Below are 40,738 nucleotides of genomic sequence, written 5' to 3'. Positions count from 1 at the left end.
GCTTGCAATCAGTCTGAAAATCAGGTTATTTGTACTTTGTCTACATACTGAGACTACCTAAGTAGTCTCTCATTGTTCAACTATTACGATAAAGTTCGGACTAGCACTGAAAAATACGTTGTAAAGTTACTATTTTTAATCTACTTTTTCTACCAATGATTGATAAATTTCCTTCAGTGACCACACTTTCCCTTTTTCATCTTTATAAACAACATGTTCACTTTGAAAATGGGCAGGGGAATCCAAACCTGCAGCAGCAGCTAACCGAAATAAACCTTCACGCATTGAAATTAGATAATTCGCCGTTCGATATTTTTTTTCATCAATGACAAGGGCTTTTTGTAAATCAGGATCTGTTGTGGCCACACCGACTGGACATGCATTGGAGTGGCATTTTAAAGCTTGAATACAACCAATCGTAATCATAAATCCTCTTGCGATATTAACAAGGTCAGCCCCCATTGCTAGTGCAATCGCTACTCGATCTGGCGAGAATAATTTTCCTGATGCTATTATTTTAACTTGGTCACGTACGCCATATTTTCTTAAAGCATGATCCATTAAAGGTAATGCAGATTTAATTGGCAATCCTACACTATCCGCCAGTTCCTGGTATGTGGCACCTGTTCCCCCTTCACCACCGTCTACAGTAATAAAGTCAGGGCCCTTCCCAGTACTTTTTATATATTTTGCTAATTCATCAGCTTCATGACCACTTCCAATAACCACTTTCATTCCTACTGGTTTTCCAGTTTGTTCCCGAATTTGTTCCATAAAGTCAAACAAAGAAGGAAAGTCATGAAACTCTCTAAAACGATTAGGACTATCTATCGATTTAAACGGTTCTACCATTCTTATTCTTGCGATTTCCTCTGTTACCTTTTCCCCATCAATATGCCCACCGCGTGTTTTGGCACCTTGAGCTAATTTAAGTTCAAAAGCTTTTATTTCAGGAATTTTACTTTTTTCTTTCAAGGCATCCCAATTAAAATTCCCCTCTTTATCTCTAACCCCGAATAAACCTGGGCCAATTTGCATGATAATATCAACGCCACCCTTTAGATGGTATTCAGACAATCCACCCTCACCTGTATTCATCCATGTCCCCTTCGCAATTGCTAATCCCTCTGATAGTGCAGTAATAGCTTTTTCACCTAGGGATCCATAGCTCATAGCAGACATACCAATCTGACCTTTTACAATAAAAGGATACTTCGTGTTTTTACCGATCACAATTGCATCACTATCATCCAATAAAAATGCAAGTGAATCATTTTTCTCTAATCTTTCTTCCTTCTGTGTAAATAAAGGCTCTTTAATCAATAAATATCGGTTTGTTGTTACGTTTATTTGCTGGTCCATTTTTAATTCTTCTGACAGTTTTGGAAACATCGAATTTCTAATATAATATCCTTTTTCTTCAAAGTCTCTTTTAGACCCAAACCCAAGGACATCTCGTTTATATTTTGCTTTTTTAACAATATGCTCATATTCTTCTCTAGAAAAAGGTTTGCCTTCTAGGTCGCTGTTAAATAAATACTGACGTAACTCAGGTCCAATCGTTTCTAAGAAGTACCTAACTCGTCCTATTACTGGATAATTACGAAGTATTGGATGCTGCTTCTGTTTACGATCTATAAAAAACAAATATAGTGTACCTATTAATAAAACTAAAAGTATTAAGGCAAAAAAAATGAATCCAAGGATAATTAAAACATTTGTTATATTCAATTATAATTCCCCCTTGAAAAAGTTCCGTAACATTGCTATCAAATTTATTTTAAATTAAAATACTTCATTCTTACTCTCCTTAATCGAGTTTACATTTTATTCTTTACATATTTCCTTCCAATTTATACAATGCTTGCATCATCGAATATGCTTAATCAGCTATAAAACCTTAGCTACTCATTTGAATATTCTTCAAGAGAGGTTTGAATTTCTTTTCTCTTCCAAATAAGAGGTCTCCCTTTTTTATATTGAACCCATTTAATATTTTCATTTATAACTATTCAAAAAAACATAAAATAGTCCTCTCATAATTGAACTTTAAGGCCTCGACTCCATTGGAATTCGGAAGGATCTTAGGTCTCGCTCCATAGAAAATGAGTGGAAACCTAAGTCTTTTTTCATTAATACTAATCAGAAAATAGTCCCGAAAATTAAAATCTAATTAACTTTTTATCTCCAAAATAATAAGTTAGTAAATTTTCTAGCACGAGTTAATATTCTTCTTGTTAAATAGTGGAATAATATGGAATACTAAAGCTAATAACTATTATTTTAATTGTTGAATAATAACTTCAGGAGTGTCTTATGAATAAGATTCGGATTAGTAAAGTAGGTTTATTTAAACTATTTTTCATTTCAATATTACTAGTTACATTTATATTCGTTGGAAAAAACGTACTTTTAAACTTCGACTTTAAAATGTTCTTTAACTATATGGAGTCTCTTACATTAATACAGTACTTTTTGATTTTTGCATTAGGTATTTTAGCTGTATCTCCAATGTTTTTATATGACTTCGTACTTGTAAGACTATTAAAATTAGATTTTAGTTTTCGAAAAATATTAATGGTAGCTTGGCTTGCGAATACTTCCTCAAACCTAATTGGACTTGGTGGGGTTGCAGGTACCACCATTCGGACTCTATTTTATCGAAAAGATCGCACCGGACCCGAAATTGTTAAAGCAGTGAGTAGTGTAACGATATTCTTACTTTCTGGATTATCGATATTGAGCTTAGTTTTATTTACAGGAATATTTGATTTATCATTTTTAAATGAATATAAGTATCTATATATCGCTATTATCATTGCAATTTGTTATTTCCCGGTAATGTTTTTAGTCGTTTATTTAAAACGTAATTTTTTCTCGGAGAATTTTTCGGCAAAATATATGCTTTCATTGGTTGTCATTTCTTTAAGTGAATGGTCTTTTATTTTATTATTTATTTACTTCATTTGTTTATTTTTACATATCGACATTTCAATCATTGAGGTTTTACCTGTTTTTTTAGTAGCATCTGTTGCAGCACTTTTAAGTATGATTCCAGGCGGTCTTGGGTCTTTTGATTTTATTTTCCTACTAGGTTTTACATACTTTGGAATCGATAAGGAAACGACACTTCTTGTTTTATTGATTTATCGTTTCAGTTATTTCTTTTTCCCGTTTGCTTGCGGTATTATTTTAGCTCTTAAATTATTATGGAATAAAATAAATCAATCATTTAATAATATTCCAAATCAAATTTCAACTTATATGGGGCATAAACTTTTAACGATTTTAGTATTTTTATCTGGCGTTATCCTATTAGTTTCTGCTGCTGTACCAAGCATGCTTTTAAGAATTAGTCTTTTAAATTTAATTTTACCTTCGACAATTATTAATATTTCACATTTAATTTCGGTCACAGCAGGCTTTACATTGTTAGGACTCTCTCGTGGAATTGATTATAAAGATAAAAGAGCATGGTATATTACACTTTTCATGCTGATTGTTGGGGCAGTTACAACGTATTCAAAAGGATTAGATTATGAAGAAGCACTTTTCGTATTAGCAGTTGCTTTTATATTATTTATTTCAAAGAAACAATTTTATAGAGAAAGCTTCGTTTTAACCTGGGGTAAGCTTATTGTTGATAATTTTATTTTATTTTTCTTTTTGGGTAGTTATTTACTTATTGCTTATATCAATCTACCTCAAACAAATGTCAAAATACCTGCTAAATATTTACCTTATATACTTGTTAATTCGAGAGATATCGTGATTAGTGCAGTTCTTGGTTTTGCAGCTGCTTTACTATTTTTTTATATCGCATTTTTCAAAGTTAAAAGAAAACAATTTGAATTTATAAATACGAAAGCTGAAGAAGAAAAAATAAAAGAACATTTTAATAAGTATGGTGGTACAGAACTTTCACATTTGGTTTTTTTACATGATAAATTTTTATTCTGGGCTCAGGATGAGACAGTATTATTTATTTTTCAGCCATATGCAGACAAATTAGTTATTTTAGGTGACCCGGTTGGTGAAAAATCTCATTTATATCCTGCTATTGAGGAATTATTAAACTATGCTGATCAATTTGGATATACTCTTGTCTTCTACCAAGTAAACTCAAATTCACTATCCTATTTACATGAAAATGGATTTGATTTCTTTAAACTTGGTGAAGAAGGATTTACTGATATTTCATCATTCACTTTATCTGGAAAACGTAATAAAGGAATTCGTGCACTTTACAATAAATTTGAACGCGAAGAATATAGTTTTGAAATTATTGAGCCCCCTTATTCTAATGAATTCTTTACGGAATTAAAGGAATTATCACAAGAGTGGTTGAAAGGGCGAAAAGAAAAAGGGTTTTCACTTGGCTATTTTGATGAGGATTACATCAAACTTGCGCCAGTAGCTATTATTAAAAACAATGAAAATAAAATGATTGCATTTGCATCCATTATGCCAAACTATAATGATCATACGATTTCAATTGATTTAATGCGTCATAGAGTTGACGCTCCAAAAGGAATTATGGACTTTATGTTTGTTAACTTAATTGAGTGGTTTAGGTCTAGAAATTTTCATTATTTTAATGTCGGTATGACACCTTTAGCAAACGTGGGTCTATCTAAGTATTCTTTTACAAGTGAAAAAGTTGCAGCGCAAATTTATCAATATGGACAATTTTTATATCACTTTCAAGGTTTAAGAAGCTTCAAAGAGAAATATGTTAATTCTTGGACACCTAAGTTTTTGGCGTATCATAAAAAAACATCCTTACCAATCACAATGCTACAAATAACTTCATTAATTTCTAGGTCTAGAAAAAATTAAATTTACAGCCAGTTAATGTATTGAACATTGACTGGCTTTTTTATTGTGAAAAAGCTATTTTCCACTTCAAAACCTCCTCAATTTATAATCAAAATAAATAAATTGGTAAAAAATAATAGTTAATATCACTTGCAAAATTATTTCTCATCAATTATGATTGTGTCATATTAAATTGTGCACAACTAATATAAAAGGATGTTGACGAATGAATAAAGAAAATCAGCTTTTGCTTGAAAATCAATTATGCTTTTCAATTTATGCTTGTTCTCGAGAAATTACTAAATTATATCGACCAATCTTAGATGAGATTGGCATAACGTATCCGCAATATCTTGCATTGCTTTCACTTTGGGAAAAAGACCAACAAACTGTTAAAGAACTTGGGGAGACTCTTTTTTTAGACTCAGGAACACTTACACCAATGCTAAAACGGATGGAATCTGCGGGACTAATTTTCCGAAAACGTGATTCAAGTGATGAGAGAAAAGTATTTATTACATTAGCTGAAGAAGGTATTAAATTAAAAGAAAAAGCTTTCTGTATACCTGAGAAGTTTTTCAAGGAAAGTAATACTACTCAAGAGGAATTTTTAACAATATTAAACCAAACAAAAGCATTATTAAAGAAAGTTCAATCTGCAAACGAAAATAAAAAATAGATAATAAATATTAAGGAGAGATTGTAATGGAAAAATTATATACTGCTACAGCAACTGCAACAGGTGGACGTGACGGAAGAGTTATTTCATCAGATGATTTTATTAATTTATCACTTAAACCACCAGTAGAATTAGGCGGTCCTGGTGGAGCAACAAATCCTGAACAACTATTTGCGGCTGGCTATTCAGCTTGTTTTGACAGTGCATTAAATTTAGTAGCTCGCCAACAAAAAATTAAATTAGAATCTACATCAGTTACTGCAAACATAACAATTGGTAAAGACCCTGCTGACGGAGGATTCAAATTAGCTGCTCAACTTGATGTAAAAGTACAAGGTGTTCCAACAGAAGTAGCTGTAGAACTAGTAAAAGCAGCCCATGGTGTTTGCCCATATTCAAAAGCAACTAGAGGAAACATGGATGTACAATTAAGAGTAATCGGATAATATTTAGATCTAATGGGAGAAGGAAAAGTTTTTGCTTACACCTTCTCCCTCTATCCTTATCCTTGTTCCATTATCGTTTCATATTTCAATGAATCGTCTTTTGTGAAGAACTTTCTATAGGAAAGAAGTGTTGAGGAGAATACACTAATTGCGATTGCGCCAATTAAAATACATTCGATTAACAATTGATATTTAATCGCATATAAAGGACTTATGCCAGCAAAGATCATTCCCGTCATCGAGCCTGGTAAAGTAACAATTCCTACAGTTTTAGCTCGATCAATTGATGGAATTAAGGCAGCTCTAATTGAATTTTTTATGACATTATTTGAAGCTTGTTTAGTTGTTGCCCCTAAGCATAATGCAGCTTCAATTTGATTTTTACTTGCTTGAATTTCAGCCCTAAGTCTCGTTAATGCTAAACTATTCGCGTTCATAGATGTACTAATAATCATACTTGAAATTGGAATAACATATTGAGCCTTCAACGCAATTTTATTTGCTACCAATACGACTCCTAAAGAAATCATGACACCTAGCAATATACTAATAAATGAAATAAAAAATGCTCCTTCAATTTGTTGTGACCTTTTACTCGAAGTATAAGCACCGAATAAAATCATACAAAATAAAATAATGATGATAATTAAAAGGTGCTCAATTTGCAGTATATATTCAAGTACATACCCCATGATCATTAATTGAATGACGGTTCTTACTGAAGAAACGCCAATGTCTTTTTCAACACCAAGTTTCTGATAATAGGATAATGCGATAGCTATAATAATTAATAAAAATGTCAGAGATACTCCTGTAATATGCAAATTACCGTCCATCATTTCACCTCTTTTAAGCAATTGTAGAAAGAAAATTCTTCCCTAATTCTGTGCTGGGATTATTAAAAAATTCATTAACTGGACTGACTTCTACTAATTTACCATCAATCAGTAGCCCTACTCGATCAGCTATTTGTTGAACTAAATCCATATTGTGCGTAACAAGAATAATCGTTAAATTTTCTTCTCTTTTTAAAGTTACTAGAAGCTCCTGAATATGTAGAGTCGATTGTGGATCTAATGCTGAAGTAATTTCATCACATAATAAAATGCTTGGTTTCATGGCAATTGCTCTAGCGATTGATACTCTTTGCTGTTGTCCAATCGAGAGGGTTGAAGCATTCCGATCAAGTAATTTCGTCTCTAATCCTACTTTTTCTAATAAAGATTTCGCTACTGTTTTGGAATCAGTCTTATCATAGCTACCGTTTAATTTGACTCCAAACAAAATATTATCCTCAACGGTCCCTTCAAATAATGAAGGAGTTTGTAGGATCATTACTGCACTTTTTCTTAAACTTTGAGGTATCATTTTATATATTGATTGTCCATTTAAATGAATTTCACCTTTACTAATTGACTGTAATCGATTTAATGTCCGAAGCAATGTCGTTTTCCCTGCCCCTGAAGTTCCAATTAAACAAAAAATTTCACCCTTATTCGTTTGAAAATTAATGTTTTTAAGGATTGAACTACCAAGAATATCTACACTTATACTGTTAATTGATAACGTCATTCTTTCTCACCTCTTTCTAAATGAAAGGTGCCCTATACAAGGACACCTTTTAAAATTGATTAAATTATTTTTCTTCCTCGGCCATGAGGTATGCAAAGTGGCGTTCCGAATAATGGATCCTTCACAATATCGCAGTTCATACAGAAAACGTCACAGATTAAGCTCTGATTAATGATGTTTTCTGGGTCTCCTTCTGCGTAAACTTCACCATTTGAAATCGCAACAACGTTGTGTGCATAACGACATGCTAGGTTTATATCATGTAGTACCATAACAATTGTACGCTGCTCTTTTTCATTTAATTCGTAAAGTAGGTCTAAAATCTCGATTTGATGTGTTAAATCCAAATATGTTGTTGGTTCATCTAATAAAATTGTATCTGTGTCCTGAGCCAATGTCATCGCAATCCAAGCACGTTGACGTTGTCCACCAGATAAAGAATCGACTAATTGATCCTTTAATTCATACATATTTGTCATTTTCAAAGCATGATTTACTTTTTCTTCATCTTCTTTTGACCATTGTTTTAACCAAGTTTGATATGGATATCTTCCTTGTTTTACTAATTGAAAAACTGTTAAACCTTCTGGTGCAACAGGACTTTGAGGCAGGATTGAAAGATTACGTGCAATTTCCTTTGTAGGTCGCTTACTAATTTCTTTTCCATCAAGTAAGATGGTTCCACTTTTTGGTTGAAGTAATCTTGCAAGTGAACGAAGTAATGTTGATTTTCCGCACCCATTAGCTCCAATTAAAACTGTGATTTTTCCTTTTGGGACTTGAAAATTTAATTCGTTTATAATTGTACGGTCATCATACGATAACGTTAATTTTTCTGTTTCGATTGCACTCGTTGACATCTTATCACCTTTTTCCAGTCTTAAATAATAAATAGATAAAATATGGTGCACCAATTACAGCAGTAAAAACACCAGCAGGTATTTGAATTGGACTAAACACCGTTCTTCCAATTGTATCAGCTACTAATACCATGATGGCACCGATGATTCCAGATAAGGGAATCAATGCACCATAAGAAGCACCAACTATTTTCCGAGCAATATGCGGTGCAATTAGTCCAACAAATGCGATTGCTCCCGCAAATGCAACTGCACCAGCTACTAATGCTGTACTTATAAATAACAAGATTAGTCGATTTTTTTCTACTTGAACTCCTAAGCTTGTTGAAACTTCATCTCCAAGTTGCTGCGTATTAATATGTCTTATAAACGATAATGCTAACACGATAAAAACTAGCGTCCAGACTGTAATGATTTTAACTTGTTCCCAGTTCGCTCCATAGACGCTCCCGGTTAACCACATATTCGCTTCGGTTGCTCTAAAAATAGGTCCAATAATCATAAAAAATGAAGTTGTGCTTTGAGCTAATGCCGAAAATCCTACCCCTACTAAAACTAATCTTAAAGGTCTTAATTCCCCATCCTTATAAGCAAAAGCATAGACAAATACTAAACTGATGATGGCACCGATAAATGCCGCTAATGGTAACCATTTTATACTTACTGTTAATTGATTCGTCCGATTATCACTAAAAATAGCTAAAAATAATACAACGGCAGCACCTGCTCCACCTGTTATTCCAAGAATATCTGGTGATGCTAGTGGGTTTCTAACTAAGCCTTGAAGAATTGCTCCAGCGATCGCTAAAGAAATTCCAGCAAAAATGGCAATGATGATTCGTGGCATTCGAAATGCTTGAATAAATAATTCATCTATTTTTTCACCTTCACCAAAAATAACAGATAATACTTTTGGAATCGAGATGTAACGGTCACCTAGCGTTAAACTCACTATAAATGAACTGATCAGTAAAAGAAGAGCAATTATTAAAACGGAAAATGATCGCTTATTAAATAGTAGTGAAAAGTACTTGTTTCTTAATTTGATCATGTTCATTTTACTGTACCGCCTTTTCTTGCTAAGTAAATAAAAAATGGTGCACCAATAACTGCGGTCATAATACCAACTGGCGTTTCTTCTGGCATTAAAATGTAACGAGATCCTACATCAGCTAAAAGAAGTAGTATTGCTCCGAAAATACCACAAAACGGAATCATCCAACGATAATCATTTTTAACGAACATTCTAACTATTTGAGGGACAATTATACCGACTAATCCTATTGGTCCTGCTATACTTACAGCACCACCGGCTAGAATGATGACTAATACAACTAATGTCGTTTTTAATAAAGCTGTATTTTGACCTAAAGCTCTAGATACATCTTCGCCTAACATGAATGTATTAATCTTTCCACCAAGTGCAAGTGAGACCACCCAAGCTATTACGATATATGGTAGTACCATATGTAAAGAATCAAGTGAACGCCCTTGAACTGAACCAGCTAACCAAAATAGCACTTGCTCTAATGCCACTTCGTTAGTTACTAGTAAGCCTTGGGTTATTGAGCTAAACATAGCTGCAATTGAAACACCAGCTAAAGTAATTTTTAATGGTGTCGCTCCGTCTTTCCCTATTGAACTTAAACCAAATACAAATACAGCTGATAATGTAGCTCCTATAAATGAAAGCCATATAGTCGCATTAGGTGATTGTAAATGAAAAAAAGTGATACTAAGTACAATTAACATCGAGGCACCAGCGTTAATTCCTAGAACGCTTGGTGATGCTAGAGGATTTTTAGTTAAAACTTGCATAAATAAACCAGCGATTGCTAAACTTGCTCCTACTATTGAAGCAATGATCGCTCTTGGAACTCGAACATTTTGAATAATTAACTGTTCATTAGACCCATCAAATTGTGTAAATGAATGAATTAAGCTTGTAAAACTAGTATCCGTATATCCTAGTAAAATACTAGAAAAAAAACAAATTACTAATAATAAAAAACAAGCTACTAATACAATAACTCTTGAACTTGGATGAATAAGCATTTTATATCTCCTACTATTCTATTCTCTTTTATTAGTCTAAATGATATGAATTATCAAGTCAATGAGAATGATTTTCATTTTCTTATTGACTTCTAATCAAATCTTAATCTATAATACTATTTGTCGAGATAAATGATAATCATTATCAACTAAAAAGGGAGACCATTCTATGAAAAAACTAAAATTTTCTTCACTAATTGCTTTATTCATTGCAGCAATTATGGTATTAGGTGCTTGTGGCACAAAAAAATCAGACGAAGCTTCTGGTAAAGAAAGTAAAAAAGCAAATACAATTACAATTGAGCATGCAATGGGTACGACAAAAGTTCCTGTTAATCCAAAAAGAGTTGTTATATTAACAAACGAAGGAACTGAAGCTTTATTAGCATTAGGTGTGAAACCAGTTGGTGCTGTTAAATCATGGACAGGAAACCCTTGGTATGATCATATTTCTAAAGATATGGATGGCGTAGAAGTTGTAGGTGTGGAAAGTGAAGTTAACCTTGAGAAAATCGCTAGTTTAAAACCAGATTTAATCATCGGTAATAAAATGCGTCAAGAAAAAGTGTATGAGCAATTAAGTGCAATTGCACCAACAGTTTTCGCTGAAACATTACGTGGAGATTGGCAAGAGAATTTCAAATTTTATGCAAAAGTTTTAAACAAAGAAGAACAAGGTAATAAAGTATTAGCTGATTACACAAAACGTGTTGATAATCTAAAAGCTGAATTAGGCGATAAAGTAAATCAAAAAATTTCAATGGTCCGTTTCATGGGTGCTGATGTACGAATCTATCACCAAGATACATTCTCTGGTGTAATTCTTAAACAATTAGGATTCCAACGTCCAGAGGAACAAAATGCTCCTGATTTTGCTGAAAGAGGCGTGACAAAAGAACGTATTCCAGCGATGGATGGAGATTACATATTCTACTTTACATTTGATGACGGTAAAGAGTCTGGATCTAAGCTTGAAAAAGAATTTACAGAAGATCCTTTATTCAAAAAGTTAAATGCTTCTAAAAATGGACATGTCATTAAAGTAAATGATGTTACATGGAATACTGCAGGTGGAATCAAGGCTGCTTACTTAATGTTAGATGATATTGAAAAGACTTTTACTAAATAATAGAATTTAAAAAGGTTTACCTTTATTGTCAGATCAAATGACAATTTAGGTAAACTTTTTTTGTTAAAGTCAGTATTTAGCTAATTTCCATACCTGCTATACTTGCTTATCCCGCTTTCCCTGCATCTTCAGCATTTCCTGCAATTAGCGTAAGCATCATATGCTCCTGGTCCCAATATTCATTGTTAAATTTTAAACTATTAGGTGTATTAGCAAATGTTTTGAATCCTAGTTTTTCATACAGTTTTTTTGCTGTTTCATTACCTTCTACGATATTTAATGTAAGTTGTTCAAGTCCAAAGCTTTTTGCTAAGTGGATCGCTTCTTCAATTAAAAGATAGCCTGCCCCCATTTTTCGAGCGCTAGGAGAAACATAGACAGACTCAATTTTTCCTTTATGCTCTGCTTTAACTTTTTCAAATGTTTTTAAAGTTGCTACTCCAATTAATTGACCTTTGTCAGTAAATGCACCGATCGTATAGTTTTTATCTTGATCCAATATTTCTGCTTTGTATTCAATAGGGTCATCTTGATCAAGTATTTCATCCATAGTTGTAATAAAAACTTCAGGATTCTCTTTTAAACCTTCTAAACGAATATTAAGATAGATTTCAGCATCTTCTTTAGTTAATAAACGTATTTTCATACCTATCCCTCCGTAGTTCTTGCAAAGTATATTTTATATAACAAATGGAAGGTTTTCAACGCTTTCAAAAGCTAGACTCTAGTAAACTCACATTGTCATAAATTTGTAAAAAACATAAAAAAACGCTTGTATACCAAGCGTTTAGATGATTCTCTTTTCATGATTTTTCTCAATTCTTGTTACAGAAATGTTAGGTTTGTCATAGTCATTAAGTAAACTTTACTAAATCAAATAATCTAGTTTTTTATCAAATATACTCTTTCTGGCCTACCAATCGTTCCATACGCTAAATCCGCTAATACTTTTCCTTCAGATACTAGATATTCTAAATATCTCCGGGCAGTAGTACGACTAACGCCAATTTCCAGTCCTATATTCTCAGCAGTCATACCGTTATGAACTTCATTTATCACAAATAACACCTTATCTAAAGTAAGCTTATCAATACCTTTAGGGTATATACTTTGCTCTTCAATCATCGAATTATTTTTTCCGATTAAACCATCTATTTCTTCCTGAGTTAGATAAGCACTTTTGGATTGTAGGCTTTGTACTTTATTTGAATGATTTACATAACGAATTAGAGACTTTTTAAAACGATCAAAAATGACTGGCTTAATAATAAAATCAAATACACCATAATGTAAGGCCTTATTAACTGAATCGATTTCTTTGGAAGCTGTAATCATAATAACATCTGCCAAAATTGAATTTTTCTTCATCCATTGTAAAAAATCTAAACCATTCATATCCGGAAAATAAACATCTAATAATACTAGCTGCGGCTTTAGAATCTCAATTAAATCAACAGCATCTTGATAATTTGTCGCAATACCAATTACACTAAACCCTTCTATTCTTTCAATAAATCGCTGATGAATTTCTGCAATTCTACTATCATCTTCAACTATTAACACTTCTATTAAATTCTTTTTCATCGTATCTGTTACTCTCCTTTTGGCGTTTCGGAATGGCAACAATAAATGTAGTTCCCCCATGTTCGTTTGAATGAAAAGTAATTTGTCCGTTTAATTTATGGAGCAATCTCTGGACTAGGTGAAGTCCGATCCCTGAGTTTTTAGATTGCTCCTTAGTAGAAATACCATATTCAAAAATCTCATCGATTAATTCCTCAGGGATACCATTTGCATTATCCTCAATTTCAATCACTAAATCCTTACCTAAATCAGTAAGAAATAGTGAAACAAGCTTTTCTGATTTATTTGTTTCTAATACTGCATCGAATGCGTTATTTAATAGATTTCCGATTATTGTTATTAAGTCTTCCCTATTTATTTCTTTTGGGACATCTGCAAAACTACTATTATAATCAATGTTAAAGTCTACTTTTAACTCATTAGCTAAACTTATTTTTCCTAAAAGAAGTCCTGCAACAACTGGGTCTGAAATTTCTTCCATAATAAAATGGATAATATTTTGAGTAATATTTGATTCCTTTGAAATTAATTCAATCGCTTCTTGATAGGATTCAAGCTGTATTAAACCTAAGATGGTATGCAACTTATTTGAATATTCATGTGCCTGAGCTCTCAGGCCTTCTGAATATGCTTTTATTTGCGATAGTTCATTTAGCAATTTATTCAATTCGGATTTTTCCCTAAAGGTTGTTACTGCTCCAACAATTTTAGAATTCACTCCAACAATCGGTATACAATTAATAATCATTACTTTTTCATTTATTAAAAACTCTAAATCATAAATTGGCTGACCTGTTTCAACTACTTTCTTCAGATGCGAATTATGCAATACGTCTTCTATTTTTAATCCTCTAAGCTTTAAATTATTTGGAATAGAAAGTACTTTATGAGCATTTTCATTAACTACCGTTATTTCTCCGTATTCATCAATCGCAATAATCCCTTCATGAATCGATTCCAAAATTGCGTGTTTTTCTTTGTACATCCTTCCAATTTCTTTCGGCTCCAATCCGAAGATCGATTTTTTTATATTAAATGAAATTAAAAATGCTACTCCTATTCCAAGAAGTAAGATGACAATACTATTTTTTATTAGTTTTTTACTAAACGCTTGTGCCTCATGGTCGATATCTTTTATTAAGTAGCCTACAGAAACAACTCCAATTACGCTTCCATTATCATCAAAAATAGGAGTTTTTCCTCTTAAAGAAGGACCGAGTGTACCAGTCGATTCCGATACGATTTCTTGTCCCTTAAATACTTTATCATTATCTCCTCCAACCATTTTCTTCCCAATTAGGAATCGGTTTGGATGTGAATAACGTACTTCATTTTTATTCCCAACAACGATAAATTCCGCTCCAACTTTCTTTCGGATTTGTTCAACGATCGGCTGAATGATCCCAGATGGATTTTCACTTAAAAATGCTTCACGAACTTCTGGCATATTTGCCACTGTTTGAGAAATAGCTAAAGCCTTTAATCCCTTTTCATGTTTAAGGTTTTTTAGAAACATTTCTTGAGATACTATTTCAAAAACACTACTAATAACTAAAATGAGAACAGAAATAAAGATGATTAACTTATAATGTAAACGCATAAAATTTCTCCTTATATTTTTATAATAATCAAAAAACTCCTTTTGTTAAAGGAGTTTTGATAGAAATTTAAGCTTCTACATTAATAACTACTTCTTTACCCTTCAACAATAATAATTGGAATAAGGATCCAAAGTACTCCAATTATTAAAAATACTAATGAAATAGGATGAGTAAAGAAAATACTATAATCACCATTTGATACCGTTAAAGCTCTTCTTAAATTATTCTCAATCATTGGTCCTAAAACGATACCTAATACTAGTGGTGCGATTGGAAAATCATTTTTAGAAAGGAAATATCCAAAAATACCACATGCTATTAATAGAAGTAAATCATTTACAGATACTTGTACGGCATAAACACCAAATATTGAAATGGCTACAATTAGTGGTAACAAGTATTTCTTTGGCGTTTGAATAATCTTTGCAAATATTTTTACTAAAGGCATGTTTAAGATAATCAGCATTACGTTACCAATAAACATACTAGCAATTAACCCCCATGCAACATCAGGATGTTCATCGAAAAGAAGTGGTCCCGGTTGTATGTTATACATCATTAAAGCACCCATTAGGATTGCAGTTGTTCCTGAACTTGGAATCCCTAAAGTTAATAAAGGAATCATTGCTCCCCCAGATGCGGCATTGTTTGCTGACTCAGGAGATGCAACTCCAGCAATTGTACCAGTTCCAAACTTTTCTGGCGTTTTACTAACTTTCTTTTCTAAAATATAAGCGAAAAATGAAGCTAAAATAGCACCCGCTCCCGGTAATAAACCGACGAAAAATCCTAAAACAGAGCCCCTAGCAATCGGTGCTACACTTTCTTTTAATTCTTCTTTAGATGGTAATAAATTATTAATCTTTGCCATCTCACCATCTTCAACTTCATTTTCAATAATTGTTTTAAATACTTCACCTAGCGCAAATAATCCTACCGCTACTGTTAAAAATTCTAACCCTTGATATAGCCATGGAATGTCATATGTAAAACGAGAAACGCCTGATACGGAATCAATTCCAATTGTAGCTAGTAGTAATCCGAAGATCGTCATAATTAATGCTTTTGTTACTGACTTTCCTGCTAGTCCACTTACTGCACATAAACCAAGAAGCATTAATGAAAAATATTCAGCTGGACCGAACTTAATTGCTAATGCCGATAATGGTTTTGCTAATACGATCAGTGCAATAAGAGTAAAAATCCCTGCTACAAATGAACCAATTGCGGCAATTGACAAAGCACTTCCAGCTCTACCTTTTTTAGCCATTTGATAGCCATCTAAAGTCGTCACTACCGATGAAGATTCACCTGGAGTGTTTAATAAAATTGATGTAGTAGAACCACCATACATAGCACCATAATATACACCAGCTAATAATATAATTGCACTGCCCGCTGCTTGCTCAGGTCCTAAAAAACCAGTTACAGAAGCAGTAACAGGTATTAATAAAGCGACCCCACTCATTGGCCCAATACCAGGTAATACCCCTACTGCTGTACCAATTAATACTCCGGCAAACGCAAACAATAAGTTGTACCATGTAAATGCAGTTTCAAATCCCTGCATTAAATATTGAAAAGTACTCAAGTTAATAACTCTCCCTTCTATTTTCTAAAACCAAATTGACCAAACTGGTAAAGTTCCTTTTAAAACATCGACGAAAATAAAATAAATAATGAGTGAATAACCTAAAGAAATCGAAAGTGATTTTAACCAGTTTCCACGCTCCATTGTTTGAATTGCTACAATTAAGAATAAAAACGAACTAATAATAAAACCGATTTTCTCAAGTAAAAGTGCATAAAGAATTGCTGAAGCTAGGATGATAAAAAATTGCTTATAATTATATTGAACTACTTCCTTCTCTTTTCCCTTATAAGAAAATGTTTCGTAAAATAACCTACAACTTAATAAGGAAAGCGCACAGCCAAGTATAAATGGAAAAACGTTCGGACCAACTACACTTCCATAAGCAGTGGCTGCTATACTCCGACTTTCTAAAATAAAAGTAATACCTGTAATAAGAAAAATGATTGCTGCTAATCGATCAAATTTTTTATTCATATATCTCACCTCTTTATGTTCAGTAATGGAAAAGAAGGAGTGTAATCCCCCTTCTTTATTTCAATTATTTATTCATTCCTAATGCTTTTAATAAATCTTGAACTTGTGTTTCTTGTTCTGATAAAAACGAATTAAATTCTTTACCATCTTTATATTCCTGCTGCCAGCCTTGCTTTTCTACTTCTTCTTTCCATTCTTTTGTTTCAACTAATTTTGAAATTGTTTTTTCCCAATATGAGTATGCATCCTTAGACATTTTCTCTGGTCCAAAAACCCCACGCCAAATGATAAACTCAGCATCAATGCCTTGTTCTTTAGCTGTTGGAAACTCAGACAATACATCTCCTTGTAAACGTTCAGGTGAAGTTACTGCCAAAACTTTAACTTTACCTGATTTAACAAACTCAAGCGTACTAGAAACATCGGTCGAAATGACATCCGCATTATTACCTAATAATGCAGTTATTGCTTCAGAACCACCATCATAGGAAACATACTTAATTTTCGTAGGATCAATTCCGTATTTATAAGCTGGTAAAATTCCGATTAAATGATCCATTGACCCTGGAGCAGATCCCCCAGCTAAAGTAATACTCTTCGGATTCTTTTTAATATCATCTAAAAGTGATTTTAAATCTTTATACTTAGAATCAGCCTTTACAACGATTGCACCATAATCCTTTGTTAGCTGTGCTAAAGGTGTACTATTTTTATAGCCATAAGGACTATTTCCCTCTTTTTTCAAGTTGTTAATAATAATAGGTGGTGAGTTTACGAATAATTTTTCATTATTGGCTTTATCTTGTGTAGCATACTCAGCCATGAAGACCGTACCGCCACCGCCTGGCTTATTTTCTACCGTCATAGGTTCTTTAACAAGTTTTGTTTCACTTAAAACTTTAGTGAACGATCTAGCTGTTAAATCCCATCCGCCACCTGCTCCAGATGGTGCTACAACCGAAATTGCCTTATTAGGATAAGATGAGTTATTGCTTCCTGTTGTTACACTACTACTTTTACATGCTGCAAGACTTACAGCGATTAAAGAAGTCATTACAAACAAACTAGTCTTTTTAAATTTCACCTATAGTTCCTCCCTTTTTTGGAAACGCTTTCTAATACAAGTATTATAGTTTAATAATTCTGAAAAAAGTTTTTATGAACGTTAAATACGTAAAGTCCATTAAAACCATTTTGTTCATAAAAACCACGATAAAGAAAACCCGCTGATTGGCGTGCCTTTAGGTGAAAACAGAGGCGTAGTTGCACTTATACTTAGTTCCTATAATTTGCAACTTCTTACTCATAACGGGTTCATGAGGAACTTGATACGCTGAATTTTGAAAATAACTTCCTCATAACAGGTTCATGAGGAACTAGATACGCTGGAACTCTAAAATACCTTACTCATAACAGGTTCATGAGTATCTAAAAAAGCAAGAAGACAAAAAGATCATACTCATAACAAGCGATAGTGGAAATTAACCAAGACACTAATTGACAAACTCATTTTTAAGGCAGTCTAAAAACAAAAAAGAATACAAGTCTGATATAATATCAGACTCGTATTCTTTTTCTTACTTATTTATGAATCCAAACAGCACCAGCTGAATTATCTTTTGCTTCTCCAATTACTTGGAATTTTAATCCGTAGTTAGGTACTTTTCTTCCTGCATCAGGAATTAAAGTATTTTGGTAACTATGTGAATCATCGAATTCCGTTACACCAGGTAGTCCATCATAATCAAAGATCCCACGAGATGGTGAATTAAAGTAGAATTCAGGTGACTTGTCGTAACTGAAAGCAGCGTCAGCTACTTGGTAACGTGTACTTTGTGATACAGATGGTTTACCATTTAATGTACCAACGATCGCTTCTGGATGAGCATCAACAACACCTAAGAAACCTTCACCAGGGTGAACACCTGTCCAGTTATCAGTGTAGCTATCATCTCCATACCAAACTACTAAACCAGTATTATACTTAACTCCACGAGCATATTCTAATGCTTTATCAGAGCCAGCATAGTTTCTCCACTCTAAGTAGTAGAAGTGATCTTTAAAATCAGTACCATTTGAAACAGTTGCTTTGTCTAAAGTAAATGCTGGAGTTCCTTCAGCACCATCAGTAAATTTAACTGCACCGTCAACAGTTAATTTTGCTTCGTCGAAAGCAAATCCTTCAGGAGCTAGTCCACCATCAGTTACGTATTCAAATTGAACTTTTACGTTTTTTCCATTGAATGCAGATAAGTCATAAACTTTATCTACCCAAATTCCTTTAGATGTTTCACGTCCACCTGCAGTATTTTCATCACCAATCGTATCAATTGTTGCAAGTTTAGTACCTGCTGCATCTAAAACATTTACATATACATAATCATAATCAGTTTCAACTTCATAGTTTGCTTTTACAGCGAAGCTTGCATTTGTAGCTGTTGTTAAATTAAATACTGGTGAAGTCATTTTAGTGTGAATGTCGTCGCCTTTTGTACTATAGTAGTATTTTGCGCCAAATTGAGGTTGGATTTTACTTTTTACTTCTTTTTTAGGTAAGTTAACTTTTACGATCGCTGGATTGTTTGATTTCGTAACACTTTGATCGATAATAGCAGCAATACCTTTTTCATCAATATCCTTATAGTCTACTTCTGTCATATTAGCCCAGTTTCCACCATAAGTTTTTTGGAAGTACTCCTTGTTTTGTGGTGAGAAACTTGTAGGTGTTGTACCAGCGATTGCACCGTTCCAACTACCACCACTCATGATTGACCAAGAAGCAACTGGTTCACCATTTCCAGTGTACCCGGTATCGTACTCATCTGGTAATCCTAAATCATGACCGAATTCGTGAGCGAATACACCAACTGCTCCATCTTCTGGCTCAATTGTGTAATCATATGCAGCCATCAATCCGTTCCAATTTGTAGATTTTGATTTTGTTCCTGAGAAAGTAGTTACTCCATTTAAAGTCCAACGATGTGACCAGATCGCTTTATCTCCTAATTTACCGCCACCAGCTTCTTGACCAGTTCCAGCATGAAGAACCATTAAGTGATCGACTAATCCATCAGGCTCATTAATATTGCCATCACCATCAAGGTCATAAATATCTAAATCATCAAAATCAGCTAAATTAATACCTGAATTGATTGCAGCTCGTAGTGATTCCTTAACAAGATCACGTGGACCTTTTGGTGCAAGATTATCATGTCCACCAGATGGGCTGTCATCACCATATTCAGCTGCATTCCCAGAAACTGTTAACCAGTCTGTTACTGTACCTTTTACAGTATAACTTCCACCAGATTGTTCTTCATAAAATTGTTTAAACGTTTTTATTTTAGAACCATCGTTTAAAGTAAACTCTTTATCACCAAAAAGCATATCTTGGTAATGTTTTTTGCTGAAATCGTCAGTGTACATGTACCCTTCTTGTTTATCAATATTGTTATGTTTGAAATCAGCAAATTCAGTTAAAATGACTAACACTTTATCTTCACGTACTCCGCCGTTATAGCCAGCTTGTTTTGCAGAATCAACTTTTACTACACCAGTTGGTTTGCCTTTTTTATAGTTCTCATGACCTTTATTTAATTGTGATAAAAGTTGAGCTTTACGTTTTTCTAATGTTTCTCTTTGTTTATCAGCAATTTTTGAATCTGATTGTGCATTAACTTTCTCTTTATATGCACCTTGTTTTTCTTTTATGTATGCTTGTACTTTTTCTTTAGCTACTTCAGCGCTATCTGATTCTTTGATCACGCCTCTGTCTCTTAAAGCTTTTTCTAATCTTTCTTCATCCACTACGTTTAAATCTAAATAAGGACTTTCTACTAATTGCTTGCTTTCACTTTCAGTAGGAATTGCTGCTTTTGAAGTAACTCCAGTTGAAAAAATGGACATACTTAATGCTGTAGCAAGTGAGACACTCGATAATACCTTCCAGTAAGATGGTCTTGCCATATTTCTACACCCCTTTTCAGAATCTTCTAACAATAAGTAAATAGTACAAGCTTGAAGGGGATTGTACAATGAGTAATTATGAATAATTTCTAATAATTCAATTAATATATTTAATCTAATTTTAATAGGTTTTTAATAATATGAATAGGTAAATATTCCTATTAGCATGACAAGAAAATACATTTTCTCTTTTTATCAAACAATTTTCGAGGAGTTTTTTATGAATTCGACAATAAAACAAGATTTCTTTTTAAAACCATCTATACAAGTAGCAAAGGAGCTATTAGGCAAAATACTAGTTCATAATACTGATGAAATGGAACTTTCCGGAATAATAGTAGAGACCGAAGCATATATGGGACCAGAGGATCGCGCTGCACATAGTTTTCAAAACCGACGGACGAAACGAACGGAAATCATGTTTCATGAGGCAGGTTACATTTATACTTATCAAATGCATACTCATACTTTAATTAATATAGTCTGTGAAGAAATCGGCAAACCACAAGCAGTATTAATTAGAGCACTAGAACCTGTGGACGGGATTGAAAAAATGATCGAATTTCGAAAAAATCAACCCATTTCTAATTTAACGAATGGACCAGGTAAGCTTACAAAAGCATTGAATATTACGATGGAATCTTATGGAAAACCGATTTGGCTCCCTCCCGTTTACATCAAAGAAGGAATTAAACCAGAACATATTAGTAGTGGACCTAGAATCGGTATTGAAAATACCGGTGAAGCGAGGGACTATCCATGGAGATTTTGGATTACGGAAAATAAATTTGTTTCAAGATAATAAAAAATACCCAGGCTGTTGACGAATTCTCGCTTTCAAACAGTCTGGGTCTTCTTAATTTCGGAACCTATTTTTAAATATCATTCATCAGATGAAGAAACTGCATTTTTTATTTGCTCTTCCAATTCCAAACGATATTCTAAAACTTGGTACTTATTCCAATTTAATCTATTCGCCATATAACGAATCACTTCGTCTTTATACTTATTAACTAGATCAATTTGAAAATATAAAAATCCAGTTCTCCTTATAAAAAAGTCGACTGGCTTTACAACCATTTCATTTTGAATTCCATATTCTAGTTGTAAAAATAATGATAGTGGAAAATTAGAATCATTTTTCAATTCACTAAATGATATATTCATTAAATGTTCGATATTCGATCCATATATTTTACTTAATCTTTTATATTCCGATTCACTTAATCCAATTGCTATACCAGCAGATGAAAATCGTTTTTTAAAATAATTAAAACCTTTTGAGCCCCCAACATCGCCACCGGATATTGGTAAAGTTTTAGTCTGACATACTTTAAATCTATTTTCATTATCTTTTGAAATAAGGTCTACAATTGTCTCCGCCATTTTCCGATAGCCTGTTAACTTTCCCCCAGCAATAGAAATTAAACCAGAAGATGATTCCCAAATCTCATCCTTTCTTGAGATTTCAGAAGGATCCTTACCTTCTTCAAAAATTAAAGGACGAATGCCAGCCCAACTTGATTCAACGTCAGTATCTTCCAGCTTTATTGTTGGAAACATATACTGAACACAATTTAATATATATTCCCGATCTTCATTACTTACTTTTGGATTAGAGGTATCTAGATTAAAAAATGTATCTGTTGTACCAACATAAGTCTTTCCATCTCTTGGAATTGCAAAGACCATCCGACCGTCCACCGTATCAAAATAGACAGACTGATTTAAAGGAAATTTCTTATGATCAATTACTAAATGAACCCCTTTTGTTAGTCTAAGATTTTTATCACTTTCTAATCGATCCATTCCCCTCAGCTGGTCAACCCATGGTCCGGTTGCGTTAACAATCCTCTTTGCCCGAATTGTAAAAGGTACTTTCGTTATCAAATCAATTGCTTTGACTCCTACTATTCTATTATTTTCATAGATGAAATCAGTCACTTCTACATAATTGATTGCATGTGCTCCGTGTTCAACTGCTTTTTTTATAACTTCGATTGTAAGGCGAGCATCATCGGTTCGATATTCAACGTAATATCCCCCAGCTTTAAGCCCCTCCCTTTTAACTAATGGCTCCTTTTCTATCGTTTCTTTTCGATTTAACATTTTCTTTCGCTCATCTTTTTTTACACCAGCTAAGTAGTCATATAATCTAAGGCCAATAGAAGTAGTAAACTTACCAAAAGTTCCACCCTTATATATGGGAAGTAGCATCCTTTCAGGTGTAGTCACATGTGGACCATTTTCGTAAACAATTGCACGTTCTTTACCAACTTCAGCTACCATTTTAAATTCATACTGTTTTAAATATCGTAAACCACCATGAACTAGCTTAGTAGAACGACTAGATGTACCCGATGCAAAATCCTGCATCTCAACTAGGGCCGTACTCATCCCTCTAGTAGTTGCATCAAGTGCAATACCACATCCTGTTATTCCACCACCAATTACTAATAAATCGAACTCTTTTTCAGCTAATGTTTTCTTAATCCTTTTCCTATTTAAACTTGAAAATTGTTCTTCCATTGTAAAACCTCACTTCAACAAATTTTCTAGTTGTCTTAAAAAGCGACACAAAAAGAAATCAATCTAAAATGAAAAAGGACCGCTACAATTACATCTGCATGTAGAAAGGTCCTAGAGTTTCGAATTAAAAAATATTTGTAAAATCAAGATTTACTAAGTATACCTCTCACTTGATTATATAAAAAACTTTAAAATTATACACATATTCACTTAAATACATATTCTATTTAACAATTAATGATTCCTTTCTTTCCAAAAGTACTGTATTGTATATCCTCCACTTTTTCTCCCAATAAAAAAAACCTACTTAATTCAGTAGATTTTCTCACTTTCCTAATAACCTTCCGCAGCTGGCTTTATTTAATATTTATTGTAGTTTATCGTTATTTCTTAGGAAATAATGTCGGAAATATACTTTATTTTCTTGGGGATATCGCTAAATTACTTTGTTAAGTAACTACGTTTTCTTGGAATTTAGCTGTTTTTTGAAGAGGACATAATTGGTAAAGATACTTCAAAACTAGTGCCTTCTCCTATTTTACTTTGAACTTTGATTTTCCCACCATGTTCTTCAACAATCCATTTTGCAATTGATAATCCAAGTCCAATTCCATTTTTGGATGTACGTGAGACATCTTCTTGGAAGAAACGGTCAAATATTCGAGGAAGGTTTTCTTCTTTTATTCCCACTCCACTATCTATAACCTTAATTAGAAAATTATTTTTCACTTGAATACAGCTAATTTGAATCGTATCATTTTCGTTTGTAAATTTCATTGCATTATCGATTAAAATCACAAGTAATTGGTGAATTCTTTCTTGATCACCAAAATAAAAATACGTATCTTTAATAGACAAAAATATTTCTTTACTTTGAAAAGAAATGATTTCAGTGAAGTGTGAAACAACTTCTTCTAACAATTCATTTAAGGAGAATATTTTTTTATTTAATTGAATTTGCCCTGAATCTGATCTAGCTAAGGTTAATAAGCTTGCTACTAGTTTGGATAGACGCCTATTCTCTTTTAACATAATTGAAAAGTCTTGTGCCTTTTCTTCGATTGTTGCGCCTGGCTCTCTAAGTAATAACTCCAAACGTGATTGAATTACGGTTAAAGGAGTTCGAATTTCATGAGAAGCATCTGATACAAACTCTTGCTGTTTTTGCCATGCGTTTGTTATTGGTACGAGTGCACGTCCAGCCAAAATATAACCAGCTACAACTGATAATGCACTTCCTAAAACCCAACCAACGATTAATATGATTAATAATGTATCAACTAAATCCTTTTCAGAGTCGATATTACGTAATATTTGTAAAGTAATTTTCCCTCGATTCGTCTCACCTTGAATTGAGATCGTTCGATAATTCATATCACCGATTTTATCATTATATAATTCGTTTATTTTTGTAGGATATTTAAGTTCATCTTGTAGAATAATCGCATTCATACCCGGCATGGGATTTACTAATTTTTTATTTTCATCCCACATGATCATTAAAACACGTGGATCTCGATTGGAAATTGGTAAACGATTTGGATTATCACTATTTTGTATGCGATTAATATTCCATAAAAGTGATTGATCAACTTCTTTATATAAACGATTATTTGTATATGAATAAATAATTAAAGAAAGGATTCCAATTATTAAGATAAATACTACTGAATTTATAATCGTTAATCGAATTTTTGTTTTCTTAAACATCTCTTCACCTAGTCATCTTTCATAATATATCCGATTCCTCTGACAGTCTTAATCATACTACCATAATTAAATGGCTCAAGTTTTTTTCGGAGTTGATGTACGTATACTTCAACGATCGCAACAGTCGTATCAGAATCAAATCCCCAAATCCTATCAAAAATTTGTTCTTTCATTAAAATCTTGCCTTGGTTTTGAATGAAGTATTCTAGTAGCTCATATTGTTTGATGGTTAAATGAATCGATTCATTATTTATTTCAACAGGATGCTCTTTTCCTTTTAAAATGATTCCTTGATACTTCAATGAACTATCAATTGTCAATTTACCACTTCTTCTAAGTAATGCATAGATTCTTGCTAGTAACTCCGGCCCTTGAAATGGTTTTACTAAATAATCGTCCGCTCCTAAGTTTAATCCTTCAACGCGATCTTCTAGTGAATCTTTGGCAGTTAGGAAAAGAACTGGTGTATGTACCCCTACTTTTCTCAAGTCCTTAACAATTTCAAAACCATTTTTCTCAGGCAACATTACATCTAACACAATTACATCATATATGTTTTGCATCGCCATGAAAAAGCCTTCTTCCCCTTCTAATGCCTTATCTACTTTAAAATCATTTGATAATAATTCAACAATTGAATTTAAAACTTCTATATGATCTTCTACAACTAAAATTCTCACTTTTTTTGCCTCCATTAGACTAAAAAGAAGCGTTCATCATATAACAACGCTCCCCTTTATTTATTCAAACCGTACTGCTTGATTTGGTCTCATATTTGAAGTTCTACAGGGAATACCCTAAAAAATCACCCAAATTAATAGAGAAAATACAGGTAAATTGAATGCAATAACTTTAATTGAATACAGTTTTGTTACACTTATCATACCACCAAATGAGCTAAGTACGAATATTCGATTAAAATTGTAATTGTATCTGTTTCTTGTTCATGTTTACCGATTGTAACTTGAAAGTTTTTATAATCCTAATATGTGCGACAACCGTGGTTTTCCTTTAATTGCTGCTACCTGATGAATCGCCTGGTTGTTGATTGAAATAACCACCGCCACCATTTTGTGGGAAGCCTCCTCCATTTCGGAAGTTTCTCATCATTTCTGTTCGATTATTATTTTTATAACTTAAATAGCCAACTCCAATTAACGTAAAAATGCCAATTACTAAATTGATAACTAATAAAATAGAAATGACTTTAGGCGAAAACGCACCCATAGTTGAACGATTCTTCAAATTCGTTTTTTGATTTTTTTCTACTAAATTTGATTCCAAATCTTCCATCTTGATTCCACTCCTTAAATTCAATTAATTGAATTATGTAATAGAAACCTTAATTTTTACTTAACAACTAATTAATTTTGACTTTTTTAGAATAAAAATCATAAAAAAAACCACCTGTCTAAGATGGTTTTCGATAAATTTTAAGATTAGTTTTTAACTAGATTAGTAATATAACGATTTTGAGGAATTTGTAATCCTAAGTTTCCTCTCAAAGTAGACGATTCATATTCTGTACGATAGATTCCTCGTTCCTGTAATAATGGTATGACTTGTTCCGTAAAATCCTTTAATGCACTTGGAATTGCAGAATATACCATTAAACCGTCAGCTGCTTCCTGTTCATACCACTCTTGAATTAGATTAGCTATTTTTTCCGCAGTGCCAATAAATGCACTTCTAGGAGTAGCAGCTTGTAATGCTACCTGTCTAAGTGTTAAACCTTTTTCTTTCGCATCTTTCTTTATTTTATCTGTATTACTTCTAAAACTATTTTTCCCTAAATCACCAATATCCGGAAAAGGTTCATCTAAAGGATATTGTGAAAAGTCATGATGCTCAAAGAAACGACCTAAATAATCCAATGCATTTTCAATATTTGTTAAATTAACAAGATCTAAATATTTTTGCTCTGCCTCCTCTTCAGTTTGCCCAACTATCGGAGCAATGCCAGGGAAAATAACGATATCATCTTTTGATCTGCCGTATGCTACTGCCCGATCCTTTACATCTTTATAAAATTGCTTAGCTTCTTCTATATTATCATGACCAGTAAACACTGCGTCAGCTGCTTTAGCAGCTAATTCCTTACCGCTCTCTGAAGATCCAGCTTGAAACACTACTGGTTGACCTTGTTTAGAGCGTCCGATATTAAGAGGACCTTCTACTTGAAAATACTTCCCTTCATAATTTAATCTGTGTAGCTTTTTCGGATCAAAAAATACACCTGATTCTTTATCTCGAACAAACGCGTCATCTTCCCAAGAATCCCATAGACCTCTAGTTATTTCTAAGTGTTCTTCTGCAATTTTATATCGATCATCATGTGAAGGGTGACCATTTTTACTATAGTTTTTAGCAGAGCCTTCAAGTGGAGAAGTAACTAAATTCCATCCTGCACGCCCATTACTTATGTGATCAATTGACATGAATTGTCTCGCTACAGTAAATGGTTCACTATAAGTAGTTGAGAGCGTACCAACTAGGCCTATATTCTTTGTTACTCCTGCTAATGCCGATAAGATGGTAATTGGTTCAAAGCGATTTAAAAAATGTGGTATCGACTTTTCTGTTATATATAATCCATCTGCAATAAAAACTAAATCAAATTTTCCGTTCTCAGCTAATTTCACTTGCTCTTGGTAATAGGAAAAATTTACACTTGCGTCCGTTTGAACCTCTGGATGACGCCAGCCAGACATACTGCCTCCTACTCCATGAACTAGTGCTCCAAGCTTTAGTTTTTTTCTTTCTGTCATTTTTTTCCCCTCCATTAATTTAATAAAATTGCAGTATCTTTAATATTTAGTTCATAGCTTTTTACAAGTATATCTCCATTCATAAACTCATATTGTTTAGCTCGTTGAAACCCAATTTTTTCATATAAACTAATAGCAGATTTCATCATATCTGATGTATGAAGAACAATTCGGTCCGTTCCCCACTCTAATGAAAGATTGCAGCTTGCTTTAATTAATTCTGTCGCAATCCCTAATCCTCTTGCTTTAGGGGAAACACCTATTAAGCGAATAATAGGATAATTAATCTCTAACTCAGGCAGTCCATATGCTTTTTCAGCAGAGTCATAGATAAAACATGCACCTAATAGAACATTATCGACAATCGCAACAAGCTTTGTCTTAGTGTGGCTGTTATCAGTTGCATCAATAATACTATTTTTATAGTTTTCCCATTGTTCTTTTGAAAGAATAGCAGCATATTGTTCATACGCATCGATTAACACTTTTTTTATTTTATCTATTTCATTTGGTTGGGACTCTCTAATAATTAAACGATTTGAAGACATAGCCTACCTCCTCTAATTAAACTAAGCTGTATTCATACAAAATACGTTGTATTTGTTTTAAATGAAGATGAACATGTGAAATAAAAGATTTAATTATGTCTTCAACTGTAACGATTGCATTTTGAGGGTTTATTCCCCTCTTCTTCCAATCATCACTTGTTAGTCTTTTAAGCAATTGACTATTGTAATATAAAATAACACGATATGTTTCCAGTACGTCTGCAATATTTCCATCGTTTGCATATTGCCCTTCAATCCATTTATCTTGATCAAAAGCAGGTAATTGAACACTTGATCCAGCTAAAACCTCCCTTAGTCGAAAGTTCACTACAAATGCATGATCTAATAAATGAGTTAACACTTCTACAATACTCCACGATCTTTCATTTTTCTTCCAATGCAGTTTCTCTTTTGGAAGATTGAAAGTTTTTTCCGATAGTAAGTCATAAAGTTGATTAAATTCACTTAATTCAATTGATAAAGTACTCATCTATTTCCTCCTATATTTTGACTACACTTTTTGAAAGTTCATTCAGTATCGTGATCGAAAAATCTGTAAAAAATTTAATACTTAGCGGTATTGCATTCTCATCAAGATCAAATTTAGGATGATGCCACTCATATTTTCCTGAAGTTCCAAAAAATACGAATAAACCTGGAATCTCTTCTAAATAATAGGAAAAATCTTCACTTGCTGCAGATACAGACGGCTCAATTACATGTAAGCCTTGTTCAGTTGCTACATCTATTGCAATTCGTGCTAATTTTTCATCATTAACAACAGGGGGTGGACCAGGATTCCAAATTGTATGAACATCCGTTCTAAAAGCATCACCAACAGACTTACTAATTTCATTTAATCGATTTTGAATGTTCTGTCTGACTTCCATCTTAAAGGTACGAACTGTCCCACTAAAAACCGCTTTGTCTGCGATCACATTTGATGCTTTCCCACTATGGAATTTTGTTACACTTACAACTGCATTTTCAAGTGGACTAATATTACGGCTCACAATCGATTGAAGGGACGTAATAATATGTGATGCAGTAAGGATTGAATCTAGCCCTGCTTCCGGTACCGCTGCATGGCTAGATTTCCCATTTATTTCAACAGTAAATCCGTCGGCAGCTGCCATTAAAGGACCTGATTTTATTCCAATCGTTCCAACTGTTAAATCAGGTTTATTATGCATACCAATAATCACCTTTGTATCCTTTAATACATTTGTTTTAATAATTTCTAATGCACCTTTTCCAATTTCTTCAGCAGGTTGAAATAGAATCTGTACTTTTCCCGGCAGTTCACTTTCAATTTCCTTCAATAAAATGGCTGTACCCAAGATTGTAACTGTATGAAAATCATGTCCACAAGCGTGCATCTTATTTGGATTTTTTGATGAAAAAGGTAATCCTGTTTCCTCCTGAATTGGAAGTGCATCAATGTCCGCCCTAATTGCGATTGTAGGACCTTTTCGGTCATCACCGATTTCTGCAACAAGACCAGTTTTTAACGGTAAAGAAAGGATCCGTATGTTATACTCTGTTAAAAGTTGAACAAGTGTGGCTGTTGTTTCATATTCTTCAAACGCTAACTCTGGTATTGCATGTAAACTCCTTCTTATTTGAATTAGCTTTTCAAGTAGCGCATCAGATATCTCAAATTGCATGGTTTTCAACTCCTAAACTGTTAAGTCAAACTGTTATTTCTGTAAAAGCCTCTTTCATTAATTGCAGCGAACGAACTCTTCGTTCAAAATCTGGAATTAATGATGTGAAAATAAATTCATCAATACCGTATTCTTTTTGATATTCAAAAACTCTTTTTTGAAAAGTTTCTTTTGTTCCCTTAAGAACGTCTGCCTCTCGAACTTCTGTAGTATAAGTTTGGCCAGCTTGTTTAGCGTAAATCTCTGCTTGCTCAAGCGTGCCGACATTTATAATTTGCCCATTCCCTAATGTAACTCGCACAGTTTGTAATTGATCTGATAATTTTAGTGCTTCCTCTTCCGTTTCAGTCACAATCGTAGACAAGGCTAAAATAAACTTTGGTTTTCGACCACTTTGTTGATTAAAGGAATTATTATAAGCCTCGATCGCTTCCTTTGCTGCCACTGGGTCATTATTTATGAATAATGCAAATGCATATGGATAGCCCTTTTTAGCTGCAAATTTTGCACTTGATACACTTGTTCCTAATAAAAATAGCGGAACTCTAATCTGTGGTAATGGAGAAGCTTGTAAAGAATCAAACGAACTTACTTCTGAAGCACCCTGATATAAAAAATTTTCTAGTTCATCAATTTTCTCTTCAAGAGATTGAGGTTCTTTCAAGTTTTTTTGGAGCTCTTGGCTAGATTTTGGAAATCCGCCCGGTGCTCTTCCTATGCCAAGCTCTACTCTATTTGGTGACAAATTAGCTAATACATTAAAGTTTTCTGCTACTTTATACGGGCTATAATGCTGTAGCATTACCCCACCTGAACCAACAGCAATTCGTTCAGTTTTAGCAAGAATATGTGAAACAAGCACTTCTGGAGATGATCCAGCAATTCCTTGTGAATTGTGATGCTCTGATACCCAAAATCGGTTAAATCCTAATCTTTCAGCTTCTTTTGCTAGATTTATAGTGTTTATAAGTACTTCATTTGCAGTTTGACCAGGAAAAATAATACTTTGATCTAAGAATCCATATTTAAGTCCCATATTCTTTCCTCCATTTTTTTAAATATAGTACATGTCTTCCTCTGAAAATCGTTTTAAAAACTGAATTGTTCTTTCTTCTTTAGGTGATTGAAAGATAGCCTTGGGATTCCCTTCTTCAACAATTATGCCGCCGTCCATAAACACAACATGATTAGCAACATCCCTAGCAAATGCCATTTCATGTGTGACGATAATCATTGTAATTCCTTCTTTTGCTATTTTTCGTATAATCGCTAGTACTTCACCTACTAATTCAGGGTCTAAAGCAGAGGTTGGTTCGTCGAATAAAATGACCTCTGGATTTAAAGCAAGGGCCCGAGCAATTCCTACTCTTTGTTGCTGTCCGCCGGATAACTGTAGAGGGTAAGAATCTAACTTGTTTCCTAAGCCTACTTTCTCAAGTAATTCAGCGCTTTTTTTGTATGCTGCTTCCTTAGACCATTTTTTAGCTACTATTAATCCTTCCATTACATTTTCAACTACTGTTTTATTTTTAAATAAATTAAATTGTTGGAATACCATAGCAGTTTTCTGGCGCAATGAAAGAATTTCAGTTTTTGAAGTTTGACTAAAATCTACTTTAAAATCGTCTATTGTAATTTTCCCTTTATTTGGTTTCTCTAAATAATTTATACAACGAAGTAAAGTTGTTTTTCCTGATCCACTAGGACCTAGAATTGCGACGACTTCTCCTTTATTAACTGTTAAATCTATACCTTTTAACACATGATTTTTTCCAAAGGACTTTGTTACATTCGTTAAAGTAATCATTTCACTCCCCCTCGACTAAAGACGCTAAATCTCTTCTCTAATACACTTGTCATTCTTTCAATAACTAATGTAATTCCCCAGAAAATTAGTGCGGCTGCAATATATGCCTCAAAAAACTTCCAATTTGTAGAAGCAACAATTTGTGCCTTTGCATTTATATCTACAACAGAAACAATAAATGCCAAAGTTGATCCATGCAGCATTCCAATAAATGTATTTGATAAATTTGGTAAACTTACAGCGAAGGCTTGTGGAAATACAATTCTTCTTAGTGCTTGTGTTGTTGTCATACCAACTGAATAAGCAGCTTCAATTTGTCCTCGATCGATATTTGTAATTCCAGCTCTAACCACTTCAGATAAATACGCACCTGCTGTAATAGAAAAGGAAATAATTGCAAAAGCCGTCATAGGAATTGATGATGAATTAAAAGATAAATGATAATGTTTAGCAAGTGAATCTAATAGCATTGAGATTGAATAATAAATAATTAACAAGTGTGTAATCATCGGCGTTCCTCGAATAATCGTAACGTAACTAGATGCTGCCTGACTCAATATTGGAACCTTATAAATACGAACAATAGCCGTAAAAGTTCCTATTACAAATCCAATAAGGACTGACAAAAAAGTTATGAAAAGTGTAGTTGGAATTGCAGGTAGTATTTGTATAAATGCCTCCCAAATAAATGAGAAATCTAGTTTCATAATCTCGTACCTTCTTTCACAACAACGACATCACGATTCATTTTTCCAAATAAGTTACGGATTTTAAAAGTTTTTTCTTTCTTTTCAACACTTGTTCTTTCATATTTTCCAAATCGGTTTTCTAATAAGATAAATCCTTTTTCAAGAAAGACACTTAAAATAAAATAAACGAGAGCAAGGGCAAGATAGGATTCAATAAAATGACGATTTAGTAAACCTAATGTTTGTGATTGCCCTGTTAACTCCATTACCCCAAGAGTAAATGCTAATGATGTATCTTTTAGTGTTCCTATTAATAAGTTTCCTAAAATAGGGATCCATATTGCGAATGCTTGTGGTGCTATGATTCTCTTAAAAGCCTGATATCCGTCCATTCCAACAGAATAAGCTGCTTCAATTTGCCCTCTATCTACAGCACTAACTGATGCACGAATACCTTCTGAAATAAAAGCTGCACTGTGTAATCCGTATGTTAAAATGACAAAATATAAAACATCAATTCTACTAACATCTACTTCTACTAGTTTTAATAGCTCAGGTACGCCATAATAAATTAAAAATAATTGAATTAAAATAGGAGTTCCCCTAAAAAATGAAACATATATTTGCGAGATTCTTTGAAAAATTGGTACCTTATACATTCTAGGTAAGGCTACAAGTAGACCAACACCCAACCCTACTAAAATAGAACTCCCTACAATGATTAACGAAATCTTTATAAAAGGTAGTAATTTAATAAAATATTCAAAGATCAATCCAGCTTTAAAATCAGCACCCATTCTTTCTCACCCTTTTGGTTTTAGCTTTAATTTTCTGTAAAATCAGCACCTAACCACTTTTTGCTTAAGTTAGCAAGTGTTCCGTCAGCTTTTATTTTTAATAGTGCTTCGTCAATTGCATCTGCTAATTTTTGATCTTTTGTATCATTTTTTCTAAAGGCAAATAATACATCAGCCTCGGTTAAAGCTGGCCCTACTGCTTTCAATTCGCCTTTTGGATCAATCAAAGATAAGGTAAAATCTGCAGAGACTGTAGCATCTACACGCCCTGACGTAATTTGTTGTACAGTGTCATTTGCTCCACCATTTTGATAAACAATTTTAATTGCGTTATTATGCTCTTTATTATAATTTTCAAGAATTTGTGCTTCTGCACTTGTAGCTGTTGTTAATACCTTTTTGCCTTTTAAGTCATCAATTGATTGAATTGAATTATTACCTTTTGCAACAACGATTTTATTTTTCCAATGCGCATAAGCTTCTTTGTTAAATAAATACTTCTCTTCCCTCTCTGGATTTTTTTCAATTTCGTGTGCAACAAAATCTATTTTCTTAGTTTCTAGACTTAACAATAAGCTTGAAAATTCATATGTTTTTAAATCAAACTTGTATTCTGGTAATCTTTTATCAACTTCTTTTACAAGTTCAACATCAAAACCAGTTAGATTTCCATTTTTATCGATAAAGCACACATTTGGAAATTGTGTACCAGTACCTACAACAATTCTTTGAACTTTTGAACCAGTAGCTGTTGCTGCCTCTTTATCTTTATTTTTTAAAGCAAATGTAATGATTAAAACAACGACTGCCAAGGATACAAGTGTAATCACAAACTTTTTCATTCTCAATTCCTCATTTCTGATAATTTTTTTAGGGTCTTACTGCTAGCCAAATTAATTCTTCTGATAATTCTTCAGTTGCTTTATTTAGTCTTTCTGTTAATTCATTAGATAATAAAAAATGATTTTGATAATCTCTTATTACCCAATCATCAATTGCATAAACACTAGAAACAAATTGATTTCCCCCAAGAACAGAGAGGACTGGTTTTAATGCATAATCTAAACTAAGTAAATGGGCAATTGTACCACCGATGAAGATAGGAAGCACAACTTTATTTTTCAAACCATTCTGGGGAATTAAGTCTAAAAATATTTTTAATAAACCTGAATATGAGGCCTTATAGACAGGTCCAGCAATAACAACCCCGATTGAATTCTCAATTTTATTAAGGGCTTCTTTAATTTCTTCATTATTAAAATCGCTCTTAATTAAAGCTTCCGCTTGTAAATCCCCAATATTTACTTGGCATACTTTAACACCTTCTTTGGTCCATTTTTCTTTTACAAATTGGAGTATGCCATTCAATCTTGAGTTTGGTGACGAACTAGCTGAAATAATGACGATTTCCTTCAATGATTTCCCTCCTCATCTCTTAAAACCAATATTTCTTATTGGTTAACTAGGAATTAATTGTTATAAACTTTATCACTGACAGAATATTTAGTCAACGTAATTTCCAATAGAAGTTTTCTATCGTTTAATTAAATATTTGAATTAGCTCATTAATTTTATTGATCCTTTCAGTACGATCTAGTTGATTGTCAAATGTAGATGCCCCCAATTGTTATATCCTTATAAAAAAAAGAGTTGGTTATTTCACCAACTCTTTGCTTAATTCAACTATTTCATTCATTAAATCTGTATACTCTCCACGATTACAGAAAATATTTGTTTGGAGAAAAATCCCCTTTGTTTCTTCAATATGTATTGGAAATAGTATTCCTTCTTTAGCTTCTTTTTTGACACTGATACTAGGCAAGAAAGCAATTCCAAATTGTTCTATTATAAGTTTTTTTGCCATCTCCGAACTATCAGTATGAATCCTAAAATTTGGAGGAGCCTCTAGATTTTCAAATAAACGATGAATTCTAAGCCAATCTAATGAACCGCATTCAAAGAAAATAAGATTTTCCTGAGCGATATCTTGAATTGTGATTGATTTTTTTGAAATAAATGGATGATCTTTATAAACATAAAGTGTAATTGGATCTTCAAATAATTTAATTGATTGTAAGCTAGGGTGACTAGTTTTCCGAACAAAACCTATATCAATTTCATTATTTAACACCTTAGTAATTAATTCATCACTCTTACCTGTAATAACTTTATAATGTATATCATCATTACTTACCGAAAGTTTGGGCAGAATTTCTGAAATAACATAGTTTGAGACCGAAACAGTGCATCCAATTTTCAATTCATTATTATGGGATTTTTTTTGATTAATGTGCATCTTCCCTTTTTCGTATATATGAACTAATTGTTGAGCATACGGTAAGAAGCGTTTACCCTCTTCTGTAATATTAACTTGTTTACCGGAACGGTGAAAAAGCTGACAATTTAATTCTCTTTCTAACGATTGAATTCTAGCTGTAACAGTTGGTTGTGATAGAAAAAGTGATTCTGCAGCTTTGTTAAAGCTACCATAGTGAATTACATGGATAAACGCTTCTATATTTTCAATATTAATTTCTTTCACATCCTTAAAAAACAGTTTAGTTATATTCATTTAATATTCATCTTTATTCAATTCGGAGGATTCTATTTTACTACTCATTTTTTAAAATATTATCATTAATAAAGTCTATTAGAATATGTTATTTTTATATTTTAATCATTACATATTCTTTGAAGCTTCATAAAATCCTTTTTTATATACTACATTCTGAACTATTTTAGTTGATGATTCAGTTTTCTTAAATAGAAACTTTGTTGTACAAAATTATATATAACTATTCAAGATGATTAAAAGAAAACCCAAGTTCTTATATAGAACTAGGGCTATTTAGTAGGAGCAGACTCCCTGTTTTATTAATATAAGTCGATAAATTAGTTTTTAAAATTATTAATAGATAAGCATAATAAGGACAAAAAATAGTGGAACTCTAATTAGTTATTATTAAATAAAAATTTACGATAATTTAACTTTTCGAACTACTTGGATTTTGACGTGTTTAGGTATATCACCTTTAATCGTCACTTCTCCATTGGATAAAGGAATTTTTGCACCCCATCCATTTTTGAATTTTTTAATTTTTACACGAAGTAATCTTATTTCCACCTGACCTAATCCAGATTTGTTTTTTACTTCTAATTCTGTTGTTTTCGCATTACCAATATTATGTAGAAGTAGTTTTACTCTGATTAGAGGTTCTTCATCGCTTTTTACGATTACATATGCGTTTCCTTGTTCATCCTCTTTAAATTGGTCGTAGGTTACTGAAAAACCTTTTGTACTTAAGTAAATTTCTCCATCATCATTTACTTTGTAAACTGGTGAAAACATATGTCTCTTCTCCTTGCCGTATATTCTTAATTATGTAAAATAAAGAAAACTTCGATTGACCAGCCTTTTAGGCGAAGTCAGACGTAATGCAATTGCCTACTACGCTCGCGTACTCATCATCATAGTGAAATAAAAAATTGACGATGAAATAATTGGGATTATTTTTACGTCAATTCTAATATTAGTATGGCTTAACTATTAAAAAATGTTCTTTCCAATATTTAATATGTTTTAAATATTAATCTTAGTACATCAGACAGATTATTCTATTTTATTAAAAATTATTATAAAATGCAATTTTAAAACTCTGAAATTAATAGCTAATTTTTGGAAATTTTCGTTCAAATTAAAGCCATTATTTTACATTAAAACTTAGTTCTAAAACATAGAATTTAATGAATAAATATGCTATTGTTCTAATGAATTATTTAAAAATTTAAAATCAAATATTCTATTTTGAATTTTGTTTAAAATTAGGAAATTAATAAAAAGGAAGAAGGAACGTCAGTTGATTTACAGTAAACAAGATGTGCTACACAATGAATCCCAGAGCATTAAAAATGGAGCTGCATCTACAATCGCAATCAGTTTATCAAATAACTATTTTATATTGTTTGCTATTGCAATTTTAGGTGCTACCAATTATCAAGTTGGTTTAATTTCTTCCTTACCTTCAATCGTCGGAATGGCCGCGATGCTCCCAGCTGCTTTTATGGTTAATAAGCTAGAAGAAAAAAGAAAATTCACTGCCTACTCCATTTTCTTTACACGTTTTTTTCTATTAATAATGGTTTTTCTTCCATTTGTTAAATCAGAGCATATCGCATGGTTTTTTGTTATTTTAATTGCATTAATGAATTTTCCAGGTACATTTCTGAATTTAAGCTGGCAAGCATTTATTGGTGATTTAATTCCAGCAGATCGTCGAAACACATTTTTTGGCAATCGAAATAGAATACTAACCTTTACAGGAATGATTGTAACGCTTGTAGCAGGAATATGTATGAAATCCATCAGCCCAAAAAGTGCCCTTCCATATCAATTACTTTTTTTATTCGCGTTTATATTCGGAATGATTGAGTTCTTTTATATATTGAAACATAAAGAGGAGAAGCAAAAAATTGAAATTTCAAATCATTATTCTCCTTTTTCAAAACATCTTTTTCAGTATAAACCCTATATCTCATTTTTAGTTTGTGCACTATTTTTTAACTTCGCATGGCAAATGGCATGGTCTTTATTTTCGATCTATCAAATAAGATTTGCTCATGCAACTGCTTTCTGGATTAGTTTATTTACTGTAAGCAACCAACTTTCACAAATCGTTAGTTTTCGTTGGTGGGCAAAGATGGCGAATCGTTATAGTAATACTCAATTATTAATTTGGATTTCAATCGGAATGGCATCTGCACCTATTTTAAATATTTTATCAACAAATTATGTATACCTATTTATTGTAAACTTTACATCAGGATTTTTTGTATCTGGTACAGTTTTAATACTTTTTAATAGCTTACTAGAAGCTACAGAAGAAGAACATCGCACTTCCTATATTGCCAATTATAATTTCTTACTTTCAATCGTTGCCTTCATCGCTCCACAATTTGGTGTTTTTTTACTTGAATCATTCAGTATGAATATTGCCATGATTATTTCAACGATATTCAGAGGATTGGCGGGAGTATTCTTTGGCGTGATGGCCTATAAAATGGCACATTCAAAACAATTAGATTATAAGCAAAATAAAATATCTCTGTAGATAAATCTAAAGGAGTTCAAACTATTGAACTCCTTTTAGAATTTTAGATGATAATAATGATTTTAATGTTAATATGTTTGAACGGTTTTATATTATTAACAAATTTTAGTAATTGTTTATTATTAAGTAGATAAAAATATATAAGAGCTAATTTTTAGAAAAACAAGTTCAAACGATTATTTAAAAAGTTGATGTTTGATTTTAATTGACCTTAAACTGATTAATAAAGAACTGTTAGGTTACTCTAAGTAAAGGCTATTTGATTAGGATTTATTGCATACTTTTTTTGATGAATAAGTTGAATGGAACGAAGGGGTACTCGTACAATATGGACAAGTTCCACATGCTACAGTAAATGGAATTACAACTCAGTCCCCTTTTTTTAGATTAGTAACACCCGGGCCAATTTCTTCGACTATTCCCATTGGATCATGTCCAATAATATAGCCTTCTTTTATTGGAAAATTGCCTTGATAAAGATGTAGGTCAGATCCACAAATTGCTGTTGAAGTAATTTTAATAATGACATCTTCTTTATCCTGAATTTTTGGGTCATCTACTTTAATCGTTTTTACATTATAATGCCCTTGATAAGTAACCGTCTCATAGTACCCTCCTAAATTTAGGTCATTTTTATATCGTTACCTTAAGGAGTATAAATATGTAATTATTACTAAAAAAGTGAAACAAAAAAGTGCCCCTTTACAGACTCTAATTAAACATCTTACTCAATGCTCTTTTTATAGGCAACAGAATGACTATAAAATCATACTTTAATTAATGTGATATTTATTTAATTGCCCCTATTAGATGTTGCTGATTTTAAAATTAGCTTTTCTTATGATTCAATTCCAAATGAATTTAATACTATTAAAATTAGTACGATTTAAGAAAGGATATTGATATGACTATAGATTATCGTTTTTATGAGAATCCATCAGATCTTGATTTGCAGTTTGATTTTTGGAATAAGATGACCGAATCTCTACCATATGCTTGGAAAGCAACTTTATCTCCAAAATTATTTGAACAACAATCTGAATTTAATGAAAAATCTAGATGCTTTGCTTTTGACGGAGATCAGCTTGTAGGTTATATGAGTTTCTCTGGTAAAGGAGAATTTGTTTCATTAGGTTATCCATGGGTATTGCCAGAATATGAGGATACTGTGCGAGATGAATTGTTTGAAAGAGTATATCAATTTGCTGTTAGCGAGGAATACGGTGGAAAACTATTTGCACAGCGATTTAGAGTACAGTGGTCAAAACAAATAGACTATTTCTTATCAAAAGGCTTCAACATTACCAATCGTACACAAATAGTTGGTGCGTATTATCCACTTCTTATAAAAACAATTCAAAGTATTCCTGGATTTTCGTATGAGATAAAAGATCAATTTCAATTTAATGTTTGGAAAGATTTAAAAATGAAGCAACAAATTCTTACGAACGAACAAGTTGCCATGATGAATGAGTATTATAGCTCAATTGAATTTGATTATGCAGTTGAATGTAAGCTAGAAAATCAAGTCATTGCCTATTTTGGTATGACAATTCGACCAGATACTGGGTATTCAGAAATATTAGCTGTTGCTTATACTGAAGCAGCTATACCATATTTTTATGATATAATGTCGATCATCCATAATGAAAACATCAATCGAAAAGTTACAGCAGTTACAATCACTAAATCACAAATTCCTAAAAGTGTATTACAAGAAAAACTTGGCTTTACTCCATTAACTGAAGATGTAATGATGCACAAGCGACAGGGATAAGTGATAGAAGGAAAGAAAACTGAGTTTTATAAAACATAGAGAGATTCCAAAAAATCTGAATCTCACAGTGAGTTTCAGACTGATTGCANNCGTTTGTCAACAGTCTGAGAGATTCCAAAAATTGGAATCTCTTTTTTAGTTTACCATAAAGTCAAAAGTTCCACTTTCAACTCCATTGATTAGAATTGTGATGCTATGTTGGCCTGGGTAGTGTTTTCTTGTTGATAAGTTTTTGAATGAGTGTGTTTTGTTATATGATAATGTTTTGTCATTTTCAATTGTGTTTTCGGATATTTTAAAGATTTTTCTTGTACGATTACCTTTTGACTTTACATAATCAATTGCGAATTCGATTCTAAGTTTTGTAGTAGTCGGTTCGTTACTATGAATTGTAAATGAAAAGTTTAAGTCTCCACCAATTTCGATTTTGTCTGATTGTAATTGGAATTTGTCTATATGGATTGCTTTTGTCGTTTGAAATCCAAAAATCGTTAAAGCTTCTATATTCCCTTTTTTTAATAATGTTCTACATGCATGCTTTATAATCCAATTCGTATGTG

At 32.6% G+C, this 40,738-nt stretch carries 36 protein-coding genes and 2 pseudogenes (1 of these 38 only partly in view); 7 read left to right on the top strand and 31 right to left on the bottom strand.

The window, feature by feature from the left end; translation table 11 throughout:
- Positions 1-135: 135 nt before the first annotated feature.
- Positions 136-1,731: an FMN-binding glutamate synthase family protein gene (locus tag COJ46_RS05930; protein ID WP_098565746.1), complete on the bottom strand. Its 1,596-nt coding sequence runs from the start codon at positions 1,729-1,731 to the stop codon at positions 136-138.
- A 585-nt stretch (positions 1,732-2,316) separates the two neighbouring features.
- Here COJ46_RS05930 and mprF point away from each other — a divergent pair.
- The 3 genes from mprF (at position 2,317) to COJ46_RS05915 (ending at position 5,943) form a co-directional block, all read left to right on the top strand.
- Positions 2,317-4,839, top strand: a complete 2,523-nt coding sequence (gene mprF, locus COJ46_RS05925) for a bifunctional lysylphosphatidylglycerol flippase/synthetase MprF (RefSeq protein ID WP_097976561.1) — start codon at positions 2,317-2,319, stop codon at positions 4,837-4,839.
- A gap of 205 nt (positions 4,840-5,044) precedes the next feature.
- Positions 5,045-5,497, top strand: a complete 453-nt coding sequence (locus COJ46_RS05920; protein WP_097976563.1) for a MarR family winged helix-turn-helix transcriptional regulator — start codon at positions 5,045-5,047, stop codon at positions 5,495-5,497.
- A 26-nt stretch (positions 5,498-5,523) separates the two neighbouring features.
- Positions 5,524-5,943 (top strand): organic hydroperoxide resistance protein, encoded by a 420-nt coding sequence (locus COJ46_RS05915; RefSeq protein WP_097976564.1) that lies wholly within the window; start codon positions 5,524-5,526, stop codon positions 5,941-5,943.
- 56 nt (positions 5,944-5,999) lie between these two features.
- On the opposite strand, the gene COJ46_RS05910 is transcribed toward COJ46_RS05915, so the two are convergent.
- From COJ46_RS05910 to COJ46_RS05890, 5 genes are read right to left on the bottom strand one after another with little or no spacing between them, the layout of a single operon-like run.
- Complete coding sequence (locus COJ46_RS05910; RefSeq protein ID WP_176522545.1) at positions 6,000-6,779, bottom strand: ABC transporter permease; 780 nt, start codon at positions 6,777-6,779, stop codon at positions 6,000-6,002.
- Between the two features lie 13 nt (positions 6,780-6,792).
- On the bottom strand, positions 6,793-7,515 hold the full coding sequence (locus COJ46_RS05905) for a phosphate ABC transporter ATP-binding protein (RefSeq protein WP_097976568.1): 723 nt from the start codon (positions 7,513-7,515) through the stop codon (positions 6,793-6,795).
- Between the two features lie 59 nt (positions 7,516-7,574).
- Positions 7,575-8,375 (bottom strand): ABC transporter ATP-binding protein, encoded by an 801-nt coding sequence (locus COJ46_RS05900; RefSeq protein WP_097976570.1) that lies wholly within the window; start codon positions 8,373-8,375, stop codon positions 7,575-7,577.
- 4 nt (positions 8,376-8,379) lie between these two features.
- On the bottom strand, positions 8,380-9,432 hold the full coding sequence (locus COJ46_RS05895; RefSeq protein ID WP_141540889.1) for a FecCD family ABC transporter permease: 1,053 nt from the start codon (positions 9,430-9,432) through the stop codon (positions 8,380-8,382).
- Positions 9,429-10,430 (bottom strand): FecCD family ABC transporter permease, encoded by a 1,002-nt coding sequence (locus tag COJ46_RS05890; protein ID WP_098565745.1) that lies wholly within the window; start codon positions 10,428-10,430, stop codon positions 9,429-9,431. Before COJ46_RS05890 ends, COJ46_RS05895 begins: the two co-directional genes overlap by 4 nt.
- A 169-nt stretch (positions 10,431-10,599) precedes the next feature.
- Between COJ46_RS05890 and COJ46_RS05885 the strand changes: the two genes are divergently transcribed.
- Positions 10,600-11,559: an ABC transporter substrate-binding protein gene (locus tag COJ46_RS05885; RefSeq protein ID WP_098565744.1), complete on the top strand. Its 960-nt coding sequence runs from the start codon at positions 10,600-10,602 to the stop codon at positions 11,557-11,559.
- A gap of 106 nt (positions 11,560-11,665) precedes the next feature.
- Here the strand turns inward: COJ46_RS05885 and COJ46_RS05880 are convergent, their stop codons facing one another.
- From COJ46_RS05880 to COJ46_RS05850, 7 genes and pseudogenes are all read right to left on the bottom strand, one after another.
- Positions 11,666-12,205, bottom strand: a complete 540-nt coding sequence (locus tag COJ46_RS05880) for a GNAT family N-acetyltransferase (RefSeq protein ID WP_097976575.1) — start codon at positions 12,203-12,205, stop codon at positions 11,666-11,668.
- Positions 12,206-12,441: 236 nt separating this feature from the next.
- On the bottom strand, positions 12,442-13,143 hold the full coding sequence (locus COJ46_RS05875; RefSeq protein WP_097976577.1) for a response regulator: 702 nt from the start codon (positions 13,141-13,143) through the stop codon (positions 12,442-12,444).
- A complete protein-coding gene (locus tag COJ46_RS05870) occupies positions 13,109-14,743 on the bottom strand; it encodes an ATP-binding protein (protein WP_097976579.1) in 1,635 nt (544 codons plus the stop codon). Before COJ46_RS05870 ends, COJ46_RS05875 begins: the two co-directional genes overlap by 35 nt.
- A gap of 67 nt (positions 14,744-14,810) precedes the next feature.
- Positions 14,811-16,314: pseudogene (locus COJ46_RS05865) on the bottom strand (tripartite tricarboxylate transporter permease).
- Positions 16,315-16,359: 45 nt separating this feature from the next.
- Complete coding sequence (locus tag COJ46_RS05860) at positions 16,360-16,812, bottom strand: tripartite tricarboxylate transporter TctB family protein (RefSeq protein ID WP_097976581.1); 453 nt, start codon at positions 16,810-16,812, stop codon at positions 16,360-16,362.
- A 64-nt stretch (positions 16,813-16,876) separates the two neighbouring features.
- Positions 16,877-17,896 (bottom strand): Bug family tripartite tricarboxylate transporter substrate binding protein, encoded by a 1,020-nt coding sequence (locus tag COJ46_RS05855; RefSeq protein ID WP_483294974.1) that lies wholly within the window; start codon positions 17,894-17,896, stop codon positions 16,877-16,879.
- A gap of 497 nt (positions 17,897-18,393) precedes the next feature.
- Positions 18,394-20,778 carry an immune inhibitor A domain-containing protein gene (locus COJ46_RS05850; RefSeq protein WP_097976583.1) on the bottom strand — a complete coding sequence of 795 codons (2,385 nt, stop codon included), beginning with the start codon at positions 20,776-20,778 and terminating at the stop codon, positions 18,394-18,396.
- A 220-nt stretch (positions 20,779-20,998) separates the two neighbouring features.
- Between COJ46_RS05850 and COJ46_RS05845 the strand changes: the two genes are divergently transcribed.
- Entirely contained in the window at positions 20,999-21,580 is a 582-nt protein-coding gene (locus tag COJ46_RS05845; protein WP_097976585.1) for a DNA-3-methyladenine glycosylase, read from the top strand.
- 80 nt (positions 21,581-21,660) lie between these two features.
- Here COJ46_RS05845 and COJ46_RS05840 read toward each other — a convergent pair whose 3' ends face one another.
- The 16 genes from COJ46_RS05840 to COJ46_RS05765 form a co-directional block, all read right to left on the bottom strand.
- A complete protein-coding gene (locus COJ46_RS05840; RefSeq protein ID WP_097976587.1) occupies positions 21,661-23,307 on the bottom strand; it encodes a glycerol-3-phosphate dehydrogenase/oxidase in 1,647 nt (548 codons plus the stop codon).
- A 474-nt stretch (positions 23,308-23,781) separates the two neighbouring features.
- Complete coding sequence (locus tag COJ46_RS05835; RefSeq protein WP_097976589.1) at positions 23,782-25,017, bottom strand: sensor histidine kinase; 1,236 nt, start codon at positions 25,015-25,017, stop codon at positions 23,782-23,784.
- 8 nt (positions 25,018-25,025) lie between these two features.
- Positions 25,026-25,697 (bottom strand): response regulator transcription factor, encoded by a 672-nt coding sequence (locus COJ46_RS05830; protein ID WP_141437794.1) that lies wholly within the window; start codon positions 25,695-25,697, stop codon positions 25,026-25,028.
- A gap of 331 nt (positions 25,698-26,028) precedes the next feature.
- Positions 26,029-26,310 (bottom strand): hypothetical protein, encoded by a 282-nt coding sequence (locus COJ46_RS05825; RefSeq protein WP_097976592.1) that lies wholly within the window; start codon positions 26,308-26,310, stop codon positions 26,029-26,031.
- Positions 26,311-26,456: 146 nt separating this feature from the next.
- Complete coding sequence (locus tag COJ46_RS05820) at positions 26,457-27,785, bottom strand: LLM class flavin-dependent oxidoreductase (protein WP_098565743.1); 1,329 nt, start codon at positions 27,783-27,785, stop codon at positions 26,457-26,459.
- A gap of 14 nt (positions 27,786-27,799) precedes the next feature.
- Positions 27,800-28,333 carry a GNAT family N-acetyltransferase gene (locus tag COJ46_RS05815; protein ID WP_097976595.1) on the bottom strand — a complete coding sequence of 178 codons (534 nt, stop codon included), beginning with the start codon at positions 28,331-28,333 and terminating at the stop codon, positions 27,800-27,802.
- 16 nt (positions 28,334-28,349) lie between these two features.
- Complete coding sequence (locus tag COJ46_RS05810) at positions 28,350-28,823, bottom strand: DinB family protein (protein ID WP_097976597.1); 474 nt, start codon at positions 28,821-28,823, stop codon at positions 28,350-28,352.
- Between the two features lie 10 nt (positions 28,824-28,833).
- Positions 28,834-30,000 (bottom strand): amidohydrolase, encoded by a 1,167-nt coding sequence (locus COJ46_RS05805; RefSeq protein WP_097976599.1) that lies wholly within the window; start codon positions 29,998-30,000, stop codon positions 28,834-28,836.
- A 25-nt stretch (positions 30,001-30,025) separates the two neighbouring features.
- Entirely contained in the window at positions 30,026-31,036 is a 1,011-nt protein-coding gene (locus tag COJ46_RS05800) for an LLM class flavin-dependent oxidoreductase (protein ID WP_097976600.1), read from the bottom strand.
- An 18-nt stretch (positions 31,037-31,054) separates the two neighbouring features.
- Positions 31,055-31,807, bottom strand: a complete 753-nt coding sequence (locus COJ46_RS05795) for an amino acid ABC transporter ATP-binding protein (RefSeq protein ID WP_097976602.1) — start codon at positions 31,805-31,807, stop codon at positions 31,055-31,057.
- Entirely contained in the window at positions 31,804-32,514 is a 711-nt protein-coding gene (locus tag COJ46_RS05790; RefSeq protein WP_097976604.1) for an amino acid ABC transporter permease, read from the bottom strand. Before COJ46_RS05790 ends, COJ46_RS05795 begins: the two co-directional genes overlap by 4 nt.
- Entirely contained in the window at positions 32,511-33,293 is a 783-nt protein-coding gene (locus tag COJ46_RS05785) for an amino acid ABC transporter permease (RefSeq protein ID WP_097976606.1), read from the bottom strand. The genes COJ46_RS05790 and COJ46_RS05785 overlap by 4 nt, the downstream gene beginning before the upstream one ends.
- 26 nt (positions 33,294-33,319) lie before the next feature.
- Positions 33,320-34,135: a transporter substrate-binding domain-containing protein gene (locus COJ46_RS05780; RefSeq protein WP_025569206.1), complete on the bottom strand. Its 816-nt coding sequence runs from the start codon at positions 34,133-34,135 to the stop codon at positions 33,320-33,322.
- A 28-nt stretch (positions 34,136-34,163) separates the two neighbouring features.
- Positions 34,164-34,709 carry an NADPH-dependent FMN reductase gene (gene ssuE / locus COJ46_RS05775; protein ID WP_097976607.1) on the bottom strand — a complete coding sequence of 182 codons (546 nt, stop codon included), beginning with the start codon at positions 34,707-34,709 and terminating at the stop codon, positions 34,164-34,166.
- Positions 34,710-34,947: 238 nt separating this feature from the next.
- On the bottom strand, positions 34,948-35,826 hold the full coding sequence (locus COJ46_RS05770; RefSeq protein ID WP_097976867.1) for a LysR family transcriptional regulator: 879 nt from the start codon (positions 35,824-35,826) through the stop codon (positions 34,948-34,950).
- A gap of 441 nt (positions 35,827-36,267) precedes the next feature.
- Positions 36,268-36,642, bottom strand: a complete 375-nt coding sequence (locus COJ46_RS05765) for a hypothetical protein (protein WP_097976609.1) — start codon at positions 36,640-36,642, stop codon at positions 36,268-36,270.
- Positions 36,643-37,150: 508 nt separating this feature from the next.
- Between COJ46_RS05765 and COJ46_RS05760 the strand changes: the two genes are divergently transcribed.
- Complete coding sequence (locus tag COJ46_RS05760; protein WP_176522546.1) at positions 37,151-38,401, top strand: MFS transporter; 1,251 nt, start codon at positions 37,151-37,153, stop codon at positions 38,399-38,401.
- A 371-nt stretch (positions 38,402-38,772) separates the two neighbouring features.
- Here COJ46_RS05760 and COJ46_RS05755 read toward each other — a convergent pair.
- A pseudogene (locus tag COJ46_RS05755) lies at positions 38,773-38,967 on the bottom strand (alcohol dehydrogenase catalytic domain-containing protein); the annotation flags it as partial.
- Between the two features lie 338 nt (positions 38,968-39,305).
- Here COJ46_RS05755 and COJ46_RS05750 point away from each other — a divergent pair.
- A complete protein-coding gene (locus tag COJ46_RS05750; RefSeq protein WP_097976612.1) occupies positions 39,306-40,178 on the top strand; it encodes a hypothetical protein in 873 nt (290 codons plus the stop codon).
- A gap of 135 nt (positions 40,179-40,313) precedes the next feature.
- Here COJ46_RS05750 and COJ46_RS05745 read toward each other — a convergent pair whose 3' ends face one another.
- Positions 40,314-40,738: the final stretch of a DNA alkylation repair protein gene (locus tag COJ46_RS05745; RefSeq protein ID WP_097976614.1), read on the bottom strand. Its footprint extends 664 nt past the window's final position; 425 of the gene's 1,089 nt are visible here — the last part of the coding sequence; its start codon lies beyond the right edge, outside the window — the gene reads right to left on this strand; it ends in the stop codon at positions 40,314-40,316.

It is taken from the genome of Bacillus sp. AFS077874 (assembly GCF_002566505.1).
Taxonomy (GTDB): domain Bacteria; phylum Bacillota; class Bacilli; order Bacillales; family Bacillaceae_G; genus Gottfriedia.
The sequence above is the reverse complement of the archived record's forward strand: the minus strand, read 5'-3'. Positions and strand labels throughout refer to the sequence as shown.

Coding starts and splice junctions, on each gene's coding strand:
- COJ46_RS05780 (WP_025569206.1), bottom strand. CDS start 34,135: ATGAAAAAGTTTGTGATTACACTTGTATCCTTGGCAGTCGTTGTTTTA.
- COJ46_RS05800 (WP_097976600.1), bottom strand. CDS start 31,036: ATGGGACTTAAATATGGATTCTTAGATCAAAGTATTATTTTTCCTGGT.
- COJ46_RS05845 (WP_097976585.1), top strand. CDS start 20,999: ATGAATTCGACAATAAAACAAGATTTCTTTTTAAAACCATCTATACAA.
- COJ46_RS05825 (WP_097976592.1), bottom strand. CDS start 26,310: ATGGAAGATTTGGAATCAAATTTAGTAGAAAAAAATCAAAAAACGAAT.
- COJ46_RS05910 (WP_176522545.1), bottom strand. CDS start 6,779: ATGGACGGTAATTTGCATATTACAGGAGTATCTCTGACATTTTTATTA.
- COJ46_RS05835 (WP_097976589.1), bottom strand. CDS start 25,017: ATGTTTAAGAAAACAAAAATTCGATTAACGATTATAAATTCAGTAGTA.
- COJ46_RS05905 (WP_097976568.1), bottom strand. CDS start 7,515: ATGACGTTATCAATTAACAGTATAAGTGTAGATATTCTTGGTAGTTCA.
- COJ46_RS05785 (WP_097976606.1), bottom strand. CDS start 33,293: ATGGGTGCTGATTTTAAAGCTGGATTGATCTTTGAATATTTTATTAAA.
- COJ46_RS05920 (WP_097976563.1), top strand. CDS start 5,045: ATGAATAAAGAAAATCAGCTTTTGCTTGAAAATCAATTATGCTTTTCA.
- mprF (WP_097976561.1), top strand. CDS start 2,317: ATGAATAAGATTCGGATTAGTAAAGTAGGTTTATTTAAACTATTTTTC.
- COJ46_RS05900 (WP_097976570.1), bottom strand. CDS start 8,375: ATGTCAACGAGTGCAATCGAAACAGAAAAATTAACGTTATCGTATGAT.
- COJ46_RS05870 (WP_097976579.1), bottom strand. CDS start 14,743: ATGCGTTTACATTATAAGTTAATCATCTTTATTTCTGTTCTCATTTTA.
- COJ46_RS05880 (WP_097976575.1), bottom strand. CDS start 12,205: ATGAAAATACGTTTATTAACTAAAGAAGATGCTGAAATCTATCTTAAT.
- COJ46_RS05850 (WP_097976583.1), bottom strand. CDS start 20,778: ATGGCAAGACCATCTTACTGGAAGGTATTATCGAGTGTCTCACTTGCT.
- COJ46_RS05750 (WP_097976612.1), top strand. CDS start 39,306: ATGACTATAGATTATCGTTTTTATGAGAATCCATCAGATCTTGATTTG.
- COJ46_RS05820 (WP_098565743.1), bottom strand. CDS start 27,785: ATGACAGAAAGAAAAAAACTAAAGCTTGGAGCACTAGTTCATGGAGTA.
- COJ46_RS05810 (WP_097976597.1), bottom strand. CDS start 28,823: ATGAGTACTTTATCAATTGAATTAAGTGAATTTAATCAACTTTATGAC.
- COJ46_RS05795 (WP_097976602.1), bottom strand. CDS start 31,807: ATGATTACTTTAACGAATGTAACAAAGTCCTTTGGAAAAAATCATGTG.
- COJ46_RS05790 (WP_097976604.1), bottom strand. CDS start 32,514: ATGAAACTAGATTTCTCATTTATTTGGGAGGCATTTATACAAATACTA.
- COJ46_RS05895 (WP_141540889.1), bottom strand. CDS start 9,432: ATGAACATGATCAAATTAAGAAACAAGTACTTTTCACTACTATTTAAT.
- COJ46_RS05875 (WP_097976577.1), bottom strand. CDS start 13,143: ATGAAAAAGAATTTAATAGAAGTGTTAATAGTTGAAGATGATAGTAGA.
- COJ46_RS05890 (WP_098565745.1), bottom strand. CDS start 10,430: ATGCTTATTCATCCAAGTTCAAGAGTTATTGTATTAGTAGCTTGTTTT.
- COJ46_RS05815 (WP_097976595.1), bottom strand. CDS start 28,333: ATGTCTTCAAATCGTTTAATTATTAGAGAGTCCCAACCAAATGAAATA.
- COJ46_RS05860 (WP_097976581.1), bottom strand. CDS start 16,812: ATGAATAAAAAATTTGATCGATTAGCAGCAATCATTTTTCTTATTACA.
- COJ46_RS05840 (WP_097976587.1), bottom strand. CDS start 23,307: ATGGAAGAACAATTTTCAAGTTTAAATAGGAAAAGGATTAAGAAAACA.
- COJ46_RS05765 (WP_097976609.1), bottom strand. CDS start 36,642: ATGTTTTCACCAGTTTACAAAGTAAATGATGATGGAGAAATTTACTTA.
- COJ46_RS05805 (WP_097976599.1), bottom strand. CDS start 30,000: ATGCAATTTGAGATATCTGATGCGCTACTTGAAAAGCTAATTCAAATA.
- COJ46_RS05915 (WP_097976564.1), top strand. CDS start 5,524: ATGGAAAAATTATATACTGCTACAGCAACTGCAACAGGTGGACGTGAC.
- COJ46_RS05885 (WP_098565744.1), top strand. CDS start 10,600: ATGAAAAAACTAAAATTTTCTTCACTAATTGCTTTATTCATTGCAGCA.